The sequence below is a fragment of the Ferdinandcohnia sp. FSL W7-1320 genome, assembly GCF_038050315.1.
Lineage (GTDB): Bacteria > Bacillota > Bacilli > Bacillales > Bacillaceae_L > Ferdinandcohnia > Ferdinandcohnia aciditolerans.
The window spans coordinates 1119900-1177570 of record NZ_JBBPAM010000001.1; the positions used below are offsets into that span (position 1 = coordinate 1119900).

Below are 57671 nucleotides of genomic sequence, written 5' to 3' on the forward strand. Positions count from 1 at the left end.
TGCTGATATGGATGGGGCGCAGAAGCTTTTAGAAGAGGCAGGCTGGAAGGATAATGACGGAGATGGAATTCTTGAAAAAGGATCTTTAAAGGCTGAATTTACTCTTTATTATTTAGCGAATGATGCGGTAAGACAATCATTATCCATCGCGGTTGCCGATATGATGAAGCCGCTAGGTATCAATATTAAATTAGAGGGCGGAAGCTGGGATGAGATAGAAAAGAATATGCATTCAAATGCTGTACTTTTAGGTTGGGGAAGCCATGACCCACACGAAATGTACAATATATATAGCAGCGAATATGCAGGAGTAGACTACTATAATACTGGCTATTATGAAAATAAAACAGTTGATGAATATTTTGAAAAGGCTCTTCGTGCTACAAATGAAAAAGAAGCCATTGAATATTGGAAAAAAGCTCAATGGGATGGAACAACAGGTTTAAGTGCGAAAGGCGATGCTCCTTGGGCGTGGTTAGTGAACATTAATCACTTATATTTAGTGAAGGATGGATTAGATATTGGAGAACAACGAATCCATGTGCATGGCCATGGTTGGCCAGCGACTGATAACATTACGGAATGGAAATGGACGGAGTAACAGTGGAAAAAAGTCTTGGCAAATTCTTATTATTAAAAGCAGTAAGAATGGTGACATTGTTAGTCGCCATCTGCTTCATTTCCTTTCTATTAATAAAAAATTCTCCGATTGACCCGATTCAAGCTTATATCGGTGCTGATCTGTTGAAGGTTGGTCCGGAACAGCGAGAAATGATTGCTAAATATTGGGGCCTTGATCAGCCAGTAATCGTGCAATTCTTTAATTGGGGTTCTTCCCTGTTAAGAGGCGATCTAGGTACTTCCATGATCTATCGTCGTCCAGTGGCAGATATCATTAGTGAACGTTTTATTAATTCCCTGGCTCTCATGTTATCAGCTTGGATTTTATCTGGAATAATCGGATTTTTTATGGGCGTTATTGCTGCAATGAAAAAGGGTACGTGGATTGATCGTTTAATCAAATGGTACTGCTTCACACTTGCCTCAACTCCAACTTTTTGGATGGGGCTTCTTATTCTTATCGTCTTTGCTGTATGGTTACAATGGTTTCCAATTGGAATGGGTGTTCCAGCAGGGGTCCTTGCAGAAGATGTTACACTGGCGGATAAAATCAAGCATCTGATTCTCCCAGCACTTACACTGAGTATAGTTGGTGTTGCAAATATTGCGATGCATACGAGACAGAAGTTGATCGATGTTCTGGCCAGTGATTATGTCTTATTCGCAAGGGCGAGGGGTGAACAAGGTTTTGTCCTATTTTGGAGACATGGATTACGAAACGTAGCCTTACCAGCGATAACCTTACAATTCGCTGCTTTTAGTGAATTATTTGGTGGAGCTGTGCTTGCTGAGCAAGTCTTTTCTTATCCTGGGCTAGGGCAGGCAACGGTAGAGGCTGGATTAAGAGGAGATGTTCCCCTTTTATTAGGCTTAGTCATTTTTAGTACTCTATTTGTTTTTGTTGGAAATCTAATAGCAGATATCATATACCGAATAGTAGATCCGAGAATGAGGGGGGGGCGGTCGCTTTGAATCATATAGTTACGAAACAATTCCCTCTAAATAAAAGGCACAGGACTCTAATTTCAATTCTGCTTTCCTTTGTTTTTATAGTAGCAGTGATTTTAGGAAGCTTTTTAGTAGATGAAGGAAAAATAGCTACCAATCTTCAAAATCGAAATGCTCCTCCAACCTTCAATCATTTGTTTGGGACAGATTGGTTAGGAAGAGATATGTTTACACGAACGGTTATGGGGCTGTCATTAAGTATTTGGGTTGGCTTGATTGGAGCGATTGGCAGTACGATAATTGCTCTTTTTCTAGGCATGGCAGCAACATTGGGAAAAGTGGCAGATCTTATTGTCTCATGGCTCATTGATCTTTTTTTGAGTGTGCCACATCTTGTTACTCTAATCCTAATTGCTTTTACTTTAGGAGGAGGTTTTAAAGGTATTGTGTTTGGGTTAGCGTTGACTCATTGGCCAAGCTTAGCTCGGGTTATTCGAGCAGAGGTGATGCAAGTTCGTTCTGCAGAATATGTACAAGTTTCTCAGAAAATGGGGAAATCCAAATGGTGGATTGCAATGCATCATATTCTCCCCCATGTTTTACCGCAACTTTTAATTGGTTTTATGCTCATGTTTCCTCATGTTATTTTACATGAAGCAGCCATTACATTTTTAGGTTTAGGGATGTCTCCTCACGAACCCGCAATTGGGATTATTCTGTCAGAATCGATGAAATACTTATCATCAGGTATGTGGTGGCTTGCCTTTTTCCCTGGGCTTTGTTTGCTGCTGATTGTGAGGGCATTTGATCATATCGGAGAAAATATCAGAATGCTTATGGATCCAGCTAGAGCAAATGATTAAAAGTAGAGGAGTTTTTAAATGCCAATCCTTGAAGTAGAGAATTTATCAGTTTCGTTTAAACAATATAAAGCTGGATTTAAACAGATTCATAATCAAGTGATTTCAAGTTTAAATATTACATTAGAAGCAGGGAGGATCCTTGCTGTTGTTGGGGCAAGTGGATCCGGTAAAAGTCTGCTGGCACATGCCATTTTGGGAATTCTTCCGAGCAATGCAAGGACAAGTGGAACGATTAAATATGAAGGTGAGATTCTAACCCCTGCTCGCCAAAAAGCGTTAAGAGGGAAGGAAATCGCAATTGTTCCTCAGTCGGTAAGCTTTCTGGATCCGCTGATGCGGGTTGGAAAGCAAGTACGCACATCTGTCAGAGGAAGCGAAGATGCGACCGCAGTGCAGCGTAAGGTATTTGAACGCTATCACTTAAGAAAAGAAGCTGAAACGCAGTATCCGTTTCAGCTTTCCGGCGGAATGGCGCGAAGGGTACTTCTCTCAACCGCAATGGTGAGCGGAGCGAAAGTGATTATTGCAGATGAACCTACCCCAGGCCTCGATCCTGTCGTGATGAAAGAAGCTTTACAAAATATCCGAGAGTTTGCTGACAACGGGAGTGCGGTCATGTTTATTACTCATGATATCGAATCAGCTCTTCAAATTGCAGACAAAATTGCAGTTTTTTATGCCGGAACGACCGTAGAAATTGCTCCAGTAGCAAATTTTACGAACCAGGGCGAGGCGCTAAGACATCCTTATACGAAGGCGTTGTGGAGAGCCCTTCCCCAAAATGATTTTATTCCGATTCCAGGATCACAGCCTCAACTGAGTGAATTACCAACGGGATGCTTATTCGCTCCTCGTTGTCCAATTGCAGCCACAGAATGTTTTGAAAAGCAGCCAGAAATGAGAGAACTAAGGGGTGGATTGGTGAGGTGTATCCATGAAAATTGAGGCAAAAGGGATTGGATTTCGTTATGAAAATGGACCATGGCTATTTCAAGGGGTCGATTTAACTTTACATCCAGGTGAAATCGTAGGGATTACTGGACCAAGTGGATGTGGGAAAACAGCGTTTTGCCGGATATTAGCTGGCTACGAACAGCCTGCTGAGGGAACTATTACGTTTGGCTGTGAACCGTTACGAAAAGTAGGCTATCAACCTATTCAATTAATCTTTCAGCATCCAGAAAAAGCAGTAAATCCTCGTTGGAAGATGAAAAAAACTCTTAACGAAGGATGGAATCCTGATCAAGAGCTACTGGATTTATTTGGTATTAAGAAGGAATGGCTTGAGCGCTGGCCAAATGAGTTATCCGGTGGGGAGTTGCAGCGATTCTGCGTTGCGCGGGCTTTGGGACCAAACACTCGCTTTCTTATTGCAGATGAAATGACAACCATGTTGGATGCGATCACACAAGCGCAAATATGGCAGGCAGTACTTCAAATTGCCCAAAAAAGAAACATGGGAATAGTCGTTGTTAGTCATGAAGCGAAGCTAATTCAAAGAATTTGTCACCGTGTGATTCAATTTGGAAATTTTAGTGCTTAATACTAGAGAGTGGACATCTTGAATATACAATATAGTCTCATTGTAAAGTACCTGGTACTAAAGAAACATAATTTAGAAGGTTTGACTTTATTTTATGTCATAGATCTAGAATGATATTTAATCCCTTAAAGTGAGCTATATAGCAGCAATCCTAGAGTAACGAAAAACTTAGATAGAAAAAACAATGTAATAACAAAGTTAGTCAATATATGCAATTAAAGTAACGGATAGAAGAGTATAATATCAAAGCTGTCGATAAGACAGCTTTTCTTTTTGAACACCCGGGGCAGGTTGTACAAAAAATCATTTCAGAATCCACTTCTAATTAAAGCCTAGTTACTATATTCCATTCCCACATATTATTTTTCGCTTCTGTTGCAGGAATAATGAATTCTTCTCTTTTTTAAGTTTCTAGCACAATCCAGTCTTCCGCTTTATTGATAATTCGTTTAGTGATCATCGGAGAAATCGTAGATGTTTTTTTTACGACTAAACAACCCGTATAGATTTCAAGTTCAAGGATTTGACGTATTGTGGAGCCATGCCAAAATACATTTGCATTTTTATGAGCCTTTTCTTGAGTAGGTATAGGAATGCCCTCGTTATATAAGGAACGACCAATAGCATCGAAGCTATTACTTTAATATTTTTTAAAAAATACATAAACTGGTATAATAGGGATAAAAAGAGGGGTGTTAGTAATGGAGTTATTAGATGATAAATATATTCTAGAAAAAAGAATTTACGATGGTCCTCAAAGCGAAATTTACTTGGGAAGTAATTCTAGGAATAATAATTTTAAAGTTACAATCAAACTTATAAAGCATTCTCTAAATTCGAATGATGGAGATATGGAAGAAATATTTAAACGAGATTCTAAGGCATTATCGTTGTTAAATAATCCTAATATTATTGAATATAAGGATTCTGGTACATGCTCAGACCGTTTTTATATCGTAATGGATTACTTTGATAGTGAAAATTTATTGGAATATGTGTATAAAAATAGTCTATCTTATTTAGAAAAATTACAAATAATTTTAAAAGTCTTAGATGGAATTCAAGCAGCGCATGACAAAAGAATTATTCACAGAGATATTAAGCCTACGAACGTTTTAATAAATCAACATCATGAAATTAAAATTATTGATTTTGGAATTAGTAAAATCTTGGACTTAAATGCGTATAGATCAAATTTAACTCTTAAAGATTATGTTACTAAAAAATATGCTTCGCCAGAACATTTATTAGGAAAAAAAGTTGATGTTAGAAGTGATATTTATTCTATTGGATGTATTTTGTATTTTCTTTTAGCAGAAAAAGAGCCACCAGAACTAAAGGATAATTTTGAAGTTGAAATTGAACAATTAAAGTGTGGAGAAGAAATTAAGCGAATTATTAAAACTGCTACTAACAATGAACTAGGTAGTAGATATCAAAATATTTTAGTGTTTATAAGTGATATTGAGAAAGAAATAGATAGGTCAATAAATAAAGAAGGGACTTTAAAAATATTAGTCCCTAGAATTATCAATAGTAATTTATTAGAGATTGGCAAGATATTTGATTTAAGTTTTTCGAATGTTAAGAGATTTATAGAACAGAGTTTAAAAAAACCATATATTTATAAAACGCCTAATAATACATACTATCTTATAGGTGATGAAATTAGATATCAAATAATACCCAATAACGAGAAAGGGTATTTTAGAGTAACTAAGGTGTTTTCAATAGATACCTATGGAGAAAATGAGTTTGAAAAAGAGAAAGGTATCGAATTACCTTTTCATATTGAGATAACACAAAATATACCTGAAAAAAATCATTTAAATAAAGAGTTTGACGCGTTAATTAGAGATATTAATACAAATTTGAAAAGCTATGAAGAATCTCGAATCAAAGCAGATTCTATTAATAAACTTATAAGAGAATGGCAAAACGTTATAAAAGATATTAATAAAATTAATTCTAATAGAGAGAATCTCGGAATATATGAAAGTATTTTTTATGATGATAAGAAGAATTTATTAATAGTTGAAATGCAGAGACACTTTGATTCTAGTTTAATCCAAGATGGAGATTATCTTAAATTGGCGTTGAAAAATTCCAGAAAATATAGAAATGTGGGCTTGATTCGAGAAGTTAAAGATAACAAAATTTTTGTTGCGTTTGATTTAAATATAGAATTAGAAGAGTTAAGTAAACGTGGAGAAGCAAAAATTGATGTATCTAACAATGTCACTTTAAAAAGATTTAATAATGCTTTATATAAATTAAAAGATAATGAAGGTGTGAATAAAAACCTAGTAGATATAATATTAGATCCTTCAATTTTAACACTTAAAAATATTGATTTAAGATTAGAACTTATAAATAAAGATATCGATACTTCTAATCTTAAAGTTGTAGAAGATGCTTTAAAGACAAGAGATATATTTTTAATCCAGGGGCCACCGGGTACCGGTAAATCGACAATTATTACAGAGATTATTAATCAAATATTTATGGATGATGACGATGCTAAAGTTTTAATAACATCACCATCTCATGTAGCCGTAGACCATTTATTGAAAAATATAGTAAAACATCATAAAGAAAAGCGAATTATAAGAATAGGGAATAGTGATAAAATTTCTAAGGAATCTTCAAATTTACTAGCAGCTGAACAAATAAGCATATGGGCAGAAGAAGTAAAAACTAAATCTATAAACTTTAGTTATGATTATTTGAGCAGTAAGTATGAAGATAAATTAGTAAATAAATATTTACAAATACAATTAAAAAAGAATCTACACATAGATCCAAAGGAAATAGATCATGATTTACTAGATAATAATTTAATTAAGACAGTAGATGTTATAAAAGACTGGAATAATAGAATAGGGCTAATAGATGAATTTGATGATATTTTTGCAAGGGAAGCATCTATAGTAGCTTCAACATGTGTTGGTATTTCTTCAAGACATGCTTTGAAAAATCTAAGGTATGATTGGGTAATTATTGATGAAGCAGCAAGGGCAACTGCTCCAGAATTACTTTTACCAATGTTACTTGGTAAGAAAATTATACTTGTTGGGGATCATAAACAGTTACCGCCAATTGTAAATTTAGTTAAGGACAATAACTATACAGTAAAAATAAATCAGAAAATTTTAGAGAAAAGTTTATTTGAGGAAATATTTGAAAAATCTGAAGGAGGACCAGCTCAAAAAACACTGTTATCTCAGTTTAGAATGCATTCAGGTATTTCTAAGTTAGTAAACGATGTTTTTTATCCAAAATACGATATAAAAACTAAAACTAAAGATGAAGATAGAATTCATAATCTAGGATTTACCGAACAGGTTATATGGTTGGATACTACCTATATAAAAGATAATCAAGAAGAAGCAGTAAACAAGTCTTTTAGAAATAAAGTAGAATCTAAGTTGATTTTGAAAAAATTAGAAGAAATGAATCATATCTATAAACAAAAAGGAATTCATAGTAATGTGGCTATAATTTCGGGATATAGCGCCCAAAAAGAGTTACTTATTAACGAAATTAATCCTGAAAATTTTAAATGGAGTAATATCAAAATCCAAATTGATAATATTGATGCCTTCCAAGGTTCTGAAGCTGATATCGTTTTTTACAGTTTAGTAAGATCTAATGAAGAAAACGATATTGGTTTTTTAAAAGATGAACGTAGGTTAAATGTAGCTTTATCAAGGGGAAAGAAATGCTTGTTTATAGTTGGAAATAAGGATAATGTTTGCGATTATAGGCCAGGCAAAGAGAATAGTTTTAATAGAATTGTATCTTATATTCTCGCAAATCCAAATAGTTGTAGTGTTGAAAGGGCGATTTTATGAATCTAAACAATTTGATGTTTTTTATAAATGATGACTTTCCGGATTATAAAATTATTAATATTGAAGAAATTGGCCTCCCTATATTTAAAAAAGATATAACATGTTTAGCAACTATAAATAAGAGTCTCTCAGATGTTTTAGAGTTTACTTTAAAATTATTTGATCTAGGATATAGTGTCGAAACAATCTCAAAAATTTTAGCTTTAGATAAAGAAATAATTAGACATGCTTACTATGATCTAGATTCAATGGACATGCTAGACATGACTACTAATAAAGTTACTGAGGAAGGTAGAAAATATTTAGAGAAGAACAGTTATGACACATTAAAAAAAGTGATTCTACCGGTTAATATAGATGGTTACTTAGGAGAAGTTACAACAGATAAAAATTTTATTTCAAATAAAATAGCTAAAAGTATAAATTTAAAAACAATTAAACCAATTTTAGAATTGAGTAACAATACTCTTATAGAACCGTTTAAAATTAAGAAAATCCTAAAAGATTATGTAAAAAAAGCAGATTCGGATATTGATGCAGAGCTAGTAGGAATTATGAGTGTAAAAAATAAATCTACACAATTTATGAAGCTAAATATAGTTGTATTAGAGTCACCTACTAAGGAAATTAGATATACGATTTACAATAGGAATATTAAATTAGCTAAGTTAGAACAGAGAATAGATATAGCTGATGAAGCCGGTATACGAATATTTCAAACGGTACCTAAAGATTTTTTAGAAAAAGTTAATGAGTCTACTGAAATTCCAGCTAAGAGTAAAAAACTTGAAGGGAATTATATGGATATTCTAAACTTTGAATATTTCGAGAAAGATAATTTATCTTTAGATTTTGTAATTCCTTTAATAGATGTATATAGTATAGAAAAAGATTGGTTAATTGCATTAGAGAGATATTTAGATAGAAAATTAAAAGTTTCTATTAAGTTCGTTGGAGAAAGATACCCAAATGAATATACAAAAAACAGGGTGCTAGATTTATTAAAATTGAGAGAAAGATATAAAGAATATCTAATTTTAAATCATAGTATTAATGTAAATTATGCATCTTTAACAATTAATCAAAAAGAGGTTTTTATAGATAAAATAAGTTCTTATGATTTAAATTTAAAAACTAATAAACAAACAATTCAACATGAAACTCTATGTTATTTTGCTGGAGACAAATCGAAGGATAACGTCTCAGAAATAATACATAGTAAATATTTAAATCGTTCGGAAATCAAAAGTGATATAGAAAAACTCATTAGACTTTCAAAAGAATTAGATGTTCAAATGGAAGAATGCTATGGTCTGAATTGGTTGATCTCTGGACAAATATTAAACCAAGCCAAGCTTTATGATATTCCATTAGCTACTAATGATTCTAAATATAGTGAATTTACTAAGTCACTATGTTCCTCATTTGTTGAAGTAATTCAAAAAGTTGGAGAAAATCAAGGGATAAACAATTATCTATTTAACGATTTTAAACAAACTTTTCCTAAGTTATTTAAGGCTTTAAATCGATTAAGAGTTTATAGAAATTCCATGCAGCATAATGACCTTGATAGTAAAAATTTAAAGACTTACCTTGAATTTATATGTGAAGATTTAAATGGACAGTTTCCAGAATTTATAAATGGTGGATATCTTCATTTGCAAAAGTTGATTATTTCAGAAATGATAAGAGCTGTAGAAGAGACGAGCAATGATTTAGCTGTACTTTATTCATAAAATATAAATCAAAGGGCGAATTTGAAAAAATTCGTTCTTTCATTTTAAGAAAAGTAGATAGGCATGACTAGCGGGTTTAGAGTTAAATAATTTGGTATTAAAGAATTTATGAGGAATAATGATTTAAAAGTATATATTTTTGGAGAAAACAATCAATAGTAACGTTTGACAGAGCTAGGATTTAAAGGCATCGATATAAATATGGGCTGCCCGTTGATTGCGTAAGCATATTAAGAATAAATTTAAAAGTAAACTATAAGATTAAAAGAGGCATTGGTAATATGATTACCAATGCCTCTTTTGCCTCTTAAATTAGTTCGGTGATCCATAAAACATTAAGTTTACTTGTTTATTGCAAAATAAAAGTGCAGAGCTTTGCAAGGAAAAAATGCAGAGTCCTGCACTTTATTTAATAGGTGCATAAAAAAAGACTTGCCAGTCACCCCAAGTCCCACTACATTAATTGTGTCGAGCAATTTGGTAGTGGAGGTAGAAAGGATGCTAGCAATGTCTGATATTAATTGTATCAAACACTTACGTAACAAAAAAGGATTATCAATAACAAAAATTAAGGAAACTGTAGGGATTAATTGGAGGACAGCTAAGAAGTATGCTGACGAAGACCAGTTACCTAAATCAAAGATCAAGAAATCTAAAGGTATGATGCATTCTGAAAAATGGGGTGTAATAGTTTCAGATTGGCTTTTTGAAGATAGTAAATTAAAGAAAAAATTACGAAGAACAAAAAAGCAGATATTTAAAGACCTTCAGGAGCTGGGATTTGAAGGTTCCTATAGAACAGTTTGTTACTTCATAACAGATTGGGAGAATAGTCATAATGATGAGCTCGATAAAGGTCATGAACGATTAGAACATCCCCCGAGTGAAGCACAAGTAGATTTTGGTGTTATGGAAGTTGTTAAAGATGGTGAGTTTGTAGATACTCATGTGTTAGTAATGTCGTATCCATATAGTAATGCTGGGTTCGCAGTACCATTGCCGTCTGAAAATCAGGAATGCTTTCTTCAAGGGTTGAAGCATCTATTTAAACAAGCTGGAGGAGTACCAAGAAAAATCCGAATTGATAATTTAACCCCGGCTGTAAAGAAGGTCAGATCAAAAACTGAAGAAGCTCAGCTTACGGATGCCTTTATCCAATTCCAAAATCATTATGGTTTTGAGGTCCAAGTATGTAATCCACGTAAAGGTAATGAAAAAGGAAGTGTGGAAAATAAGGTAGGTTATATTCGATACAACTTCTTTACGACATCACCAGTTATTGATTATTGCAGGCGAATTGAGCCACTTATGCGGAATTTTGAGCCAGTCAATGCGAAGTAAAGAGCCACCCTTTGCGGAAAGGAGAACCACTTTAATAAGAATCAAGAAAAGCCTCTTGTATAATAATGTTGCATGCAAACAAGCATGACACTATTATACAGGAGGTTTTTTTATGGTTAATTGTCGTAAGATTCTGGAACTGTATTTTGAAGGAGTCAGTCAAAGAACCATTAGTTCTAGCACTGGGCATTCAAGGAATACAGTTTCAAATGTCGTTCAACGTGCCAAGAAACTTGGTGTGGAAAGCTTGAATGATACAATGACCAATCCATGGCTAGAAGTGTTTCTCTTTCCAGAGAAACAAGCTGTTGAGAAAGGTTACTTCCCAGTCGATTGGGAAAAAGTGCATAAGGAGCTACAAAAAAAGAATGTCACCTTGGCATTATTGCATCACGAGTATGCGATGGAAGCACGTGATGGTGGAAAGATTCCTTATGCCTATCGTACTTTTTGCGAAAACTATGGGAAATATGCGAAGAAGTATAAGTTAACAATGCCTATTCGAAGAAAACCAGGTGAAGTCATGGAAGTCGATTGGGCTGGGAGTACGTTGCAGATTATTGATCGTTCTACAGGAGAAAAGATTCCAGCGTATGTTTTTATTGCGACCTTACCTTATAGTCAATTTAGCTATGTTGAAGCATTTTTAGATATGAAATCAGCTAATTGGCTTATCGCCCATATCCATGCATTGGAGTATTTTGGGGGAGTTCCTGAAACATTGGTACCCGATAATTTGAAAACAGGGGTTACGAAAGCACATCGAGAAGAGCCTCTTCTGAATGAAGCCTATCGTGAATTTGCGGATTATTATCGCACAGTCATTGTTCCGAGCCGTGTCCGAAGACCAAAAGATAAAGCAAGTGTCGAAGGGGCTGTTGGATATATTTCCAGACAGATTATCGCTCCACTAAGAAACTATCAATGTTTCCATCTTGAAGATTTAAACCAGCAAATCTTTGAAAAGCTAGAAGAAATCAACACCATCGATTTTCAAAAGCGACCAGGTTCACGTAAAAAGGTGTTTGAGGAAGAAGAGAAATCCTACCTTCAACAGCTTCCTCAAACGCGTTATAAACTTGCGGAATGGAAAACAGCAAAGGTTCAACTGAACTACCACATCCAAGTTGAACGAATGTATTATTCCGTTCCGTATGATTATGTCCGAGAGAATGTCGATATACGACTAACCACGGATTTAATTGAAGTTTACTTCAAAGAAGTCCGTATTGCATCACATAAACGATTAAATGGTGAAATTGGCCAGTTTTCTACGAACACGGACCATATGCCTGATAATCACCGATTATATTTAGAACATAATCCCGAAAATAATCGGAAGTGGGCAGAAACAATTGGACCATCTATGACTCGATTTGTTTCTAATATCCTGGAAATGAATGTGGAGAAAAAAGCATTAAACATCCTTAGCACACTGAGGAATGTATCTACGAAATACACAAATAAAGAAATAGAAACAGCAACGGAAACTTTACTTGAAATATCAACAAACCCGACAGTTTCTGTTTTAAAAAGCGTACTGGAGAGAAATAAGAAGAAAAAGCAAAATAAAAAAACGGATATTAACAGGCAGCCCACTACCTCTGAAGACTATGGATTTGTCCGTGGGGCTAAATACTTTGGGAGGAATAATAAATGATGAATCACGAAACATTACGTAAATTAATAGATATGAAAATGGGTGCAATGGCAGAAATATATCAACAACAAAGTCAAAATAAAGATTACAAAAGTATGGATTTTGATGATAGATTCAACCTCTTAGTAGATTATGAGTATGATAGACGTAAATCAAATAAACTTGAACGATTAATTAAGCAAGCGACATTCAGCGAACCAACGGCAGCTATTGAAGACATTGAATATCATCCAGATCGTAATCTAGACAAGAAACTAATACTAGAATTAGCAACAGGAAATTACATTCAAAATCACCATAACATTATTTTAATGGGGGCCTCGGGGAACGGAAAAACGTGGATCTCAAATGCCTTTGGGGTTCATGCATGTCGCCAATTTTACAAAGTAAAATATATTAGATTACCAGAGTTACTCGATGAATTAGCTATAGCAAAATATGAAGCAGATGGTAGTTTTCGTAAGTTAATTCAAAAATATAAAAAGATTGATTTATTGATACTAGATGAGTGGTTACTTACAGAGCTTTCAGAGGAAAACGTGCTTCACGTGTTGGAAATTATTGAAGCAAGGTTAAAGAAAGCATCGACTATTTTCTGTTCTCAATTTTCTCCAGAAGGATGGCATTCAAAACTAGGACAGGCACAAATAGCAGATGCGATTCTTGACCGAATTGTTCATGATTCTTATAAGATTCTAGTTGATGGTGAAGTTTCGATGAGAGAACGTCATGGATTGGGGGCATCAAAATGATTCCATCAGAAGTTGAAAGTCGAATAGCTAGGTATTTTTTGCATATGTATTTACCCGATGAAGTGAGGATAGCAGTAGAAGAAAGACTATTACCCTCCTGCATATGGAATAAAGAAGAGGATTTAGATCAGGATGAACTCGTTCGTTGGGCAATTGAGATTATTGATAAGCAATTAGGAGATAAAAGATTTAGATAATACAAAGAGCTATTGGAACGAATTCTGTTCTAATGGCTCTTAATTATTTTGTATTTTGATAGCAGTGGCTCTTTCCTCCACACTTACTGGCTCAGATGTCCGCAAACAGTGGCTCAAAATTCCGCACTGCCGGCTCAATCTATCCGCAATACTCAGTTATGAATAGTTATGAGGATTTTACAGAAACACTTCGTGTTCAATTAGAAAAAGACCGCCATAGACTTCACTATGAGAAAGAAGTATTGATCGAAGATCTTTGGAATGAAGAAAAGAACTATTTGCTTGAGTTATCAGAAGAGGATTATCCAGTCTTTAAAGAGATTGAAGCAAAAGTTAATAAGTATAATGAGGCAAAATTAGATAATACATTGATACATATCCCGAAAGCATCGAATTACCCTTTTATATACTTTGTAGTGACATGGGATAAATATAAAGCTGTATCACCCGATGGAGAAATTCTATTTGAAGATTTTAGACCATATATGAACAAAAAGAGAGCTATTCCATGGTTATCTATTTTCAAGGATTGGATTCGAAAACCAAGAGCGGTAACTTATTCAAGATATCAAAAATACTTACCAGGCCGTATTAATGACTACTTGATGGTTGAAGATCTTGTCGTTAGGAAAGAAAGATTAATAGAAATAGTAAACTTACTAATTACACATGATATTAAAAGAATTAACGAGGAATTTTATGATTTGATTTCTGGAAACAACGAAAATCCCTTCGGGCTAGATTGGGACGAGTATGATTCATTGGCACCTACAGGGGGTGAACAATCATGAGCGAGCAAATCCGTTCTATGTGTAAGTCTTTAAGACTGGCTTATGTTTCTGAAATTTATGAGTCGATTCCTTTTGAATCGCCTTCCCAATTTTTAGAGGCTTTATTTAAGGAAGAGTTTAGACTACGTGAGCAAGCAAAAGTCCAACGCTTAATTAAAAATGCAAGGTTCTTAGACTCGAAGAGTTTAAGTAATTATGAATGGACCGAAAGGATTAGGTTTCCGACACAGATTGATAAAGATGGTTTAATGAGCCTTGACTTTATCAAGCAAAAACAAAACGTTGTTTTGATTGGAGCTCCTGGGACTGGAAAATCGCATTTAGCAACCGGATTAGGGAGAAAAGCATGTGAAATGGGATATGAAGTTAGATTTTATCGTGTATCCACTCTTATCGAGCAATTAGAACAAGCACTGAAACAGGATAAATTGCCTTCCTTTAGAAAGAAGTTTGAAAAGGTAGAATTAGTCATTCTTGATGAAATGGGTTATCTACCTTTCAGCAAGGAAGGCTCAGAACTACTATTTCAGCTTATCGCTGACTGGTATGAACAGAAAAGCCTGATAATCACTTCTAACCTTGAATTTAGCCAATGGAATCGGATATTTATTGATTCGAGACTAACGGCTGCATTAGTGGATCGTTTGATTCATCATGCGCACGTATTAACCTTTAATGGCGGTAGTTATAGATTATCGAACGCTTTATCACGAGCAAGATAAGTTGAAACAATTGGGTGGCAAAGCTCTGCAAAATTTCTTGCGCAACTATGCACTTTTTTCTTGCAAAATACAATAGTAAACTTACTAGTTACACACGATATTAAAAGAATTAATGAGGAATTTTATGATTTGATTTCTGGAAACAACGAAAATCCCTTCGGGCTAGATTGGGACGAGTATGATTCGTTGGCACCTGGGGGTGAACAATCATGAGCGAGCAAATCCGTTCTATGTGTAAGTCTTTAAGACTCGCTTATGTTTCTGAAATTTATGAGTCGATTCCTTTTGAATCACCTTCCCAATTTTTAGAGGCTTTATTTAAGGAAGAGTTTAGACTACGTGAGCAAGCAAAAGTCAAACGCTTAATTAAAAATGCAAGGTTCTTAGACTCGAAGAGTCTAAGTAATTATGAATGGACCGAAAGGATTAGGTTTCCGGCACAGATTGATAAAGATGGTTTAATGAGCCTTGATTTTATCAAGCAGAAACAAAACGTTGTTTTGATAGGAGCACCTGGGACTGGAAAATCGCATTTAGCAACTGGATTAGGAAGAAAAGCTTGTGAAATGGGTTATGAGGTTAGGTTCTATCGTGTATCTACACTTATCGAACAATTGGAACAAGCACTGAAACAAGATAAGCTGCCTTCCTTTAGAAAAAAATTTGAAAAGGTAGAATTAATCATTCTTGATGAAATGGGTTATCTACCTTTTAGCAAGGAAGGCTCCGAACTACTATTTCAGCTTATCGCTGAATGGTACGAACAGAAAAGCCTGATAATCACATCTAATCTTGAATTTAGCCAATGGAATCGGATTTTTATTGATTCTAGACTAACTGCAGCATTAGTGGATCGTTTAATTCATCATGCCCATGTATTAACGTTTAATGGTGGAAGTTATAGATTATCGAACGCTTTATCACGGGCAAGATAAGTTGAACAATTGGGTGGCAAAACTCTGCAAAATTCATTGCGCAACTATGCACTTTTTTCTTGCAAAATACAGTTTACTTTGGAAAGTAAGATTCTTAAATTTTTTTTATAAAAAGACTTTGTGTATATATATTGCTTTTATGGTAAAAATACCCTTAATATTTTAAGGGTTAATTAAAAGAAGGTGTTTTTATTTGGAATTCATCCAAGTTCACTCTAACATAAAGATTCCTGATGCCGAACCAGTTAGTCGTTTGTTTAGCTTGCCCCCAATTGGAAAAGGTACACCTTATATTGAAAGCTTGACTAGTTATATAATTCGATTATCCGAAGCACACAATGTTACCCCCGGTATATTAATTGGAAAAGAAATTACACCTTTATTAAATAAACATTACCTTAATGAAACAGTTGTAAGGGGTGGTGGTGTAAACGATAAACTAGAATCAACAGTTTTCCACAAATAAGGATAAACAGATTTCGACAAATAAGAATCAACAGTTTACCTTAATGAACCCACTTTCTATATACTTAAATCAGTCTATGGAAAGTGAGGAATTAACAGGAGTGGAAAGGCTAATGATTTATAACGAGGTTCATAGGCTTCGCGGTGAGGGATTTTCAAATAGCGCGATAGCTAGGAAATTAAAGATTTCTAGGAATAGAGTGATAGAATACGGGAGGATGAGTCCAGAAGAGTTTTACTCGTTTGCAATGTCACTACAGAATAGAAGTAAAAAGCTAGATCCCTTTCGGGATGAAATACTTGAATGGTTAAAGGACCATCCTGACTTATCAGGAGCGCAAGTATTGGACTGGTTGGGAGAGAAATTAAACGTAAGTTCCGTTACAGAAGGAACGGTAAGGAATTATGTTAATGAGCTACGTGAAGTTTATCATATCCCCAAAATAATCTCAGAAAGAAATTATAGTACAGTACCTGAACTTCCAATGGGGCAACAGTTACAAGTAGATTTTGGTCAAATAAGGGTCCCAACAACGAATGGAGCATTCAAGAGACTCTACTTTATTGGATTCGTTCTGGCCCATTCAAGATACAAATATGTAGAATGGCTCGACCGACCATTTCGAGCATCAGATCTTATTAGAATGCATGAAAATGCCTTCCGTTTTTATGGGGGCATGTCGATTGAAATAGTCTACGATCAAGATCGTTTACTGGCTGTCAGCGAAAACGCAGGAGACCTTATTATGACAGTTGAATTCACTAAGTATCAACAGACAAGAAGGTTTAAGGTCTACCTTTGCAGAAAATCTGATCCAGAGTCCAAAGGAAAAATAGAGCAGGTAGTAAAGTATGTAAAAAATAATTTTGCGAAGAACCGTACATTCGATAATCTACTAGATTGGCAGGAATCTTGTTTGAGTTGGTTAAAGAGAACGGGGAATTATAAAGTACATCATAATACGAAAAAGAGACCAGTAGAGGTGTTCGCCCTGGAAAAGCCACACCTACAACGGGTCTCTGGTACTTACATTTTTGAAGATATCTTCGACTCTAGTATAACAAGAACTATTAACAAAGACAATGTTATCCGGTTTGATGGTAATCGGTACAGCGTACCTCGCGGTACTTACCGAAAAGGAGCTCCAAAAATTGCTTATGTGGAAACAGACACTGAGTATCTATACATACGCCTCCAGCAAAACGGACAGCTTTTAGCCAAACATAAAATCGCCAAAGGAAGTGGTGCAGTCATTTCAGACCCTTCCCATCGGCAACGTGAACACTCTAAACGTGACTTATTAATACAGCAAATTAAAGAAATGTTAAACGATAAAGAAGCAGCAAATTGGCTTATTGAAATTCTCTCTAAACAATATCCACGTCATTTAATAGATCAGCTTAAAGTTGTACAATCCGTCATCTTGAAATATCCAGCTTTCATTGACGAGGCACTTAATGAAATGAGACGTATACGGTTGACTAGTGCAAATGATCTTCGCGATATTGCCATCTCATTAGAAATACAGAGTCGAAAGAAACACAAAGAAACTGGAACCCTGAATGAGAAATATAAGGATATAGTTGCCCCCGAACGCAGGGAAGATATTTATTTAAGTGTCCTTCAGGGAGGAGCAAAACGATGAGCCAACCTTACGAATTATTACAGGAAAAATGCCGAACCTTACGTCTGGCTGAGACAGCCAAGGAGTTACCCTCACTTCTTAGAGAAGCAGAAGCAAAGGGCTGGACATATCATGAATTCATCCATGAGTTTCTTAGTCATGAAATGCGTTGTAGGGAAAGGAAAAACAGTGAAAGACTAATGAAATGGGCAGAGTTTCCAGAATCTTTGACATTTGAGAATTTTCGCATTGAAGAACAGACAGCGATTGGAGAAAAACAACTAAATATATTAAAACAATTATCATGGGTGGATGAGTATTTCACCTTAATTATGATGGGACCAACGGGTGTCGGAAAGACTCATCTGTCCACTGCCTTGGGTATTCACGCTATTGAGCGTGGATACCAGGTTTCATTTATATCAATGGATCGTTTGATTTATGTATTGAAAACAAGAGAGTATATCAGTAAATCTAAGACAAGGTACAACCGTATCACCAAATCTGATCTGATTATCATCGATGATGTCATGTATATGGCATATGAACCACAGGATGCCCATTTATTCTTCCAGTTTATTTATGAGATGTATGACAAATCTGCATTTATCCTTACATCTAATAAAGGCCCCGGAGAATGGGGAAAGTTTCTTGGTGATACGACACTTACCACAGCAATATTGGATCGACTTTTACATCGGAGTGAAATTTTAACCTTCAGCGAAGAACAAGACAGCATAAGAATGAAATACAGAAAAGCACTATTTAATAATCAAGGTGTTGAATCTTAAATGATGAAAACTGTTTAATCTTATTTATTAAAAACTGTTGATTTCTACTTGACGGTTACAGGTGGAGGACTTTATAAATCAACTGCTAGCCTTAATGGAATTAAATCAGGAGCGTTTGACTTAGTTAAAGTACTTGAAAAGTTAACTCTAAGAAATGACCTTATGTACACTACTATGTTAACCTGGTCAGAAGTATTGCCAACTAGAGGGTTATTAAGAGCTAAAAAAGCATGGTGTCCTATATGCCTTGAAGAGTGGAAAACAAATGAGGAACCTATTTATGAACCACTACTTTGGTTTATTAAAGAAGTGAAAGTATGTGCTAAACATAAAATCAAATTGGAAACCAGCTGCCCATCTTGTAGAAATGAAATTCCAATCATAAGTAGAAATACTCGACATGGTTATTGCACGGATTGTGGACATTGGTTAGGTAAGGAAAATAATTATTTTACGAAACTAGATGAAGAAGGATATTACTTGGATTTATGGAAAGCAAATGTCATTGGTGAACTTTTAGAAAATATGCCATCAATAAAAACATTTCCTGATAGAAGTCGTATAAAAAATGCTTTGAAAATTGCAGTAGAGGAATGCACTGCTGGAGTGGCAAATAAATTTGCAGAAATGGCGAATATACCTAAAAGTACATTCAAAAGTTATTTTGTTAATAACCTTCCGTCTATATCAAGATTATTAATAATTTCTTTTTGTTCAGGAGTTACTTTAAATCAATTCTTAATAACCCAGTTATCAAAAATTACTTTTACTGTACGATTAATCCACTTTAAAAGTGATGTTGAACATATTGGTAATAACCGATTTCCTGATGGATATATAGAAAAGCAATTATTAAATTGGGCTAATAGTCTTATTTATCCTCCACCATCTTTAAGGGAGATTGCATTACTAATAGGCTGTGATAGAAGACTACTTTATAAAAATTCGCCAGAATTAAGTAAAATTATTTCACAAAAATACCTTGATTATATTAGTGAGCGTTCAAAGGAGCGAATTGAGAATGCAAAAAAGAGAGTTGTTGAAGCTGTGAATACCTTGAACAGTAAAGGCATTTATCCTAGCAGGAGAAAAGTAGAGGATTTTTTAGAAATGCCAGGTGTAATTAAAGAAGAAGCTGTGAGAATTACTTGGTTTGAGGAACTTAAAAAAATAAATCAAGAGATTAAACAAAGTTAGTCTACGGACTTAATATTACAAATAAATAAAAACAACATATATAGTAGGATTTTGTTTCTTTTTATCGAATACAAAAGGTATTAATAGTTTTAATATTATGTTTATACAACAAGAATTACTTACATTCCTTTCAAACTAAAAGCTTTTTGATAAATTGGAGGGTGAGTATAAATGTTATCTGAAATAGAGTTTCTAAGTTGGTGTGAGAAGAATAAAATTTCGAAAAGCACCCATGATTATATTAATAATAACATCCGACACACACAACCTGTACGTTCTGTAGGAAACGGAAAGAGTACCCAAGGAAAATATCCCTCAAAAAAAATGGGTGTGCATATTCAATGGGAAAGTAGAAGTGTTGAGGGGCCGGCTGTATTAATGATGGAGCATGATGATGATGTTTTAGAATATTATGATCAACCTAACAAGATTAAATTAAATTATGTAAATAATAATGGAAAAAAAGGAGGAACACTTTATACACCTGATTTTTTTGTTATAAGAGAAAATAGTGCTGGTTGGGTTGAGTGGAAAAATGAAGATGATTTAATAGATCTTTCTAAAAGCCAGCCATGGAAATATTCCAAAGATGAAAATGGTGTGTGGAGATGTCCTCCAGGAGAACAATTTGCTGAAAAATTTGGACTTGAGTTTAAGGTCTGTACGGATAATTTAATAAATCGGGAATTACATAGAAACTTTGTGTTCTTAGATGATTACTTTCGAAAAGGTAAAGCCTTAAAGACAGATGTAGGCAAATTAGATTCCATAAAACAAAAAATCTTTCAAGAACCTGGACTTACACTTAAACAACTAATTGAGCATTCAATTGACTCTGATTATTGTTCAGATGATATTTATATTTCTCTTATTAATAATGATATTTATGTAGATTTAAGAGAAACAGTATTAGCTGAACCAGATAAAGTAAAAGTATTTTTGCATAAAGAACATGCAGAAATGTACAGAAATTTAATTAAATGTGTGAGCGATTTACCTACCTCGACAAAAATTTCTTTTGAGGTTGGGGCGAATATTTCTTGGGATAATCATATTTGGAAGATCCTAAATATAGGTAATAATACTGTTTCTCTTATGTCAAATGGTAAGTACAATGAGGTGTCGAGGGAGATTTTTGACCACCTTATAAGGGAAGGTAAGATTATAGGTGAAATAATAGAAGAAAAAAAGGAATTAGAAGATCCGATAATGGATTTTATAACAGAGGCAAGCGAAGAAGACTATAAAGTAGCAAACTATAGATTAAAACACGTTCTTATATATATTGAAAAGGGCTCTAAGGAATTCAAAACAAAAAAAGAACCAAACCTTAGGAAAGTTCGTGACTGGACAAGGAAATATAGAAAAGCTGAAAGTCTTTTTGGACATGGATATGTTGGTTTACTTCCAAAAGACAAGGATAAAGGAAATAGAAAAGATAGATTTAGTCCTGATGTTACTAAATTAATGAATGATTATATAGAAGAAAAGTATGAAACAAAAGTTCAAAAAAGTAGGATATCAGTGTATGGAGATTTTAAAAATGAATGCGAAAAAAAGGGATATATTGCACCTAGTTTTACAACCTTTTGTGAATACATTAAGGAACGTCCAGTAGAGGAACAAACAAAAAAAATGAAAGGTTCAAGGGCTGCGTATCAAAAAGAGACTTTTTACATGGAACTTGATAGAACAACGCCGAGACATGGAGATTTTCCTTTTAATATATGTCATTTTGATCATACCGAATTGGATATTGAGCTTGTATGCCCAAAAACAGGTAAAAATCTTGGGAGGCCATATTTATCATTATTAGTCGATGCTTTTTCAAGAAGGGTTTTGGCATTTTACTTATCCTTTGAGCAACCAAGTTATAGAACAGTCTTAATGGTTTTCAGAGAATGTGTGAGACGCTTTAATCGGTTACCTCAGCAAATAGTAGTGGATAACGGAAAAGAATTTCATAGTGTTTATTTTGAAACCTTATTAGCCATGTATGAAAAAGAGCCTGTTTGGAGGCCATCAGCCAAACCACGTCATGGTTCAGTTTTGGAAAGACTATTTGATACTACAAATAGCAGTTTTATCCATAATTTAGAAGGCAATACCAAGATTATGAAGAATGTAAGAGAGGTTACTAAAAGTGTTAATCCTAAAAATCTAGCATTATGGTCCCTATTGGAGTTATCAACTGCTTTAGAAACCTTTTTCTATGAGCTATATGATACCATTGAGCATCCAGCGTTGCATCAATCACCCATGGATGCCTTTAAACAGGGATTATTGTACTCAGGCGAAAGAAAAGACTTTTATATTCCTTATGATAAGGTTTTTGAAATATTGACACTCCCTTCAACTAATAAAGGAGAGGCAACAATTCAACAGAGTGGAGTAAAAATAAACTATATTTACTATTGGAATGATGACTTTAAGAGCTTACATTCAAAAAAATTGAAAGTTAAAGTAAGGTTTGATCCTTTTAATATAGGTGTAGCTTATGCCTATATTAATAAAAGGTGGGTAAAATGTATTTCTGAGTACTATTCCGCATTAAAAAACATAACCGAGAAAGAACTAAAGTTTATTACCTCAGAAATCAAGAAGAACAAACAAAATCATTCAAGAAATTACACCATTAATGCACAAAGAATATCATCATTTATTAAAAAACTAGAAGATAATGCACAATATCAGCTATTGAAATCTAGAGCTGATGAAAACAGAAATGTTATTCACTTTAAAAATACAGGTTCGATTTCCCAAGATAATTTGGACGAACCCCCTCATTTTATAGATAAACAGAGTTTTGAAAGAAAGATGGAAGTCATTTTCAATCAACAAGACCTTGAGGTATATGGAGAGTTTTAATATGGACAAAAGTAAAAAGAACCCAAAAAAAAATCAAATAATTCAAGAGAAAAAGAATGAGTTTTTAAAACGTACTATTAATCACCCAATACTTCATAATGTATTTATTGATCTAATGGACGAAATAGAAGAATCAAAAGCTGGTAGAGTGTTACAAGTGTTTGGACCAACTGGAGTAGGTAAGTCAACATTATGTAGAAGAGTTAAAAATGAAATATTAATAAATAATCAAATAGAAATTGAAAACGATAAAGGTATAATTCCAGTGGTTTATCTGGAATTACCTTCTCCAGATAACGGGAAATTTAACTGGAAGGATTTTTATCGAAGGCTATTAAAAGAGATGCGAGAACCGCTTATCGATTATAAAAAAACAAATGATTACGGAGTAAAAAAGAATATCCCTAACCATTTACCTTCGACAGCTCCTGAATTAAGAGAATCTCTTGAAAATGCCATTATTCATAGGAAAACTAAAATAGTCTTATTAGACGAAGCTCAACACTTACTTAAAATTGCAGGGGGAAGAGCAATAATAGATCAGATGGATGCAATCAAGTCGATTGCAAATCTAACAGGAGCCATTTTTGTTATATTTGGAACCTATGATTTAATGGATTTTTTTGACTTAAACGGGCAATTAGGAAGAAGAACCGATGAATTCCATTTTAGGAGATACAATTTTAAAAATGAAAAGGATATTCAAGTATTTAGAAGTGTTTTAAATACATTACAGACTCATTTACCACTTACAGGGGATACAGATCTAATAAAGTATTATGAATTTTTATATGAAAGATCAGTTGGTTGTATTGGTATTCTCAAAGATTGGATTGACGTTTGTTTAGGTGAAGCATTAAAGAGTGATAAAAAAATAATTTCTTACGAAATGCTGAAAAAGCATGCGCCAACTCCTTCTAAGGCTCTTAAAGTGGCTGAAGAGGCAATAGATGGGGAACATAAAATTGAAGAACGTGAGAAGAAAAGGGCTGAGCTCCAAAGTCTTTTGGGATTAAGTCATACTTATGAAGAAAAAGTGGAATATACAGATAGTAAGAAGAGATCCGTGAAAGATGTTGGAAAACGAAATCCAACTAGAGATGAAATAGGTATTGCAGAGAGTGGTACCTAAAATCGTAATTAAAAAGTGAGGGGGATTTATGCAAAATGAAATTTATGAAACATTAGAAATAACACCAACAGAATTAACAGATAGAAGTGATTGTTTTGCTCTGAACCCGATGGGAGTGGGAACACCATTTGTGGAAAATTTGACAAGTTACATTAACCGCCTTGCTAGAGCACATAATATAAGGTCAAGTGATTTTCTACGATATAAAGTCTCCGAATTCTTAAAGAGTGCCTATTTAATTTCTGAGCTTAATAATGGAGGCCTAAACAATAAATGTAGATATATAAATAGTGATAGTTCAGTGGCAAAGGAATTTGTTGGAGCAATTGAATATTTAGTCGGTAAGGATAATCTCTTATATCTAACATTATTACCATTTTCGAGTAGTTATTATATTTCAACTAAGGGAATAATTAAACAACAACGAGAATGGTGTCCTTTATGCTATAGGGAACAAGAGAAAAAATATGAAACTACTTTCGACTTATTATTGTGGACAATAGTAGGGGTTAAGGTTTGTTTACTTCATAAAACAAAATTAATGAGTAATTGTGGAAATTGTGGTACTAAATTTAGAGTTATAATGAAAGATAGTACAACAAATTTGTGTCACAATTGTGGCATGAAATTAGACCAATATGTTGATAGAAATCCTTGTACCGAATGGGAAGTCTATTATGCTGAAAAAATGGGTGAATTAATATCCTCAATGATAGGATTAAGTAGAAATAAAGAGATATTTTTAGAAAACTTAAAAAAGGTAGTTAGTCATTATAAATATTATACTGCAGCTGCAAAAGCTACCTCTATTTCAGAAACAACATTAAGATCGTGGATAATACAAAAACAGATTCCAAATATAATTTATTTACTAAGGTTTTGTTTTGCTACAAATATTAATCCTATTAATCTATTAAACAATGAATTAGATATGTCTAAATTTAATCCCAGACAGCAATTACCTGAATTTAATGAGAAGTTGGTAATGAAAAGAGGAGAAAATGAAAAGTACAAAGAGTTATTGACAACTATAATAAAAGAAGATGCTTTTCCTCCACCTTCATTGTCGGAGGTAGAAAGAAGGCTAAATAATCGGGGACTGAGAAGAAATTTCCCTGATTTATGTAAAAAAATTGTAGATAGGCATAAATTATATCTTAAGAATAAAAAGAATGAAAATGATAGGCTCAAGTATAATGAAATATATAAAATAGGAAAAGAATTGTACGAATTAGGGATATATCCGAGTTGGCAAAGTATTGCTGAAAAGTCTGAAAAATTTTCACTAAATAGTTTTAAGAGTTCTACAGCTTATAAAGCAAGAGAGGACCTTTTTAATGATTTTAATATTAGTAAGAGTATTAATCAATATGTTCCTGTTCCCAACTTGATAAACCTTAAGCATGAAAAGTGAGTGCTTAATATGTAATTGATTATAATCAGTTAGAAAATTAATTGAAAAATATCATGTTAAATATAGTTATTTTTAATAAAATGCGCGTTTAACCAAAAAACTGTTAGAAGTTTATATATATAGCATAAGAATGTTAAAAGTTATTATTTAATTGATATTTCTCATGCATGCCAAGTAAATATTATGTGGATCTAAAATGTGTTGTTTCTTGAACGTTGATATCATCGTGTTTTGTTAAGTGACATTTATATGATTAAAAGTGTTACAAGTTAATGCCTTAAGTAACATACGAAATTGACACGGACTCACCGATATGGTGAGTCCGTTTTACATTTTCAAAAAAGTATTCTTCAAACATAATTTTCTTTCGTAATAATTCTGGCTCTATAATATTTGTTGGGGTTTAAACAAAATTTTGTGTGCATAAAAAAACACGCAAACTCCTCATTCTTTTATACTTGAATTGTCGAGAAACAAGTCTAAAGAATGGAGTTGCGTGTATATGGATTTTACCATGATTATTCCTGGATTAAAAGGGTCTATCCTAACCAATGTTGAAGAAGTGGGCGAAGTTATCCGCCTGTACGTTGAAATGGAGCGAAAAGTACATCGGTGCCCTAAATGTAATCAAAGGACGAGTAAAATTCATGACTATCGTATGCAAAAAATTCAACACTTAAAGTGGTTTGAAAGAAAAACCCAAATCTTTTATAAGCGTAGACGATATGTCTGTGAATGTGGGAAACGTTTTTCAGAGAAAAATCCTTTTGTCATGCGTTATCAACGTACCTCAATAGAATGGAATCAAGCTATATCAATTAAAGCGATTAAAGGAAAAACATTTAAGGAAACAGCTGAAATCTACGGGTGTTCATCTTCAACCATTATACGTCGATTCGATCAAATTTCACGAAGTGAAATTCGTCCAGTGGAAGAATTACCTACAGTTATAGCTATTGATGAATACAAGGGTGATACCCGCGAAGGGAAATACCAGTTAATCATTGCGAATGGGATAACAAAAGAACCGATTGATATTCTACCAAATCGTTATAAACGTACGATAAAAGACTACTTAAGAAAGCACGGATCTAGAGTGCAAATAGTCATAATGGATATGAATCATTCCTTTAAAGCAGCCGTTCAAGAGGCATTGGGTAAACCTGTTATTGTAGCTGATAGATTTCATTTTTGTCGTTACATCTATTGGGGGCTTGATGGAGTAAGACGTCGAGTACAAAACCAATTTCATGGCTACGACCGTAAAAAGTGTAAACGTATGAAACATGTCTTTCATAAAGACTGCCAACGCTTAACTAAGGATGAGAAATGGCATTTAAATCGTTACTTGGAGATGTCGAATGAACTCAAACAAGCATATGAAATTAAAGAGGCATATCGTACTTGGTTTTTACGTGCCAAAGAAAACGGAAAAAACAGTATCAGTTTGGTTAAAAAGGAATTGGAAGAACTATATAAGTTAATTGAGGATTCAAAGATACCTGAAATGATTAAAGCAATAAAGACCATACAAAATTGGCAAGTTGAAGTATTAAATAGCTTTGCCTATGAATATTCAAATGGGTTTTTAGAGGGAATTAATAATTCAACCAAAGTTCTAAAGAGAAATGCTTATGGATTTAGAGTTTTTGAACGCTTTAGGGCGAAGATTTTATTAACACACAAGTATAAAAGAATTGGGGTACATATTGGTTAACCGAGTTGGTGTGATTCTCCTCTATAAAAAATGATGAATGGTACCATCCATCATTTTTTATAGAGGCCACCAAGCGTAGCGCGGTAGCCTAAAACCCCAACATTTGATTTAGAACCATAATTCTGGACTGTACTTTCCGTTTCGAGTAATTTAAGGAATCTACCTCAACTCCTTCTCGATTTATGAAAGCGCTCTATATTTATATTGACAGCTTGGCATGAGTGGGCTAATATTCAGGTAAATATTCTTTATTTTTGGAATATTATTTATATTAGGGGTATAAATAATAGACGAGAGGGGACTTAGAGGAATTTGAGAACAAACACCATAGCCGAGGCCGTCCGTCGTACGGCCACACGGATCCCGCATAGTATTGCTATTGTGTTCAACGATAGGGAGTGGAGTTACCGAGAACTCGACATGGCAGTCACACGAATTGCGCGAAAACTGCGTGAACAAGGGGTGGAAAAGGGAGACAGAGTTGCCTCCTACGGTAAAAACTCCGACCTGTATGTTTTACTGTTTCTGGCCACGTCACGTATTGGAGCTATTCACGTTCCGGTGAACTTTCAGCTCCGAGCCGGTGAGCTCGACTACATTCTTGGCGATTCCGACCCATCGCTCATAATCGCTGACCGAGACCTTACCAATGCAATCTCCCAGACTAGGTCGAACAGCCATCGGCAGGTACTAAGATTCGAGGACGAGCTCCTGGAGTGGACCTTCAGTAATGATAACCGTCCTGTGGAAGATGAAGAGTTCGATGTCGAGGATACAGATGTTGCACAGTTACTCTACACCTCAGGCACCACGTCTGACCCAAAAGGTGCAATCATGACGCATCGTGCTCTGATGCACCATTACATGAGCTGTATCCACGGTCTGGACATCAAGGAATCAGATCGTGCGCTCCATTGCCTGCCTCTTTACCATTCCGCGCAGATGCATGTGTTTATGCTGCCGGCATTGTTAGTAGGTGGCTGGAACAAGGTGCTACCTGCTCCGGAGGCTGGTACCGTGCTTGAAACCATGGAACGAGATGAAATCACATCATTCTTCGCCGCTCCAACTGTTTGGGTTTCAATCGCTAATCACTCTGATTTGACAACCCGGGACCTTGGGAATCTTCAGAAGGCCTATTATGGGGCATCAATCATGCCTGGACCAATACTCGAACGACTGCAGAAGTGTCTACCTAAGCTCGGTTTCTACAATGTGTATGGCCAGTCAGAGATGGGTCCTGCTTGTACAGTCTTGCGTCCTGAGGAGCATCCGGATCATCCTGGTTCCGCAGGAAGACCAATGCTCTTCGTCGAGGCTCGGGTTGTGGACACCGAAGGTAATAGTGTTCCTCCTGGCGAACTTGGCGAAATTGTATACCGTTCACCACAGCTTTGTCTAGGATACTGGAACAAAAGTGAAGCAACGGCAAAGGCGTTCGCTGGTGGTTGGTTCCACTCTGGAGATCTCGTGAAGCAGGACGAGAACGGATACATCGAGGTGATTGATCGGGTGAAGGATGTCATTAACACTGGTGGTGTTCTAGTGGCCTCCCGCCAGATAGAGGACTGCATTTACGAATTACCTCAGGTCGCTGAAGTCGCAGTTGTTGGTGTGCCGGATGAAAAGTGGATTGAGGCAGTCACTGCCTTCGTTGTCATCAAAACTCCAGTGTCTGAGGAGGAGATCCTCCAGCATGTCAGGAACAATTTAGCCAGCTTCAAGGTACCAAAGAGAATCGAGTTTGTGAACGAATTGCCAAGAAATGCTAGCGGCAAAATCCTCAAACGGCAGCTGCGTGATGTTGGAAGTTCAAAGAGCGCTAAGTGAGTCTGTCTACTTTTTTTCCGAAATAAGGATAAATGGTCGCATAAATGTAAATTAAATCAAAAAAGCTATAGACATCAGGTCTATAGCTTTTTCTAATGTTCCTATATCTTTAATTGTTAGCCCCATAACTAATTAGGTTAGCAAAGATACGATATCCTCCAGGTACCTGAGCACCGATTTGGCGATAGAACACGAGGTTAGTGTAAAGGTAAGTCCCTTCACCGTATTCAGCCATTAGGATTCCACTTGTGAATGGGTCCTCACCTGGGTCTGCCATTGAAACGAATGTTTCATACTGTTCAGCCCATTCCATTGGGAAGTAAAGTCCTCTTTCTTGTACCCAGTTGTCCCAGTCTTTGCTAGTAATCTTGTTAGGGAAATTAAAGAGATCATGCTCTGGCTGAAGTACATTAACCTCTGCATTTTCATCCGTTACGCGCCAGCGAATGGATGGTGTACCAATTTTTAAATGATATGGCGGTGTTAGATTAGCATCCCATGGATCTGCTGCAGTCACATATTGCATGACTAAATGTCCACCATTTTCCACATATTCAAGCAATCTTTCATTATTTGCTAGTAGATCCTCTCTACCAAGAGTTGCGCGAATCCCCGTAACGATTGTATCGTATTGAGATAGATCTCCAGTGGCTAAATCTTCTGGAGTTAGCTTTGTAATATCAAACCCTGCATTTATGAAAGAATCAGCAATTGTGTCAAATCCGCTATCGATGTAGCCAACTTTAAGGTTATCTGGTTTTAATAATTCAAAAGCAACACCGTTAATGTCGGCAGGATACATGAAGTAAGAATCATTAATATGCTCATATTTAATTTCTTGTACAGTCGTGTTGAAAGACTTTCCATCTGCTTCTGCGATTGCTGCAATTGTAAAATTACCCTCTTCGACAGTTGAAGGTGGCGCTAATGTGAATGATACTACTTTTTCCTCGAATCTTTCTGTGAAGTTTACCTCTCCTACAGCGGGTTCACTCGTCCAGCCTTCTGGAAGGTCTAGGGAAACCTTTGCAGTTTTAGAACCATCGGCATAGTTTTTCACCTTAACTGAGACTGGAATTTCATCTTGAACATTAGCTGTATTTACCGTAATGTTTACTGGATCCGGTGTAACGCTTAATTCAGGAAGAACACTTACTGTATTATCTAAATCGATAACGGAAGTCGTTTCAACACCGTTTTCTTTAAAAGTTAACTGTGCTTGGATCGATGCATGATCATATGGTTGAAAATACTCAGCATCAGCTGGAACAGTTACATTGAAACTTACAGTCTTTGATTCACCTGGCTTTAAGTGCTTTAACTGAATTGCACTTTCATGCTTCCAGTTTTCAGGAGTAAGTAAAGCCGCTTCAATATGGTGAATTTTTTGCTTACCGTTATTTGTAACAGTAACCTCTACTTGAGTTTGTTCACCTTGTGTCAACACGTAAGAACCAATTTCAGTATCAACAGCTAAGTTAGAAGATATTAAGCTTACTTGTTGAAGCTGTTCTTCTTTTAGCCCAAGCTTATGAAGAAGGTCGTTTTTCATTGCATCTTCCAGCTTACCAGATTTTGTAGTTGAGATTAATTTTTGAACTGAGCGTAAAGCTTTTTGAGACTCAGGTAAAATTGCCTCGCGATTTGGGTAAAGCTCAATAATCTTTTCTAGATTATTTTGTAATGAATCAAGTTGTTCACTGATATTTTTAGCAGGAACAATATCTGCCCAAGCATGGAAATCATAAGGAACACCTGCAAAAAGTTCTGTGGATTCTGCTCCTACTGCTGTTTTCTCTAATTTCAGATGTTGTTGCTTTGGTTCAACTGGAATATCGCGTCCCATTCCTTGGCTCTTATGTAGATATCTTGAAGCTTCACCAAGTTGTGGATAGCTCATTCCATAGATTGGATCATAGTCACCAATTTCAATCGATGTGGTAGCTTCTTCCTTTGAAACTGGTAAGTAAAGCTTTTTAATTTGCCAAGGCTCCAACCCATTTTCTAATTGCTCTGGAAATACAGAAGGATCAGCAGCATCTTCAAATGCTTTAACTGATAGAATATTGATCAATCTGTGATGTCCGTGTTGGCTATCAACGTTTAGGAAGGAAGGCATGACAATATCAGGTTGATAGGTTCTAATAAATTTGATAAGGCGCTCATAAGTTACTTCTTCACCCCATTTTTCAAGCGTTTCATCTGGTGACTTGGAAAAACCGAAATCATAAATCGCATCAGAGGTTGTTTCACTTAAGTGATAGGCTTTTACACCGTTTACCTTTGCGGCTTCTATCATTTCATTTGAACGAATAATTCCAAGCGCATTTCCTAGTTCGTTTCCAATCGCGTTTTGACCGCCTTCACCGCGGTTAGCAATCAGACTTGCTGTTTTAACACCTAGCCCGCGGGATAAATAGGCTAAAAAATCACTACGTTCATCATCTGGGTGTGCACCTGTGTTTAAGAAAGTGACAGTGGTATCTAGAGGCTTAACTGCATTCCAAAGTTCAACATCGGCTTCACTTTGTTCTTGTGCTAGGCTGAGTGGTGGGAATAATGAAGCAAGTAAAAGAATGGACATCAACACATAGAGACATTTCTTCATTTTGTAACCCCTTTCAAATTTGGATAAAAAAATCTACAAAACTCTCCTTTCTTAGGATTTTTAGTTAGTAATTGTAACTAACTAACTAATGATCATTCCTTCAATTCGAATTATATATCCTTTCTGAATATTGTAAATATTACCAAATAACTATTTGCTGTTTCTTTGTAGGTATAACGTAGGGGGTATATAGTTATAAGACAAACTGTTGATATAATAGTGAAAATAAGCTTTACCAGTCTACTTATTAAATTTTGAAAATTTAGTATTGTAAACGATATCAAATTGTTATATAGTGTAGTTGAATTAGTTAAACTTACTAACTAACTATATGAAATAAGGCCGTGATGTTATGAATAAACTACCATCCCATCTTCGTGTACGAACGAATAATAAAAAAATGGTCCTGCAATGTATTCGATATTATCAACCAATTTCAAGGGCAGAAATATCTGAAAAACTAAATATTAGTAAACCGACTGTTTCCTTACTGGTTGATGAACTAGTACGAGAGAATTGGATTTGTGAAAAGGGAAATGGTGAATCCTCTTCACAAGGAGGAAGAAGGCCTATTCATCTATATTTTAATGAAAATGCTGCTTATGTAATTGGAACAGACATTGGAGGAACAAAGGTAAGAATTATTATTTCCGATCTGAACGGAAAGATGCTATGTTCAACAAGCTTTAGCACAAGTAAGTATTTAGAAAGTGGCTTAATCAAACAAATACATAAAGAGGTACAAGAGTTGATACAAAGTAGCAGGCTTGACCCAACAAAGATATTAGGAATGGGAATAGGCGTACCAGGCATTACGGAAACAGCATCAGGCGTTGTTGTGGAAGCACCAAGTTTAAATTGGGTTCGTTATCCGATTTTGATGGAGGCGGAGCAATACTTTTCTTTCCCAGTCTTCGTTGATAATGATGTGAATGTAGCAGTTCTTGGAGAACAATGGTTAGGAAATGCGAAGAATAAGGAAAATGTTTTATTTATTGCCGTCGGGACTGGAATTGGAAGTGGCATTATTATTCAAAATCAGTTATATCGTGGCTTCTCAAATGCGGCTGGGGAATTCGGATATATCGTCACCGATAAGAACGATATAAAAAATGAATTTAAACCCACTTTTCACCGGTATGGTTATCTTGAAAGTGTTGCTGGAGGGAAAGCAATCGGAGAAAAAGTAACAAAGCTGATCTTGCAACACGAGGATCACCCTATGTATAAAGAGGCACTGAAATCCGAAATTACAGGAGAGCAGGCTTTTTTACTGGCAAAAGCAGGTGATGAGATTGCCCAAACAGTGGTAGATGAAGCGATTGAACATCTTGCATATGGAATTATCAATGCAGCCACTCTATTAAATCCAGAAATAATCATATTAGATGGCGGGGTCATGAAGTCATCCGATTATATTCTTCCTAAATTACGACTAATGGTTCAAAGATATCTTCCGAGTTCAGTTGAATTACAATTGTCGCACTTAGGAGATCATGCAGGCGTTCTTGGAGCTATCTCGCTATTCCTCAGAGAACATGAAAGTATCTTAAACTAGCTGGAAAAGCAGAATACACATAACTTATCTGCATAATTTATAACAAGCTCATCTTCTATTTGATTCTTAGTAGGACGATTTGTCCTACTTTTGAATAAATAAAATGATTTAAGGGGGATTCTTATGTTTAAAAAGAAGCATTTTTTAGTTCTTTTGATTGCAGCATTGATGCTCTTTGTATCGGCATGCTCTGGTAGTTCTTCTACTGAGGAAGAGGAGCCAGCTGATGGAAATGACGATGGCAAAACGGAAGAAACAGCTGAAGCAAGTGGTAACCTTGTAATCTACACAGCTCGTGACCAAACAATTGTGGATCAAGTTGTCGAGATGTTCAACGAAAAGTACCCAGATGTCAAGGTTGATGTATTAACAATGGGTGCTCAACAAGTTCTTGAGCGTGTTCGTGGAGAAAAAGCAAATCCACAAGCTGATTTCTGGTGGGGAGGTACGCAATCTGCGTTCATGACAGCAGCAGATGAAGATTTACTTGAATCATTTAAGCCAAGCTTTGATGCTAGCATTCTTCCAGAACATAAGGATGCTGAAGGCCGTTGGTATGGTGAAATGCTTTTACCAGAGGTAATCATGATTAACTCTGACATGCTTTCGAAAGAAGAAGCTCCACAGGATTGGGATGATCTTCTTGATCCAAAATGGAAGGATGAAATTATTATCCGTGGTGTATTAGCATCAGGAACGATGAGAACCATCTACTCTGCAATGATTCATGAGCAAGGTGCTGATAATCCAGATGCTGGGTACGAATGGCTTGCAAAATTAGATGCCAATACAAAAGAATATGCACAAGATCCTACTAATCTATACTTAAAGCTTGCTCGTCAAGAAGGTTCTATTTCCCTTTGGAATCTGCAAGATATTTTAATTCAAAAAAACCAGCACAACCAACCATTTGATTTCGTATATCCAGAAAGTGGTGCACCAATCTTAGTTGATGCTGTTGGTCTTGTGAAAAATGCAAAGAACCTTGAGAATGCAAAATTATTCTATGAGTTCTTGTTTGAACCAGAAACACGTACAACGTTAGCTGAAGATTTATACCAAATTCCAACTCGTACAGATATTGATAAGTCTACGATGCCAGAATGGTATCAAGAGCTTGAACTTAAGTCATTAGATCTTGATTGGTCAGTAATGGCTGAAAAAGAAGCTGAGTGGATGCAACATTGGGATGAAAATATCAAAGGTAAAAATTAATAGGTTTTAACTTTATTCACTGAATAAAGTTAAAGCCTCCGGCGGATGCCACAGATTTTTTAGAGGAAGTTTTCGCAGCGTAAGATCAAAGACTAAAAACGCCACATCCTATGGCAACGTCTTTGTGACCCACGTCCTGTGGGCCTAAAATCTGGGCGCAAATACGCCAAAGCGCATTTGATTAAAAGGGGGTGAAGAGTTATTTTCACCCCTTTTTAAAGTTTAAGGAAGTTTCATTTTTATACAGCGAGGTGTTTGGTTTGAAAAATGTAAGACTTGATCATGTTAGTAAAATGTTTGGTAAAGCAAGAGGGGTAGAAAATGTAAATATCGACGTAAAACCTGGTGAGTTTTTCACATTTTTAGGTCCATCAGGATGTGGGAAGACAACGACATTGAGGATGATAGCGGGATTTTATTTTCCTACAGAGGGAAAAATCCTGTTTGACAATAAAGATGTTACAACCCTCCAGTCAAACAAGCGTAACATTGGTATGGTGTTCCAAAACTACGCCCTATTCCCACATATGACTGTATTTGAAAATATCGCATTCGGTCTTGAAGTACGTAAATTACCAAAGGCCGTTATTAAAGAAAAGGTAGAAAAAGCACAAAAGCTTGTTCACCTTGATCAATATGGAACGCGTAAAATCAATGAGTTATCTGGTGGTCAACAGCAGCGTGTTGCTTTGGCACGTGCACTCGTTATTGAACCGGATATTCTTTTACTCGATGAACCATTGTCAAACTTAGATGCGAAATTGCGTGAGGAAACGAGAATTGAGATTAAGAGATTACAAGTTGAATTAGGTGTCACAACGATTTATGTTACTCATGATCAAACAGAAGCGATGACAATGTCTGATCGCATAATGGTTATGAAAGATGGCGTTGTTCAGCAAATTGGGACTCCTCAAGAAATCTATAATCGTCCTTCTAACCACTTTGTAGCCTCCTTTATTGGTGAATCTAATATTGTTAATGGCGAAGTTGTTGAGATTAATGGCGATGCAGTTAAAGTGAAATTGGAAGAGGATGTTTTCGTAACAGGTTCAATGACTCAATCTGCAAATGGGAAAAAGCTTGTTGCAGGTGAAAAAATCAAATGCTCGATACGACCAGAAGCATTGCATGAAGGACCAGGCGTGAACCAACTAACAGGAACGGTCCAGCTTGTTGAATTTACAGGGGTCAGCATCAATTATCTTGTGAAAATAGGATCGAATTTGATAAAAGTCATGATTATTAATAAAGGTAACAAAATCCTAAGACGCGGTGATTCAATTACCCTTCACGTACCCGAAAATGGAATTTACTTGATTGGTGAATAGGAGGTGAAAGAATGAGTGCGAATCAAAGTACTGTCATGCAAGAGAACTGGTGGGCACGACTAACCCGTTCAAAATATTTTGTGTATGTTTTAATTTCTCCATTGTTTTTAGTGTTATTAGCTTATGTTATTTATCCGTTTTATCAAACGTTTATCCAATCCGTGGTCGGTGAAGAAGGTGCAAATCTCGAAAATTACCAACGCTTCTTTGGTTTAACAAGTACAGCAAACCTAGAGGCGCTTTGGACAAGTATATATATATCGGTAATTAGTGTAATTACTTGTGCCATTGTTGGTGTCACGATGGCATTTTTAATGGAACGTTACGAATTTCCAGGAAGAAAAATTCTCTCTGTCTTAATTCTAGTACCAATGGCGTTACCTCCACTAGTAGGGGTACTGTCATTTACCTTCCTTTATGGGGAAAGTGGAATTATTCCGAGAGCTTTTCAAGCACTATTTAATCTGGAAGAGGTTCCATTTGCCTTAAGAGGTGTCGTTGGGGTAATTGTGGTACACACCTTCACGATGTATACCTATTTTTATTTAACGGCTGCTGCAGCCATCAAAGGGTTAGACCCTTCATTGGAAGAGGCGGCAACAAGCCTTGGCTCTGGAAGGATTCGCATTTGGAGAAAGGTAATTCTGCCAATGCTAACTCCAGCACTCGTGGCATCTTCTTTGCTTGTATTTATGATTTCAATGGCTTCCTATACAGCTCCCTTAATGTTCGGTGTAGAAAGAACCATGACTATGCAAATCTATCTATCTCGTACAAATGGAGATTTAGATATGGCGGCAACGCAATCAACAATCCTTTCCATTGTGTCTATTTCATTCTTAATTTTAATGAGATGGTATCAAGGAAGGCGTAACTTCCAAAACCAAAGCAAAGGGATCAGTGTTCACAGAACTGAATTACGTTCCCCATTTGTAAAATACTTATCAATGTTCCTTTCATTTGTTGGGGTTATAATCTTGATGCTTCCAATTCTTGTTCTTGTACTTATTTCGTTTTCTGTGGACGGGGAATGGACGGTGCAAATTATCCCGACTGCGTACACCCTTCAACACTATATTGATCTATTTACAGATGAGCGAACATGGCGCCCAATTTGGAACAGTTTACAGATGAGTTTTGTTGCAACAGCAGGTAATATCCTGTTTGGTGTGGCAGCTGCCTATGCAATGGTTCGGACTAAATTTAAAGGCAAAGCCTTATTAGATATTCTCATCATGGTTCCTTGGGCATTACCTGGTACGGTTGTAGCGGTTAACTTAATCGCAGCATTTAGTGAACCTAACGTGTTCAGTTTTAACCAAGTGTTAATCGGTACCTTCTGGATTTTACCTTTGGCCTATTTTGTAAGACATTTACCATTGATTTTCCGCTCTACTTCTGCAGCTTTAATGCAAATGGATGAATCGGTAGAAGAAGCAGCGCGAAGTTTAGGGGCCAATTGGTGGTACACATTTAGAAGAGTAGTTGTTCCAATGGCCTTCTCAGGTATTCTTGCCGGTACCTTACTTGCATTAGTTCAGGGGTTAGGTGAATTCGTTGCTTCAATCCTAATTTATAGTACGTCAACGATGCCACTATCAGTTGCGATATTCCAAAAAATGTACGCTTTCCAATTTGGGACTGCGTGTGCATATGGCGTTCTTCAAATCATTTTAATTATTACAGTTCTATTTATTTCACAAAAGATTACGGATGGAAAAGCAGGCTCCGCAATCTAACTTTATTCAGCTGAGAGCCTCTACTTTTAGAAGAGGGGAAGCAGGATGTGACCTAATCAAGGCGTGTTCTAACCAAGGCTGAATAAAGTTTGGCCTCCGGCGGATGCCACGATTTTTCAAAGGAATCTTTCGAGCAGTAAGTTCAAAGACTAATAACGCCACATCCTGTGGCAACGTCTTTATGACCCATATCGTGTGGGCCTAAGAATCTGGCGGCAAATACGCCAAGGCGCATTTGATATAGGAGGAGGAAATTCGTATGAAGGCTAGTGATGTTCACGGAAGAGACTTGAAGGAATTGGATCAGGCTACGTTTGCGGTTGTTCCTCTAGGGAGTTTTGAGTACCATGGGCCGCATTCTCCTTTAGGAACGGATATTATTCTTGCTGATGGATTTGCAGATTTAATTGATGATGAATTAGGCGGAGCTGTTTTTCCAACGGTACCCTACACAGCATGTCCTGGAAAAACATCTAAATATCAAGGGACGATCCCGATTCGGCCAAGTATAATTACCGAATATTTAATTGATATTACGATGGGAATTATCAACCAAGGGATTAAGAAGATTGTTCTTTTAAATGCTCATGATGCCAATATGGGAGTTTCTCGAACAGTCGCAGAATATGTGACAGGAAAACACACGGACGCTAGCTTCTTGTTAATCAATTGGTGGCAGATGGTTGCGATCGATGCAGCTGAAGAAATCGGTTTTGTAGGAACAAAGGGTAGAGGTCATGGTGGCCCATATGAAATGTCTGCGGTCAAAGCATTTCGTCCCGATTTGGTGCGTGTACAAGAAGGGGACACAGAATTTAAAGAGGTGTCCCCACTTTCTTCTATGCCATATGTTCTAGTAGAAGGAACACCGAGAGCTTGGGATGGCTATACAGGTCTCATTCAACAAATCTCCTATGAAAAAGGAAAATTAATTGTAGAAAAGGCAGCGGTAAACATGAATGAGTTAATCAAAAATTGGATCGCTGATGAAGAAACAGAAGGGATTGACTAGAATGAAAAACTCACTTAGAGATAAGATCATTGAAATTGAAGGTACAGTTTTTCCTTCTAAAACATATACATCAATGGTACTTGAACCAGCTTATAATGAGGCAAAACATCAATTGCTTGATTCAATGATTGAAATTCACAATGCCCATTTAATCATGTTAGTCGAACAAGGGCTTGTAGGAAAAGAAGAGGCAAAAAAAATTGCTGTGGCAGTTTCCCACCTTGATCAAGATGAAATTCAAAAGAGAAGCTATACAGGCGAATTTGAGGATTTATTTTTTGAAGTTGAGCATGCATTGATTGAAGATGCAGGAGACATTGCAGGAAACCTTCATATTGCTCGGAGCCGCAATGATATGGGGATTGCCATCTATCGAATGACATTACGTAAAAAGCTTCTTCCTTTAATAGAAAAGGCTTTAAAGCTCCGCGAAGCTCTTATCGAAATGACCGATGAACATAAAGAAACAATTATGATTGGGTACACACACACGCAACAGGCGCAACCAACAACATTAGCCCATTATTTAAATGCAATGACCGATATGTTAACTCGTGATATAGTTCGACTTCAAGCTGCTTATAAAACCGTAAACCGCAGCAGTATGGGGGCAGCAGCACTCACAACTTCTGGTTTTGCAATTAACAGAGAACGGATGAAGGATTTACTAGGTTTTGAGGATATGATTGATAATGCCTGGGATGCTGTCGCAGGTGCCGACTATATTGCAGAAACAGCGACTGCTGTTCAACTATCAGCCTTGAATCTCGGACGGTCTATGCAAGATTTCTTATTATGGGGAACACAGGAATATGGCGCTTTTCTTCTTTCTGCTCCATATGTACAGATCAGTTCAATCATGCCGCAAAAGCGAAACCCTGTTTCGATTGAACACATGAGAGCACTCTTATCCAGTGTAGCGGGTGATTGTCAAACAGTATTATTAATGGTTCATAACACCCCATTCGGAGATATTGTCGATACTGAAGATGACATGCAGCCATACATCTGGAAAGCCATTGAAAAACTCGGTGGCATTTATGAGTTGTTGACTTCTGTATTACTTACAATGGAAGTTAATAAAGAAACCCTTCTAAAACGGGCAAGTGAAAGCTTTGCGAATGTAACGGAATTAGCGGATACAATTGTACGTAGTGATGGTCTATCCTTTCGCCAAGCACATCATGTTGTAAGTTCTACAGTTAAAGAGCTTACAAATCAAGGCAAAACATCGTTAGAATCATTAACAATAGACTTATTAAATGAGCAATCTAGAAAGATAGTTGGGAAGGAATCTACCTTAACAGCAGAAGAATTAAAGCAAGTGTTAAGTCCAGAGTATTTTGTTAAAATCCGCGATTTAGAGGGTGGACCAAGTCCAAGTAGAATGGAAAAAACAATTAAAACACGCTTAACTGAACAAGAAGAACTTTCAGCTTGGTTAGATGAAAAACAAGAACATCTTAACAAATCCGCGGCTAACGTTTCAAGCTTCATAACAGATTGGACTGGAGCCAATGAATAAGAATACCATCGAACTGCTTGCGGTCGATGGGGGTGGAACAAAAACACTTGCGGTCCTAGTTGATGCAAATGGAACCATTCTTGGTGAAGGAAGAGCTGGTGCCACAAATTATCATGTAGCAGGGGCTATCAGAGTAAAAGAAGCACTAGAAAAAGCCATACTTGCTGCCTTTATGGATGCAGGGATTAATCCGAGTAGTGTGGTGAAAAAAGCTGTATTTGCGCTTGCCGGTATTGATACGGACAACGATGAAAAAGAAGTCTCCAGAGTTGTAAAGGAAACGGTTATCGGGTTGCCAATTAAGATTGAGAGATTAGTAGTAGAAAATGATTGTCTTTCTGCCCTTTTAGGCTCGACCCAAAACAAAGCTGGCGTCCTCTTAATTGCAGGAACAGGCTCTATCGTTTTTGCTCATGATGGCAATAATCGAATTGTCCGTTCCGGTGGATGGGGCCACCGATTTGGCGATGAAGGGAGTGGTTATTGGATTGGCAAACAAGCCATTGAATCCGTTCTGAAAATGCAAGATGGCCGTGGAGAAAATACACTGTTAGCCAAGTTAGTATTGGAGAAATTTGATTTTACAAAAATTGAAGAACTTTATAATTGGGCTTATAGTGATGCATATTCAGTTGATGACGTGGGGGCCATTGCAACGACAGTCGATGAGGCATTTCGGTTGGGGGATCCAGTAAGTAAACGGATATTAGAGCGTGCTGCAGAGGAATTGCTGCTTCTCCTACATACTGCAATTGAAAATGCAGGCATCCAACAGAGCGAAATTGATTTGATTTTACAAGGTGGCGTTTTTCAACATAACCACTACATAAAAAATCAAGTTCGTAACAGGATTCAGCTTAGTTTTCCAAAAGTAAACATGATAACCACAACTGAAGAACCCATTCAAAGCATAATCAAGCGTGGGTTGAAGTTGAAATAGATTTCACCCCATTAAATGTCCTCTTTCAAACTACCGGTTAGGCAGTTCGAAAGAGGACATTTTAAATATTTCATTCAAAATAAACTAAAAAAGCTGATTTAAGTGCTGAAATATGTAGAATTGGTCTGTATGAAAACAGAAATGTTTACGGAACCATCTAGGGTGTTTAAACTATAAAAGTCGTCATTTTTGAACTCTGGATGGTGTTATTCATGTTAAAAGCTTATTCTTGGCTAACTTTTTGCGTAGTAGTATGGGGCAGCAATTTTATATTTGGAAAAATTTTAGTATTAGATTTCTCACCAGCACTATTAACGATGTTAAGGCTTATGTTTATTGTTATTTTTTTGATTGGATTAACCTTATTTAAAAAACACTTTAAACTGCTAAGAAAATCAGATTTTCTTTCTGTTTTTTTTCTAGGGGTAATCGGTGTATTTATAAACCAATGGTCTTTTTTTAAAGGATTGCAAACAGCGGATCCAACCACATCTGCGTTAATTTTAGCAACTACGCCCATTTTAACAAGTATATTAGCTGGCATATTTTTAAAAGAAAAATTAACAAAGCGCATGTTCATAGGGTCGATTGTTGCTATCATAGGTATTTATTTTGTTGTAACAAAAGGAACTTTTTCAACAATTCAAGTGGACAAAGGCCTTGTTTGGATTGTTGTAACGATGATAACATTTGCGATTATGATTATTATGACAAGGCTTTTATCCAACAGAACAGACCCACTGACTATTACGTTATATTCAAATTTAGTAGGACTATTTGTAGCAATTCCATTTGCTTTTTTACTGGACTCACCTTTACGAATAGGCCAAGACTTTTCTGATTGGGCTTTATTGATCGGTACGGCCGTTGTGGTACATGGTATCGCTAATCTGATTTGGAATAATTATATAAGATTTGTCGATGCCTCAAAGGCATCCATTTTATCAAATCTAGAACCCTTTGTAGCCATGATAATGGGATTAATAATTTTATACAAACCAATAACTGGTGCAGAAATGGTGGGATCACTTTTTATAGTCGGTGGAGTCCTATTATCAACGTATCAGAGAAAAGTGCCAGCAACGTCCCAAGGGAGTTGATATCTGATTTCTTACACGGATATAAGGACCCCCTTCTTGTAAAAAAAGGGGTCCATATTACTTTAAGATTCGTCTGTTGTTTGTGCTTGAAGTGTAGATTGTGCTTGACTTATTAGTGTTTGAATTTGAGCAATCTCCTGTGAAGCTGATTTTAAAGCTTCGTTTGCTAAAATTTGGTTTGCGGCTGACTGTTCAATTGCCGAAGTAATCATGTCCTTTGCAATTGAAGCTTGAGCTTCTGCTTGTTTTAATTTATTTGTATCAAGTTGATTTGCCATATTACCGCCTCCTACATTTTTGTTGTTATAATGACAACGGTAATATTTTACCTAAATCGATTTTTTATATTGGTTGAATTAATTGTTAAAATAAATTTAGTTAAGAGCGGGAATATTAGTTTTCAAATGCTCATTTCTGATGAAAAAAATATCACCTCTTATTTATAAGAAAAGAGGTGAGGCGTGAATAGGAAATTTAACATTCTATATTTTGGGAATTATGGTAGACTCCCAGTTTATTACTTCTTTTTTATAGTCTAATAAAATTTTTCTAAATTCCTGTATCGGGATCTCCATTTTAATTGTCATATTGATAAGTTCATCCTCTGCTTTATTACTTTCCTGATTTGCCAGTTCTATTACCATATCGGAATCTGGGGACAACTCAGGCATCTCCCTCACATCAGAAGTAATTTCTTTCTGACCATTAATTAATTCGCTATAAAAAATTTCCCACTGCTCAAATAATTTTTGAGCTGTTTGATATTCATCAATTTCCGCTTTCCTATTCGTCTGTAATTTCTCTTTCAATTCACTACATGACATTTCCCACTCTTCTAAGCTCTTCAAATCAAATAATTTTAAAAACCTTGGTTTCTTCCTTTCCCAGTGAAAATAAATGTTACTACACCATTCCAATAACTCCTCATGGTATTGTTTTTCTTCCACAATGTCCATATAACTCCATCTCCCTGTCCTTTACTTAAATATCCAAGAATTGGCGCGAGCAAAAGGTGAAACATCGACTATTAAATGGTTTTATTAAAATATCTCATTTAGTGATTTCACTAATTTGATAAACACAATTTCATCATATGTTCCATTATTGTCCTATGACTAGACGTTTTACCCAAACATAAATACCGTGAAAGTAGAGTTACATTCTATTACCATTATTTTTCAGATTCCATGTGCACAGACTAGTAGTTAATCCACCTGCTAAAATGGTTATAGCTGAAAGTAAGAATGTATCACTAGAAACCAATACCCCTCCAAGACAAATAACAAAAACGTCAATAATTAGAATAATGATTCCTACATTCATTTTCACGATCTCTGATAAGAACTGGGCTAATAAATCTGTCCCACCAGTACTTGTTTCAAAGCGAAGCATAATCCCAATACCAAAACCAATCAAGACACCACCTGTAAACGAGCTAAGTATAGGAGAAATATGTAAACGGAGTTGATTTAAGTTATGAAACAGGTCAATGAAAAATGAGGAAAGAAACATACCGTGCAAACTGTTAAAAAAATAAGAGCGATACTTAAACCAAGAGATAATAAAGATAGGAATACTTAATATCATAATCGTGAACCCAGCATTGGTATGAAATAAATAACTAATAATTAGACCTAAACCAATAATCCCACCATCTAAAACCCTGTTTGGTATTAAAAAAGTATTGATTCCGATTGCAATTGTTATACTGCCTATAAGGATAGCAGCTGCTTTTATAAAGAATGACATCGAATTAGAACTCTCCTGTCTAAATGGACATGTACTATTTATATGCAAAAAATATACCATTATGGACAACTTTTATAACCAGTACCTAGGTATTTTTTTCCTTTAATATTCACAGAATAGAAAAGGAGAGAGATATTCTGTTGAGGAGGGGTATTCTAATGAAAAAAATAATATTCTATCTGATTGTATTAAGCATTGCCGCAATCCTAAGCGCATGTAATCAAAACGATCAGACTAATACACCTGATGAGAATGAACAGGTGAATGAGACAGAGGAACAAATTGATAACAATACAGATGAAGCGACTCAGGAAGAAGAAAATAATGAAGTTGATGAAAATGAGCAAGGTACCGAAAATAGTGTAACACCGACAAACGAAGATAAAGTCTACCAGAACAAAATCTTCAAAGATGTAAAAGTGTCTGAGACGGATAATGAATTCGTATTTACTGGTAAAGCTCAAGTATTTGAAGGTGTTTTTGATTATGCAGTTTATGATGGTGAGGAAAAGCTAGTAGAAAACAACTATCAAACAGTAGGTGCACCATCTTGGGGTGACTTTGAAATTCCGATTGAGAAAGAATTAATAGCAAATGCAAAAACTGAAGCCAGGTTTGAACTGTTTGTTTATTCCGCTAAAGATGGTTCGAAAGAGAATGTATTAACGATACCACTGACAAATAAATAGATTAACCCGAAGGCTGACTCGATGCAGAGTCAGCTTTTTTATATAGGCTCTTTTCTAAAAGATTGTTGCTTTTTGTTAATAAATTGCAAACCAAGTTGATTGGAGCGTAAGGTGGCGACTCCTCGAAAATGTATTCACATTTTCTTCGTGCGTGGGTTATTTCAAAGAAGTAAATTCAATGTCCTGCGGGAAAAGCGTAAGACTTGAGACCCCGCAGGAGCGGTAGCGACTTGTCCAGTTGTAGCGGCTAGAAACTCGAGAAATTTCAACTCCTCCTTCAGAGGCAAATTACGCCTCTTTGTCGGAGTGGCCAATTTTCTCGTTTCTGTGCAAGCCGCCTCCACATTTCGTTGAGGAGGCTCAAGCCACGCCCGCGGAAAGCGTCCACCTGAAGCGGAAGTCAACGATATAAAAACAACAAAGTTTGCGAAAACAGCCTTTATATAAATGCTCAATCTTGCGGACATTACGTTATCCTTTCCGCTAATTTCCGAAATCAGCACCTTCCGATTCCTCTAATTTACGGTAGATAGCTTTTTCCTAAAAGCACTATAATTAATATGAAAATTATAAAAATTATGATTTCTAAATGAAAAATTTACATATCGGAGGGTTTGCCATGAAATTTAACCAAATTGGCGTAATTGGTTCAGGAACTATGGGAGGGGCAATTGCTCATCAAGCAGCAATTTGCGGATTCGAGGTAGTGCTCGTAGATGTCGAACAAAGATTTCTAGATAGTGCACAAGCACGCATGGAAAAATTAATGAATCGTTCCATAAGCAAAGGGAAATTAACCGAAGATGATAAATCAGCAATTCTTTCAAGAATAATACTAACGACTAACATGTCTGATGTGAGAGACTGTGATGTCGTCATCGAAGCTATCATTGAAGATTTAGATACGAAGAAGGAAATATTTAAGCAGTTGGATGAAATTTTAATGCCTGATTCGTTGATTGCATCCAATACTTCCTCAATGTCGATCACTGAACTTGCGAGTGTTACAAACAGACCTGAACAAGTAGCGGGAATGCATTTTTTCAATCCACCACAGGTAATGAAATTAGTAGAAGTTATTAGAGGCTATAGAACGAGTGACGAAACTGTAAGCGTATTCAAAGAGTTGGCAATCGCGATGAAAAAAGAGCCAATTGAAGTAAAAAAAGATGTACCAGGATTTATTGTCAATCGAATCATGATTCCTCAATTTATTGAAGCAATCCGCTTAGTGGAAGAAGGAGTTGCAACTCCAGAAGACATTGATAAGGCTGTTACATTAGGGCTGAATTACCCGATGGGGCCGTTTACCCTTCAAGACTATGCTGGGGTTGATATTGGGCTTCATGTTATGGATTATTTTTACGAAGAATTCAAGGATCAACGATTTGCAGCACCACTTACATTGCGTAATTTAGTCCGCGCAGGCCGAGTTGGGAAGAAAGCTGGTGCAGGCTGGTACGACTATTAACTTTACTCAGCGGAGTTCCCAACTATTATAAGTGGTTGGATGAATTCAATAAGCTTAACAATTAAGTGGATTTTCAACACTAGGCTGACTAAAGTTAAGCCTCTGGCAGATGCCACAGATTTTAAAAGGAAATTTTTCGAGCAAGCACGAAAAAATCTGGGCGCAAATACGCCAAGGCGTATTTGATTCTTATAATACGAAAGGTTGTGTTATGTAACAATGGATACAGTTCAATATCTTTCAAATGATAAACATATCGGGATCGTCTATTTAAATCGTCCACCATACAATCCGTTAAGTAGCCAAGTATATAATGAGTTATTCACTTTATTCGAGGAACTTGAAAAGGATTCAGAGGTTCGCGCCATTATTCTTACAGGAAAGGGCGATCGCGCTTTTGCCGCAGGTGCTGATATTAATGAAATGGTCAACTTAAATGGAGCCGACATGATGGAGATGTCAAGAATCTCTCGTCTTGCTTATGACAAAGTTGAATCTATTTCAAAGCCGGTAATTGCTGCGGTAAATGGGCTTGCTTTAGGTGGTGGCTGTGAATTAGCACTTGCTTGTGATTTCCGAATCGGCTCACCAACGACAAAATTTGGATTACCTGAAATTAATTTAGGCATTATCCCTGGTGGGGGTGGAACACAACGTCTTCCACGTTTAATCGGCCAAGCCAAAGCGAAAGAATTGCTCTATTTCGGTGAAATGATTGATGCTGAAAAAGCACTCGAAGTGGGCTTAATCAATAAGGTAGTAGAATCAGAGCGTGTACTAGAAGAAGCGATTGAATGGGCTGAAAAATTAGCCCAAAAGCCACGGATTGCAATGAAAATGCTAAAGACTTCTATTAACCGAGGGACAGAGGTGGATTTACAGGTAGCCTTAGACCTTGAAACTGCTTGTTTCGGAAATGCCTTTGCAAGCGAAGATCGTGTTGAAGGAATGAATTCTTTTGTAGAAAAGAGAAAGCCACAATTTGTTGGAAGGTAAGGTGAAGTATATTGAGCAAAGAAATTGTTGTCATTGATGGTGCACGTACTGCTTTTACAGAATTCGGGGGATCATTTCGTGATGTATCAGCGATTGACCTTGCCGTGCATACAGCAAAGGAAGCAATACGAAGGTCATCAATCCAGCCGGAAGAAGTGGATCAAGTAGTAATCGGAAATGTTATTCAATCCAGTACTGACGCAATTTATATGGCAAGGCATGTCGGGTTAAAATCAGGCATTCCTGAGCATGTGCCAGGATTAACAGTCAATCGACTTTGTGGCTCAGGTTTACAAGCCATCGTAAACGCTGCGCAATCTATTAAACTAGGAGAATCCAATGTTAGCATTGCGGGCGGTACAGAAAATATGAGCCAGGTTCCACATGTTGTTCGTGGGGCTAGATGGGGCTTACCGCTGGGAAAAGCACCAATGGAAGATTACCTCTGGGAAGCGCTTTATGATCCATATGGGAAATGCTCAATGGCCATTACAGCGGAAAACCTTGCTGAAAAATATGAGATTTCTAGAGAACAAATTGATGAGTTTGCCTCCCTGAGTCACAAGCGTGCTTTAGCAGCTCAAGAAAATGGTATTTTTGAAAGGGAAATTGTGCCGGTAACGGTGAAAGTAAGAAAAAGTGAAAAGATAATTAATCAGGATGAACATCCACGTGATACACCGGTTGATGTGTTAAATCGATTACCAGCCAGGTTTAAAGAAAACGGTGTAATTACAGCTGGAAACGCAAGTGGCATCAATGACGGTGCAGCAACGATGGTTGTTACATCTAGTGATTATGCCCAAAAGCGAGATTTAAAACCATTAGCGAGATTGGTTTCATGGGGAATTGTTGGCGTTGATCCAAAGTATATGGGAATCGGACCTGCTCCAGCCATTCGTCAAGCATTAGAGCGTGCCAATATGAGAGTAGAAGATTTGGATTTAATTGAAATCAATGAAGCGTTTGCTGCTCAATACCTAGCTTGCCAAAAGGAATTAGGTTTTGATCCAAGCATTGGGAATGTTAATGGTGGTGCGGTTGCATTAGGTCATCCTCTTGGAGCAAGTGGTGCAAGAATCAGTTTATCGCTCATTTACGAGCTAAAGAGAAGAAAAAAAAAATACGGCGCTTCTGCATTATGTATTGGTGGAGGACAAGGAATCGCGGCAATTTGGGAAGTCTTGTAGAGTTAAACAGTCGGGGCTCAGTCCCGACTGACTAAGGAAATTTTAGTTATTGGGGTGAATTACATGAAAAAAGAATTAAGCAAACTTAGTGTTTCAGAGCTTTTAGAAAACGTTTGCAAAAAGGATCCTCATCACGAAGTTTCATACGATGGTTATACACGGCTGTCCTATCAGGAGTTATGGGAGAAGTCTATTAATCTAGCAGCCTCACTACAAGAAATCGGCATTACAAAGGGAGATAAAATTGCGGTTTGCTTACCAAATTGGAATGAATTTGTCGTAATTTATATGGCTGTCTCTCATCTTGGAGGCATCATCGTTCCTTTCAATACTCGTTACCGACAAGATGAAGTTGAGTACATTTTACGTAATTCTGAAGCTAAGATTGCCTTTTTTACCGAAGAATTTGGTGGAGTCAAGCATTATGAACAATTTACGTTAGCTATCCAACATGTCACAAGTCTTGAAAGACTCATTACAGTTCGGTGCGTGAAAGATGGCCATATGAGTTATGAGCAATTACTTGAAAGAGTTGACGATCATCCTTTTTCCCCTGTCCCAATCGATTCGGAGGATGATATTTTCTGTATCTTGTATACTTCAGGGTCCACAGGAGCTCCAAAAGGGGCGATGCTTACCCATAGTAATTTTGTGAACACCGCGATTATTACCGCTGAAGAGATGAAGTGTACCGAAGAGGATGTCTTTTATGTAGCTGTACCACTTTTCCATGTATTTGGTATGGTGCCAAGCATTCTAAGTACGATTGCTGTAGGAGCACGAATGGTCTTGGCAGAAAAATATAATGCCAAAGAAGCGTTGAAAACCACTCAAAATGAAAGAATCACAGTAAAGCATGGCGTACCAACAATGTTCATTTTAGAGCTTAATCATGCTGAGTTCAAAAATTATGACCTGTCATCTTTAAGAACAGGTATTATCGCAGCGGCTCCGTGTCCTGTAGAGATTGTTAAGCGAATTCGTACGGATATGGGCTGTGATATCGTTGTTTGTTACGGTTTAAGCGAGACATCACCTACCCTTACGATGACTGCTTTTGATGATGACGACCAAATTCGTGCCGAAACGGTTGGAAAGGTACTGCCAGGTGCCGAAGTGAAAATAGTTAACGAATTTAAGGAAGATGTTGGTCTTAATGAAGTTGGAGAAATAGCTTGTCGTGGTTTCGGGATCATGAAGGGCTACTACAATATGCCTGAAAAAACGAGGGAAGCATTGGATGAGGATGGATGGTTTTATTCCGGTGACCTAGGCACATTAGACGAGCAAGGAAACCTAAGAATTGTTGGACGAAAAAAAGAAATGATCATTCGTGGTGGCTACAATATTTATCCAAGAGAAGTAGAAGAAGTTTTCTATACACACCCGGATGTAATGGAAGTGGCCATCGTTGGACTCCCTGACACGGTATTAGGGGAAATTTCTTGTGCTTGCGTAAAAATCAAACCAAATACTTCACCAAGTGTTAAGGAACTTTTGGAGTTCATAAGACCAAAAGTTGCTGACTATAAAGTCCCAGATAAGTTACTGATTATAGATGAGTTTCCGATGACAGCAAGCGGGAAAATTAGAAAAATATCTCTTCAGGATCAATTAAAAGAAAAATTGGGGGCCGAATTAAGATGAGAAAAAAATCTTGGGTGTGGTCATTTCTGGTCATTTGTTTAAGTTTATTTGTTATCGCAGGCTGCAGTGGAGGTTCAAAACAAACTGATGGAGAAATCAGTGGAGGCGATGCGAAGTCGAGTGGGGAATCCTCAGATACGATTAAAATCGGTGTCATCGTTGCAGATACTGGTCCAGCATCTGCGTTAGGTCAACCTGAGGCAGATGTTGCTAGATTACTAAACAAACAACTAAAAGACAAAGATTTTAATGGGAAAAAGGTCGAGCTTATCATCGAGGATTATGAAACAGATGATACAAATGCCGTTGTACTTATGAAAAAAATGATTTCAGAACATAATGTTACAGCTGTAGTAGGAGGAACTCAAACCAGTACGAGTGTGGCACTGATGGGTGTAGCTGCTGAAAATAAAATTCCGCTCGTTGCGCTAGGTGTACTGAATGATGACCAATTAAATGAATACACGGTTCAAGCGCCTCAAAGCAACGAAACAGTACTTCAAAATGTAATTGATTATTTAAAAGATAACAATATTGATAGTGTTGCTTGGATCAATGCAAGGGACGGCTTTGGTCAAACTGGACTTCCTGTCTTTGAAGGGATGGCAAAAGAAAATGGTATTGAAATTGTTGCAAAGGAAGATTTTGATGCTGAAGCTACTGATATGACTGTCCAGTTAACGAAAATAAAGCCTAAAAATCCAGGTGCTATCATTATTTGGTCACGTCCCCCTGGAGCAGGAATTATTGCCAAAAACTACTCACAATTGGGCATTGATGTTCCTATGATTCAAAGCCATGCTGTAAGTAATCAAGGTTTCTTAGATCAAGTTGGAGCAGATGGGCTTGGAGTATTGGTGCTTGGAAGTAAATTAAATGTTCTTGATTCATTAGAAGATAACGAACAAACTCAGCTCTTTAAAGACTTTGCTGAACCATTTATGGAAGAGTACGATTATAATCCAGGTCCATTTGGCGGCTATGCGTATGATGGGATTCAAATGGTGTTACAAGCTATTTCCGAAGGTAATACCGATTCCGAATCTATTAAGAAATATTTAGAAACAATCTCTTATAAAGGTGTTACAGGGACATATAATCTTTCACCAGAAAATCGTAATGGTGTTGAGGGTGATGGTATGGCCATCCTTAAGGTTGGGGATAACGGCTGGGAAATAGAATAGAATCTTAGATAATCAATTGAAGCATGTATGATGTGAGTCATGCATGCTTTCTAAGTTCTTTTGATAAAGGAGGGTTACGATGGATGCCGTTATTCAATATTTGATTACAGGTTTAACGACTGGAAGTATCTATGCATTAATCGCAATCGGGTTCGTAACAATTTACAATGTGACAGGTATTATTAATTTCGCACAAGGTGAGTTCGCAATGCTTGGTGCGATGTTTTGCATCACTTTTTCAAGTCTAGGCTTACCGATTTATGTTGCTATTCTGTTAGCCGTTTTGTGTACAGCATTGATCGGATTTGCTGTTGAGAAACTCGCAATTGCTCCAACGAAAAATGCAAGTTTTATAAACTTAATCATCATAACAGTAGGTTTATCCATGGTTCTTAAAGCAATCGGATTATTTGCTTGGGGGACGTATCCAAAGTCTCTACCTGCATTTTCAGCCAACAATCCGATTCAAATTATGGGAGCTGTACTAATGCCACAGAGCATCTGGGTCATATGTACGCTATTTTTCTTACTAGCACTTCTTTATATCTTCTTTGAAAAAACAATTACCGGATCTGCGTTAAAAGCCTGTGTTGTAAATCCAGTAGCTGCAAGGCTAATGGGCATCAATACCTCTTCCATGTCTACATTGGCATTTGTTTTAAGTGCGGCTGTAGGAGCGATTGCTGGGATTGTCATTGCCCCTGTAACAGGTGCAACTTATGATATGGGATTAATGCTTGGATTAAAAGGTTTTATGGCTATGATTATCGGAGGAATGACGAAGGTTCCGGCGGTAGTAATTGCAGGCTTCTTAATTGGTATTATCGAATCTTTTTCAGCAGGATATATATCCACTTCATACAGCGATGCGATAAGTTTTGGAATTCTATTACTTGTTCTATTTATTGCACCAAATGGAATTATGTCAAAAGTTATTGGGAATCGCGTGTGAGGAGAGGGGGATTGAAACATGTTGTATCCTAGTCGGACAAAACCATTGATTGTCATGCTTTCCACGATAATCGTACTTCCATTATTATTCAATAATTCTTATATGTTAAGTCTATTTATCCTGATTGGAATATATAGCATGGTTACAATTGGATTAAGTCTGCTTATGGGGTATGCAGGCCAAATATCACTTGGGCATGCTGCTTTCTTTGGATTAGGTGCTTATTTTACAGGAGTTTTAACGACAAGTTATCAAATGTCTTCATGGATTGCACTCATTGTTGGGGTACTAGTGACAGGTCTTCTAGCATTTGTTATTGGAATTCCTATATTAAAATTGAAAGAACATTTCTTAGCATTCGCAACTATTGGTGTCAATGTTATTGTATTTATTCTTTTGCTAGGGCTAACCGACATTACCAAGGGTGCTGCTGGTTTATCTGGAATCCCAAAATTAAATCTTTTTGGGTTTGTTTTACAACAAGAGTTGAGCTTCTACTATTTTATTTGGGGAATTGTTGTTTTAATCGTCATCGTTTCCCTTAATATTGTACATTCCCATGTTGGAAGGGTGTTAAGAGGCATTCATGATAGTGAGATTGCAACAAAGTCATTAGGAATTAACGTTGCAAAGTTTAAACTTCATATTTTTGTATTAAGTGCAATTTTTGCAGCAGTTGCAGGAAGTATGTATGCTCATTTTATGAATTTTATTACACCATCTACCTTTCACATATTAGTCTCGATACAATTTCTAGTAATGGTAGTAGTAGGCGGTTCCCAATCTATTTGGGGTGCAATAGCAGGTGCTTTTTTAATGACGATGCTCGGTGAATGGGTGAAGGATTATCTTCCATTGTTATTTGATGTAAGTGGAGAAGTCGAAATTATTGTGTATGGCCTCGTCTTAATCCTAGTCGTTATGTTTATGCCAAAAGGACTTATCCCAACAGGTGCCAGTCTTTACAAACGGGTTAAGGAGAAAGTTCGACCTGTAACAAGAAAGGAGGACGTTGTCGTAAATGAAAACAATCATCCTGCAGATTAATCATTTAACGAAACGATTCGGAGGAATTGTGGCAGTAAACGATGTCTCTTTCACAATGAATCAAGGAGAAATACTCGCTGTTATTGGTCCGAATGGTGCTGGGAAAACAACGTTATTTAATATGATCTCATCTGTTCTGCCTAGTACTAGTGGTGAGGTCTGGTTTTTGGGGGAAAAGTTAAATGGGTCACCGATTCATAGTTTAGCTTCTAAAGGAATTACTCGTACGTTTCAAAACCTTCAAATTTTTGACAACATGACTGTTCTTGAAAACGTAATGCTCGGTGTTCACCCTCAAATGAAAACGAATGTTTTTCTTACGGCATTAAGAACCAAGGCGGTAAATAAAGATGATGAAATGGCAAAACAGCTTGCTGAAGAAGCTTTGGAAAAGGTAGGCATACTTGATCAAGCAGACCAAATTGCAGGAAATCTACCATATGGACTGCAAAAACTTTTAGAAATTGCACGTGCAATCGTTTCGAAACCAAAGCTTGTATTACTTGATGAGCCAATGGCTGGGCTTAATGACGGAGAAGCGGCAAAAGTTGCAGATATCCTACTCGACATGAAACAAGAAGGCTATTCATTTCTATTTGTGGAACATGACATGAATACAGTCATGAAAATTGCAGATAAAATTGTTGTAATTGACTTTGGAAATAAGATTGCTGAAGGAACACCAGATGAGATTAAGAAAAACCAAAAGGTAATAGCTGCTTATTTAGGGGAGGAAGTATTATGACACTCCGCACAACCAATCTTACTACCTATCATGGTAGAGTTAGAGGAATTGATGGAATCAATCTAGTAGTGAATCCTGGAGAAATCATATCGATCATCGGAGCGAATGGAGCAGGAAAAAGCACTTTGCTCGGAACGATTTCGGGTATCTACAAGCCAACTGAAGGTGAAGTCTTTTATAATGATATATCTTTAACGGGCGTGAAATCTCATAAAGTAGTCGAACAAGGAATTTCTCTTGTCCCTGAAGGGCGTCAAATCTTTTCAAATCTAACGGTTAAGGAAAATTTGGTTCTTGGAATGTATTTTAAATACCGAAAAGAAAAACAGATTATTACTACAAAGATAGACCGAATGATTGAGATGTTTCCAGGATTACAGAAGCATATGAATAGTATTGCAGGAACATTAAGTGGAGGAGAACAGCAAATGTTAGCCATTGCAAGGGCGTTAATGTCTGATCCAAAAGTGATTCTTCTAGATGAGCCTTCAATGGGATTAGCGCCTTTAATCGTAAAAGAAATCCTTGATATTATGAAGCAAATAAGGGATGAGTTTGGTGCAATGGTGATCTTAGTTGAACAAAATGTAAAAGCAGCCCTAAGTGTTGCTGATCGAGCATATGTGATGGATCGAGGCAAATTTTTCCTTGAAGGCAGAGCAAATGAATTAATTCAAAATCCACTCGTTCAATCCACATATTTAGGTTATACAGAGAAAGTCATATAATGTGTGTCAAAAAGGAGGATGAAATGAAAAGGACTGCGTCGGTAATTAGTCGAAGTTCCTATACATTATGTCATTTTCACCGGACTTTTTGACAACCTCATATAAAAGGGTGATAAAAGTGAGCTTTATCGTAACAGAGGAACAGCAAACAATTAGAAGCTTTGCACGTGACATTGCAAAAAATGAAATTACACCTTTTGCACGGCAGTATGATGAGGAAGAAGAATTTCCGCTAGACATTCTAAGAAAACTACATGAGGTAGGTTTATCCAACCTAGCAATACCAGAGGAATATGGAGGGCCGGGCATTGATAAGCTCTCACATGCTTTAATCGTTGAAGAAATTGCAAGAGCATGTGCGAGTGTTGCAACAAGCATAGAAGCAAACTCACTATCTTCATACCCAATTCTAGTGGGTGGAAGTGAAGAGCTTAAGAGAAAATATCTGCCCCAACTCACTAGGGAAGGTAAGTTTGCCTCGTTTGCCTTGACTGAACCAGGTGCAGGGAGTGATGTTAGCTCTTTAAAGACGACTGCAATCAGAAGTGGTGAGGAATACATCTTAAATGGTGAAAAATGTTTTATTACGAATGCAAGCTATGCTAACTTTTTTGTTGTGTTAACCAATGTAAAAGATAGTGGTTTTACAGCATTTGTCGTAGAGCGAGATTCAGAAGGGTTACGGGTAGGTGTCAAAGAGAAAAAGCTTGGCTTACGAGCCTCAAATACAGCATCTGTCATTTTCGAAGACGTACGTGTTCCAGCATCGAATCGAATCGGTGCGGAAGGTGCCGGCTTAAAAATCTTTTTACAAGGGCTCATGATTGCTAGACCGATGGTAGGAGCTCAAGCAGTAGGAATTGCTCAAGCTGCCTATGAAGATGCCCTTTCTTATTCGAAGGATAGAACTCAATTCGGAAAACCAATTTCAAATCTACAGGCGATCCAATTCATGCTTGCGGATATGGCGATGAATATTGAAGCGGCAAGGCTCCTTGTTCATCAAGCTGTCCAGTTTTTACAATCGGGTACTCCATCCATCAAGCATGCTTCCTTTGCAAAGTGCTTTGCCTCTGATACCGCAATGAAGGTAGCGACAGATGCCGTACAAATTTTTGGTGGCTATGGATTTATTCGTGATTACCCAGTCGAGAAGTATTTTAGGGATGCAAAAATCATGCAAATCTATGAAGGAACGAATCAAATTCAGAGAGTTGTTATCGCTAAAGAAATACTTAAATAGGCCAATCTATATAAAATGAATGCTTTAAGAAGGAATTCGAAATATAAAGTGGAATGTATATAGAAAACAAAGTATAAGGTGGCGATTTTTTTGAAGTTAACGAGCGAACGAGAAAAGTTAATGAAGAAAATTGATACTCATTTACGAACGATGGCGCGCCACCTTGTTACATTTGACACGATTGAAGAAACACTAGATTACTTGCTAGAAGGGTTTTATAAGGAATATGCCTGTGATTTAGTGGGAGTCGTCCTCTATGAAAAAGGAAGGCTTGTCCCCAAAGTTTGGAAAGGAGAACAGTTCACAATCGATCAAACACTTCACTTAGATGTCAACGACTGCTCTCCAAAACTCCTGAAAAATGCAATTTGGTGGCAGAAGGATAAGCGTGAAGAGACTAAATGTGCCTTTCATACTGCCATCAAAAATGAAAACTTATCAACATGGTTTACAGTCCCCCTACATAACCTAAACGAAAGCTTTGGTCTTTGCGTAATAGGCTTTCGAGAATTTATTCCATTAATCATTGAAGCTGAACAAATTTTTACAGAGTTTGGTCATGATGTTGCATCCTCATTAATCATCGCGCGTGAGAAGGAAAGTCAAAAACGAAAAATGAAGGGAATCGAGTGGATTAAGGAGAATATCCTTCCAAACTCTTCAATCGAACATATCATCGAAAAAGTGGTGGAACGTGCATGTAAAGGGACCCTAGCAAATGGTGCATGCGTCTATTTATATGATGAAGAAAACACAAGCTTTGACCTTCATCCCCCATGGTATGGGCCAGTCGGACATCCAATTAAGATAAACATCCATTCAAATAAATCGTTGGACTCCTATTTTCCATATGTTGAGGTATCAGGAGGAACAGAACTCACAGTTCCATTACTAGTTAATTTAAAGACGATTGGTGTTATTTATGTCACAACCGGTGGGGAAGGCTATTTTACGGATGAAGATCTGGAATTTTTGAAATTTGTTTCGGACTTCGTGTCCATGCAAATCGAAAACGCAAGACTTTATCGGTTTGAATACGAGAGTAAAAAAAATCTTGAGACCATCGTAGAGCATCAACAAGAATTAGTAAAAAAGACAGTAAAAGGTGCAGATTTAGTTGAGATCACAAATACAATTAGCGCCATGATTGATAGTACCGTATTTTTATATGATAGATTTATGAATCCAATTATCTCAAAGGTTAAACAGGAGGAAAAACACCTCCAAAATGAATACGAACATGAAATCTCGAAGAAGAAAAGTGAAATTACAAAGCTTAGTATAGAAGATTTGACCTTTACAGTTAATGGCACAGACTTACATGTACTCCCCATTTTGCAGGGAAATAAAGCTTTAGGGTACATGATTGTGAGCTTATACAAGAAAAAAATGAACCGCCTTATTCGCCTTACGATTGACCATGTCTTAAATGTGTATGCAATTGAATTCATTAAGCAGAAACTCGTTCTAGATACAAAAGAACAGATACAAGAAGGATTCATCAATCAATTGTTCGCAGAAACCATTGAAAATCCAGAAAAGATTATCCAATATGCAACATTGACCAATTGGAATATACTTGAACCCCATACGGTTGTAGTAGGCTCTTTTTATGTAGCTGATGATGCAGGTGAGAATGTCGTTGCGGTTGAAGCGAAGAAATCAAGAGTATGGGACCAAATAAAGTCTGATTTATCTTTTCATTTTTCAAACATGATCTTCAGTCGTAAAGGTGATGATTTTATTATCATTGTTCAAACACCAAGCGAGAAAAACGTTTGGGAACGACTATATAAACTTCTATCAGATTCAGCAAAAAAAGAAAGGATAACGCCATATATCGGAATCGGTGGGAGTACAACCAAGCTAGAAGACTATAATGATAGTTTCATGAAAGCATCTAAAGCGAAAAATGTAATCATGAATCGTAATCCTGACGGAGGCTATGCATTATATGATGATCTCGGTGCCTACACCATTTTAAGTAATACGAGTGATTT

The 57671-nt window shown here is 36.5% G+C and carries 47 protein-coding genes and 1 pseudogene (2 of these 48 cut by a window edge); 43 read left to right on the forward strand and 5 right to left on the reverse strand.

Translation table 11 applies throughout. From position 1 onward, the window contains the following. The 5 genes in view from NST91_RS05715 to NST91_RS05735 are tightly spaced (at most 47 nt apart) and all read left to right on the forward strand, a layout consistent with a single transcriptional unit that may run on beyond the window. A protein-coding gene (locus NST91_RS05715; protein ID WP_445724507.1) for an ABC transporter substrate-binding protein crosses the window boundary here: on the forward strand, positions 1-601 show its final stretch. It extends 1001 nt beyond the left edge of the window; 601 of the gene's 1602 nt are visible here — the last part of the coding sequence; the start codon falls outside the window, past its left edge; its stop codon occupies positions 599-601. Between the two features lie 47 nt (positions 602-648). Beyond that, entirely contained in the window at positions 649-1593 is a 945-nt protein-coding gene (locus NST91_RS05720; RefSeq protein ID WP_445724508.1) for an ABC transporter permease, read from the forward strand. After that, positions 1590-2432, forward strand: coding sequence for an ABC transporter permease (locus tag NST91_RS05725; protein WP_341330375.1), 843 nt, complete (start codon positions 1590-1592; stop codon positions 2430-2432). Before NST91_RS05720 ends, NST91_RS05725 begins: the two co-directional genes overlap by 4 nt. Positions 2433-2450: 18 nt before the next feature. Continuing rightward, complete coding sequence (locus tag NST91_RS05730) at positions 2451-3377, forward strand: ABC transporter ATP-binding protein (RefSeq protein WP_341330376.1); 927 nt, start codon at positions 2451-2453, stop codon at positions 3375-3377. Next, positions 3367-3975, forward strand: coding sequence for an ABC transporter ATP-binding protein (locus NST91_RS05735; protein ID WP_341330377.1), 609 nt, complete (start codon positions 3367-3369; stop codon positions 3973-3975). Before NST91_RS05730 ends, NST91_RS05735 begins: the two co-directional genes overlap by 11 nt. A 403-nt stretch (positions 3976-4378) precedes the next feature. On the opposite strand, the pseudogene NST91_RS05740 reads toward NST91_RS05735, so the two are convergent. Then, positions 4379-4600, reverse strand: a pseudogene (locus tag NST91_RS05740) (recombinase family protein); the annotation flags it as partial. A gap of 76 nt (positions 4601-4676) precedes the next feature. Here NST91_RS05740 and NST91_RS05745 point away from each other — a divergent pair. From NST91_RS05745 to NST91_RS05830, 18 genes are all read left to right on the forward strand, one after another. Then, positions 4677-7829, forward strand: coding sequence for an AAA domain-containing protein (locus NST91_RS05745; RefSeq protein ID WP_341330378.1), 3153 nt, complete (start codon positions 4677-4679; stop codon positions 7827-7829). After that, a complete protein-coding gene (locus NST91_RS05750) occupies positions 7826-9565 on the forward strand; it encodes a hypothetical protein (RefSeq protein ID WP_341330379.1) in 1740 nt (579 codons plus the stop codon). Before NST91_RS05745 ends, NST91_RS05750 begins: the two co-directional genes overlap by 4 nt. A gap of 498 nt (positions 9566-10063) precedes the next feature. Continuing rightward, positions 10064-10906 (forward strand): IS21 family transposase, encoded by an 843-nt coding sequence (istA, locus tag NST91_RS05755; RefSeq protein WP_341330380.1) that lies wholly within the window; start codon positions 10064-10066, stop codon positions 10904-10906. A gap of 112 nt (positions 10907-11018) precedes the next feature. Further along, positions 11019-12566 (forward strand): IS21 family transposase, encoded by a 1548-nt coding sequence (gene istA / locus NST91_RS05760; RefSeq protein WP_341329984.1) that lies wholly within the window; start codon positions 11019-11021, stop codon positions 12564-12566. After that, a complete protein-coding gene (istB, locus tag NST91_RS05765) occupies positions 12563-13318 on the forward strand; it encodes an IS21-like element helper ATPase IstB (protein WP_061794326.1) in 756 nt (251 codons plus the stop codon). Before istA (NST91_RS05760) ends, istB (NST91_RS05765) begins: the two co-directional genes overlap by 4 nt. Further along, positions 13315-13515, forward strand: a complete 201-nt coding sequence (locus tag NST91_RS05770) for a hypothetical protein (protein ID WP_160547569.1) — start codon at positions 13315-13317, stop codon at positions 13513-13515. Before istB (NST91_RS05765) ends, NST91_RS05770 begins: the two co-directional genes overlap by 4 nt. A 158-nt stretch (positions 13516-13673) precedes the next feature. Next, on the forward strand, positions 13674-14306 hold the full coding sequence (locus tag NST91_RS05775) for a hypothetical protein (RefSeq protein WP_341330381.1): 633 nt from the start codon (positions 13674-13676) through the stop codon (positions 14304-14306). Then, positions 14303-15028 carry an IS21-like element helper ATPase IstB gene (gene istB / locus NST91_RS05780; protein ID WP_341330382.1) on the forward strand — a complete coding sequence of 242 codons (726 nt, stop codon included), beginning with the start codon at positions 14303-14305 and terminating at the stop codon, positions 15026-15028. Before NST91_RS05775 ends, istB (NST91_RS05780) begins: the two co-directional genes overlap by 4 nt. A gap of 209 nt (positions 15029-15237) precedes the next feature. Continuing rightward, positions 15238-15963, forward strand: a complete 726-nt coding sequence (istB, locus tag NST91_RS05785; protein ID WP_341330383.1) for an IS21-like element helper ATPase IstB — start codon at positions 15238-15240, stop codon at positions 15961-15963. Positions 15964-16156: 193 nt separating this feature from the next. Further along, positions 16157-16429 carry a TniQ family protein gene (locus NST91_RS05790; RefSeq protein WP_341330384.1) on the forward strand — a complete coding sequence of 91 codons (273 nt, stop codon included), beginning with the start codon at positions 16157-16159 and terminating at the stop codon, positions 16427-16429. 112 nt (positions 16430-16541) lie between these two features. Then, positions 16542-18074 carry an IS21 family transposase gene (gene istA, locus NST91_RS05795; protein WP_341330385.1) on the forward strand — a complete coding sequence of 511 codons (1533 nt, stop codon included), beginning with the start codon at positions 16542-16544 and terminating at the stop codon, positions 18072-18074. Continuing rightward, the gene (gene istB / locus NST91_RS05800) at positions 18071-18844 is read left to right on the forward strand and encodes an IS21-like element helper ATPase IstB (RefSeq protein WP_341330386.1); all 774 of its coding nucleotides are present in this window, start codon (positions 18071-18073) and stop codon (positions 18842-18844) included. The genes istA (NST91_RS05795) and istB (NST91_RS05800) overlap by 4 nt, the downstream gene beginning before the upstream one ends. Before the next feature lie 48 nt (positions 18845-18892). Next, positions 18893-20041 (forward strand): TniQ family protein, encoded by a 1149-nt coding sequence (locus NST91_RS05805; protein ID WP_341330387.1) that lies wholly within the window; start codon positions 18893-18895, stop codon positions 20039-20041. A gap of 171 nt (positions 20042-20212) precedes the next feature. Next, positions 20213-22909, forward strand: coding sequence for a TnsB C-terminal domain-containing protein (locus NST91_RS05810; protein WP_341330388.1), 2697 nt, complete (start codon positions 20213-20215; stop codon positions 22907-22909). A gap of 1 nt (position 22910) precedes the next feature. Then, positions 22911-24041 carry an ATP-binding protein gene (locus NST91_RS05815; protein ID WP_341330389.1) on the forward strand — a complete coding sequence of 377 codons (1131 nt, stop codon included), beginning with the start codon at positions 22911-22913 and terminating at the stop codon, positions 24039-24041. 28 nt (positions 24042-24069) lie between these two features. Then, positions 24070-25455 carry a TniQ family protein gene (locus NST91_RS05820; RefSeq protein WP_341330390.1) on the forward strand — a complete coding sequence of 462 codons (1386 nt, stop codon included), beginning with the start codon at positions 24070-24072 and terminating at the stop codon, positions 25453-25455. A gap of 496 nt (positions 25456-25951) precedes the next feature. Further along, positions 25952-27172, forward strand: coding sequence for an ISL3 family transposase (locus NST91_RS05825; RefSeq protein ID WP_341330391.1), 1221 nt, complete (start codon positions 25952-25954; stop codon positions 27170-27172). A 312-nt stretch (positions 27173-27484) separates the two neighbouring features. Beyond that, positions 27485-29002: a fatty acyl-CoA synthetase gene (locus NST91_RS05830; protein ID WP_341330392.1), complete on the forward strand. Its 1518-nt coding sequence runs from the start codon at positions 27485-27487 to the stop codon at positions 29000-29002. Between the two features lie 109 nt (positions 29003-29111). Here the strand turns inward: NST91_RS05830 and NST91_RS05835 are convergent, their stop codons facing one another. Then, the gene (locus NST91_RS05835; RefSeq protein WP_341330393.1) at positions 29112-31610 is read right to left on the reverse strand and encodes an NEW3 domain-containing protein; all 2499 of its coding nucleotides are present in this window, start codon (positions 31608-31610) and stop codon (positions 29112-29114) included. Positions 31611-31962: 352 nt separating this feature from the next. Between NST91_RS05835 and NST91_RS05840 the strand changes: the two genes are divergently transcribed. From NST91_RS05840 to NST91_RS05875, 8 genes are all read left to right on the forward strand, one after another. Then, positions 31963-33168: an ROK family transcriptional regulator gene (locus NST91_RS05840; RefSeq protein ID WP_341330394.1), complete on the forward strand. Its 1206-nt coding sequence runs from the start codon at positions 31963-31965 to the stop codon at positions 33166-33168. 123 nt (positions 33169-33291) lie between these two features. Further along, complete coding sequence (locus tag NST91_RS05845) at positions 33292-34383, forward strand: extracellular solute-binding protein (RefSeq protein ID WP_341330395.1); 1092 nt, start codon at positions 33292-33294, stop codon at positions 34381-34383. Between the two features lie 260 nt (positions 34384-34643). Continuing rightward, positions 34644-35714 carry an ABC transporter ATP-binding protein gene (locus NST91_RS05850; protein ID WP_341330396.1) on the forward strand — a complete coding sequence of 357 codons (1071 nt, stop codon included), beginning with the start codon at positions 34644-34646 and terminating at the stop codon, positions 35712-35714. 11 nt (positions 35715-35725) lie between these two features. Then, positions 35726-37453 carry an ABC transporter permease gene (locus NST91_RS05855; RefSeq protein ID WP_445724481.1) on the forward strand — a complete coding sequence of 576 codons (1728 nt, stop codon included), beginning with the start codon at positions 35726-35728 and terminating at the stop codon, positions 37451-37453. Between the two features lie 259 nt (positions 37454-37712). After that, entirely contained in the window at positions 37713-38465 is a 753-nt protein-coding gene (locus tag NST91_RS05860) for a creatininase family protein (RefSeq protein ID WP_341330397.1), read from the forward strand. Position 38466: 1 nt separating this feature from the next. Next, positions 38467-39990, forward strand: a complete 1524-nt coding sequence (argH, locus tag NST91_RS05865) for an argininosuccinate lyase (protein ID WP_341330398.1) — start codon at positions 38467-38469, stop codon at positions 39988-39990. After that, positions 39983-40930, forward strand: a complete 948-nt coding sequence (locus NST91_RS05870; RefSeq protein ID WP_341330399.1) for an N-acetylglucosamine kinase — start codon at positions 39983-39985, stop codon at positions 40928-40930. Before argH ends, NST91_RS05870 begins: the two co-directional genes overlap by 8 nt. Before the next feature lie 212 nt (positions 40931-41142). Next, entirely contained in the window at positions 41143-42030 is an 888-nt protein-coding gene (locus tag NST91_RS05875; RefSeq protein ID WP_341330400.1) for a DMT family transporter, read from the forward strand. A gap of 62 nt (positions 42031-42092) precedes the next feature. Here the strand turns inward: NST91_RS05875 and NST91_RS05880 are convergent, their stop codons facing one another. The 3 genes from NST91_RS05880 to NST91_RS05890 all read right to left on the reverse strand — a co-directional run bounded on the left by NST91_RS05880 (position 42093) and on the right by NST91_RS05890 (position 43779). After that, positions 42093-42308 carry a hypothetical protein gene (locus NST91_RS05880; protein WP_099361602.1) on the reverse strand — a complete coding sequence of 72 codons (216 nt, stop codon included), beginning with the start codon at positions 42306-42308 and terminating at the stop codon, positions 42093-42095. Between the two features lie 204 nt (positions 42309-42512). Continuing rightward, positions 42513-42977, reverse strand: a complete 465-nt coding sequence (locus NST91_RS05885) for a hypothetical protein (protein WP_341330401.1) — start codon at positions 42975-42977, stop codon at positions 42513-42515. A gap of 208 nt (positions 42978-43185) precedes the next feature. Further along, complete coding sequence (locus NST91_RS05890; RefSeq protein WP_341330402.1) at positions 43186-43779, reverse strand: YitT family protein; 594 nt, start codon at positions 43777-43779, stop codon at positions 43186-43188. Positions 43780-43937: 158 nt separating this feature from the next. Between NST91_RS05890 and NST91_RS05895 the strand changes: the two genes are divergently transcribed. From NST91_RS05895 to NST91_RS05950, 12 genes are all read left to right on the forward strand, one after another. Then, positions 43938-44468, forward strand: coding sequence for a Gmad2 immunoglobulin-like domain-containing protein (locus NST91_RS05895; RefSeq protein ID WP_341330403.1), 531 nt, complete (start codon positions 43938-43940; stop codon positions 44466-44468). A gap of 619 nt (positions 44469-45087) precedes the next feature. Continuing rightward, the gene (locus NST91_RS05900; RefSeq protein WP_341330404.1) at positions 45088-45939 is read left to right on the forward strand and encodes a 3-hydroxyacyl-CoA dehydrogenase family protein; all 852 of its coding nucleotides are present in this window, start codon (positions 45088-45090) and stop codon (positions 45937-45939) included. A gap of 219 nt (positions 45940-46158) precedes the next feature. Further along, positions 46159-46935 (forward strand): enoyl-CoA hydratase/isomerase family protein, encoded by a 777-nt coding sequence (locus NST91_RS05905; RefSeq protein WP_341330405.1) that lies wholly within the window; start codon positions 46159-46161, stop codon positions 46933-46935. A gap of 11 nt (positions 46936-46946) precedes the next feature. Further along, a complete protein-coding gene (locus NST91_RS05910) occupies positions 46947-48125 on the forward strand; it encodes an acetyl-CoA C-acetyltransferase (protein ID WP_341330406.1) in 1179 nt (392 codons plus the stop codon). Positions 48126-48188: 63 nt separating this feature from the next. Next, positions 48189-49772 carry an AMP-binding protein gene (locus NST91_RS05915; protein ID WP_341330407.1) on the forward strand — a complete coding sequence of 528 codons (1584 nt, stop codon included), beginning with the start codon at positions 48189-48191 and terminating at the stop codon, positions 49770-49772. Beyond that, positions 49769-50956: an ABC transporter substrate-binding protein gene (locus tag NST91_RS05920; protein ID WP_341330408.1), complete on the forward strand. Its 1188-nt coding sequence runs from the start codon at positions 49769-49771 to the stop codon at positions 50954-50956. The genes NST91_RS05915 and NST91_RS05920 overlap by 4 nt, the downstream gene beginning before the upstream one ends. A 79-nt stretch (positions 50957-51035) precedes the next feature. Continuing rightward, positions 51036-51908, forward strand: a complete 873-nt coding sequence (locus NST91_RS05925) for a branched-chain amino acid ABC transporter permease (RefSeq protein ID WP_341330409.1) — start codon at positions 51036-51038, stop codon at positions 51906-51908. An 18-nt stretch (positions 51909-51926) separates the two neighbouring features. Beyond that, positions 51927-52955 (forward strand): branched-chain amino acid ABC transporter permease, encoded by a 1029-nt coding sequence (locus tag NST91_RS05930; protein WP_341330410.1) that lies wholly within the window; start codon positions 51927-51929, stop codon positions 52953-52955. Then, a complete protein-coding gene (locus NST91_RS05935; RefSeq protein WP_341330411.1) occupies positions 52930-53700 on the forward strand; it encodes an ABC transporter ATP-binding protein in 771 nt (256 codons plus the stop codon). Before NST91_RS05930 ends, NST91_RS05935 begins: the two co-directional genes overlap by 26 nt. Then, a complete protein-coding gene (locus tag NST91_RS05940; protein ID WP_341330412.1) occupies positions 53697-54428 on the forward strand; it encodes an ABC transporter ATP-binding protein in 732 nt (243 codons plus the stop codon). The genes NST91_RS05935 and NST91_RS05940 overlap by 4 nt, the downstream gene beginning before the upstream one ends. A 118-nt stretch (positions 54429-54546) precedes the next feature. Further along, on the forward strand, positions 54547-55671 hold the full coding sequence (locus NST91_RS05945) for an acyl-CoA dehydrogenase family protein (protein WP_341330413.1): 1125 nt from the start codon (positions 54547-54549) through the stop codon (positions 55669-55671). Between the two features lie 90 nt (positions 55672-55761). Further along, positions 55762-57671, forward strand: partial view of a helix-turn-helix domain-containing protein gene (locus tag NST91_RS05950; RefSeq protein WP_341330414.1) — the 5' portion only. It continues 289 nt past the right edge of the window; the window shows 1910 of its 2199 coding nt (coding positions 1-1910); the start codon lies at positions 55762-55764; the stop codon falls past the right edge of the window.

What these genes read in the sequence shown, in the direction of transcription:
- NST91_RS05720 (WP_445724508.1), top strand. Translation starts at nt 649, where the DNA reads ATGGTGACATTGTTAGTCGCCATCTGCTTCATTTCCTTTCTATTAATA.
- NST91_RS05730 (WP_341330376.1), top strand. Translation starts at nt 2,451, where the DNA reads ATGCCAATCCTTGAAGTAGAGAATTTATCAGTTTCGTTTAAACAATAT.
- NST91_RS05735 (WP_341330377.1), top strand. Translation starts at nt 3,367, where the DNA reads ATGAAAATTGAGGCAAAAGGGATTGGATTTCGTTATGAAAATGGACCA.
- NST91_RS05745 (WP_341330378.1), top strand. Translation starts at nt 4,677, where the DNA reads ATGGAGTTATTAGATGATAAATATATTCTAGAAAAAAGAATTTACGAT.
- NST91_RS05750 (WP_341330379.1), top strand. Translation starts at nt 7,826, where the DNA reads ATGAATCTAAACAATTTGATGTTTTTTATAAATGATGACTTTCCGGAT.
- istA (WP_341330380.1), top strand. Translation starts at nt 10,064, where the DNA reads ATGCTAGCAATGTCTGATATTAATTGTATCAAACACTTACGTAACAAA.
- istA (WP_341329984.1), top strand. Translation starts at nt 11,019, where the DNA reads ATGGTTAATTGTCGTAAGATTCTGGAACTGTATTTTGAAGGAGTCAGT.
- istB (WP_061794326.1), top strand. Translation starts at nt 12,563, where the DNA reads ATGATGAATCACGAAACATTACGTAAATTAATAGATATGAAAATGGGT.
- NST91_RS05770 (WP_160547569.1), top strand. Translation starts at nt 13,315, where the DNA reads ATGATTCCATCAGAAGTTGAAAGTCGAATAGCTAGGTATTTTTTGCAT.
- NST91_RS05775 (WP_341330381.1), top strand. Translation starts at nt 13,674, where the DNA reads ATGAATAGTTATGAGGATTTTACAGAAACACTTCGTGTTCAATTAGAA.
- istB (WP_341330382.1), top strand. Translation starts at nt 14,303, where the DNA reads ATGAGCGAGCAAATCCGTTCTATGTGTAAGTCTTTAAGACTGGCTTAT.
- istB (WP_341330383.1), top strand. Translation starts at nt 15,238, where the DNA reads ATGAGCGAGCAAATCCGTTCTATGTGTAAGTCTTTAAGACTCGCTTAT.
- istA (WP_341330385.1), top strand. Translation starts at nt 16,542, where the DNA reads ATGATTTATAACGAGGTTCATAGGCTTCGCGGTGAGGGATTTTCAAAT.
- istB (WP_341330386.1), top strand. Translation starts at nt 18,071, where the DNA reads ATGAGCCAACCTTACGAATTATTACAGGAAAAATGCCGAACCTTACGT.
- NST91_RS05810 (WP_341330388.1), top strand. Translation starts at nt 20,213, where the DNA reads ATGTTATCTGAAATAGAGTTTCTAAGTTGGTGTGAGAAGAATAAAATT.
- NST91_RS05815 (WP_341330389.1), top strand. Translation starts at nt 22,911, where the DNA reads ATGGACAAAAGTAAAAAGAACCCAAAAAAAAATCAAATAATTCAAGAG.
- NST91_RS05820 (WP_341330390.1), top strand. Translation starts at nt 24,070, where the DNA reads ATGCAAAATGAAATTTATGAAACATTAGAAATAACACCAACAGAATTA.
- NST91_RS05835 (WP_341330393.1), bottom strand. Translation starts at nt 31,610, where the DNA reads ATGAAGAAATGTCTCTATGTGTTGATGTCCATTCTTTTACTTGCTTCA.
- NST91_RS05840 (WP_341330394.1), top strand. Translation starts at nt 31,963, where the DNA reads ATGAATAAACTACCATCCCATCTTCGTGTACGAACGAATAATAAAAAA.
- NST91_RS05845 (WP_341330395.1), top strand. Translation starts at nt 33,292, where the DNA reads ATGTTTAAAAAGAAGCATTTTTTAGTTCTTTTGATTGCAGCATTGATG.
- NST91_RS05855 (WP_445724481.1), top strand. Translation starts at nt 35,726, where the DNA reads ATGAGTGCGAATCAAAGTACTGTCATGCAAGAGAACTGGTGGGCACGA.
- NST91_RS05860 (WP_341330397.1), top strand. Translation starts at nt 37,713, where the DNA reads ATGAAGGCTAGTGATGTTCACGGAAGAGACTTGAAGGAATTGGATCAG.
- argH (WP_341330398.1), top strand. Translation starts at nt 38,467, where the DNA reads ATGAAAAACTCACTTAGAGATAAGATCATTGAAATTGAAGGTACAGTT.
- NST91_RS05870 (WP_341330399.1), top strand. Translation starts at nt 39,983, where the DNA reads ATGAATAAGAATACCATCGAACTGCTTGCGGTCGATGGGGGTGGAACA.
- NST91_RS05875 (WP_341330400.1), top strand. Translation starts at nt 41,143, where the DNA reads ATGTTAAAAGCTTATTCTTGGCTAACTTTTTGCGTAGTAGTATGGGGC.
- NST91_RS05880 (WP_099361602.1), bottom strand. Translation starts at nt 42,308, where the DNA reads ATGGCAAATCAACTTGATACAAATAAATTAAAACAAGCAGAAGCTCAA.
- NST91_RS05890 (WP_341330402.1), bottom strand. Translation starts at nt 43,779, where the DNA reads ATGTCATTCTTTATAAAAGCAGCTGCTATCCTTATAGGCAGTATAACA.
- NST91_RS05895 (WP_341330403.1), top strand. Translation starts at nt 43,938, where the DNA reads ATGAAAAAAATAATATTCTATCTGATTGTATTAAGCATTGCCGCAATC.
- NST91_RS05900 (WP_341330404.1), top strand. Translation starts at nt 45,088, where the DNA reads ATGAAATTTAACCAAATTGGCGTAATTGGTTCAGGAACTATGGGAGGG.
- NST91_RS05905 (WP_341330405.1), top strand. Translation starts at nt 46,159, where the DNA reads ATGGATACAGTTCAATATCTTTCAAATGATAAACATATCGGGATCGTC.
- NST91_RS05915 (WP_341330407.1), top strand. Translation starts at nt 48,189, where the DNA reads ATGAAAAAAGAATTAAGCAAACTTAGTGTTTCAGAGCTTTTAGAAAAC.
- NST91_RS05920 (WP_341330408.1), top strand. Translation starts at nt 49,769, where the DNA reads ATGAGAAAAAAATCTTGGGTGTGGTCATTTCTGGTCATTTGTTTAAGT.
- NST91_RS05925 (WP_341330409.1), top strand. Translation starts at nt 51,036, where the DNA reads ATGGATGCCGTTATTCAATATTTGATTACAGGTTTAACGACTGGAAGT.
- NST91_RS05930 (WP_341330410.1), top strand. Translation starts at nt 51,927, where the DNA reads ATGTTGTATCCTAGTCGGACAAAACCATTGATTGTCATGCTTTCCACG.
- NST91_RS05935 (WP_341330411.1), top strand. Translation starts at nt 52,930, where the DNA reads ATGAAAACAATCATCCTGCAGATTAATCATTTAACGAAACGATTCGGA.
- NST91_RS05940 (WP_341330412.1), top strand. Translation starts at nt 53,697, where the DNA reads ATGACACTCCGCACAACCAATCTTACTACCTATCATGGTAGAGTTAGA.